51 protein-coding genes, 1 tRNA gene and 1 riboswitch (1 of these 53 only partly in view) are annotated in these 56,597 nt (G+C 74.3%); of the genes, 39 read left to right on the top strand and 13 right to left on the bottom strand.

Translation table 11 applies throughout. From position 1 onward, the window contains the following. Positions 1-53 precede the first annotated feature (53 nt). On the bottom strand, positions 54-767 hold the full coding sequence (locus tag LG274_RS00295) for a thiamine phosphate synthase (protein WP_298712960.1): 714 nt from the start codon (positions 765-767) through the stop codon (positions 54-56). 46 nt (positions 768-813) lie between these two features. After that, a riboswitch (TPP riboswitch) is annotated at positions 814-918 on the top strand. A 4-nt stretch (positions 919-922) separates the two neighbouring features. On the opposite strand from LG274_RS00295, the gene LG274_RS00300 reads away from it, so the two are divergent. Genes LG274_RS00300 through moeB form a run of 4 tightly spaced genes read left to right on the top strand, consistent with a single transcriptional unit; the run spans position 923 to position 4,475 of the window. Further along, positions 923-2,233 (top strand): FAD-dependent oxidoreductase, encoded by a 1,311-nt coding sequence (locus tag LG274_RS00300; RefSeq protein WP_298712963.1) that lies wholly within the window; start codon positions 923-925, stop codon positions 2,231-2,233. Then, a complete protein-coding gene (gene thiS / locus LG274_RS00305) occupies positions 2,230-2,475 on the top strand; it encodes a sulfur carrier protein ThiS (RefSeq protein ID WP_298712966.1) in 246 nt (81 codons plus the stop codon). Before LG274_RS00300 ends, thiS begins: the two co-directional genes overlap by 4 nt. Then, on the top strand, positions 2,468-3,298 hold the full coding sequence (locus tag LG274_RS00310) for a thiazole synthase (protein WP_298984708.1): 831 nt from the start codon (positions 2,468-2,470) through the stop codon (positions 3,296-3,298). Before thiS ends, LG274_RS00310 begins: the two co-directional genes overlap by 8 nt. A 1-nt stretch (position 3,299) precedes the next feature. Then, the gene (gene moeB / locus LG274_RS00315) at positions 3,300-4,475 is read left to right on the top strand and encodes a molybdopterin-synthase adenylyltransferase MoeB (protein ID WP_404464771.1); all 1,176 of its coding nucleotides are present in this window, start codon (positions 3,300-3,302) and stop codon (positions 4,473-4,475) included. Between the two features lie 21 nt (positions 4,476-4,496). On the opposite strand, the gene LG274_RS00320 is transcribed toward moeB, so the two are convergent. Together LG274_RS00320 and LG274_RS00325 are read right to left on the bottom strand one after the other, a co-directional pair. Next, positions 4,497-5,654, bottom strand: a complete 1,158-nt coding sequence (locus LG274_RS00320; RefSeq protein WP_404464773.1) for a hypothetical protein — start codon at positions 5,652-5,654, stop codon at positions 4,497-4,499. A 73-nt stretch (positions 5,655-5,727) separates the two neighbouring features. Then, positions 5,728-5,803: transfer RNA gene (locus LG274_RS00325), tRNA-Arg, on the bottom strand. A gap of 133 nt (positions 5,804-5,936) precedes the next feature. Between LG274_RS00325 and argS the strand changes: the two genes are divergently transcribed. The 20 genes from argS (at position 5,937) to LG274_RS00425 (ending at position 27,330) form a co-directional block, all read left to right on the top strand. Then, positions 5,937-7,607, top strand: a complete 1,671-nt coding sequence (gene argS, locus LG274_RS00330) for an arginine--tRNA ligase (RefSeq protein ID WP_298984702.1) — start codon at positions 5,937-5,939, stop codon at positions 7,605-7,607. 8 nt (positions 7,608-7,615) lie between these two features. Beyond that, positions 7,616-9,103, top strand: a complete 1,488-nt coding sequence (lysA, locus tag LG274_RS00335) for a diaminopimelate decarboxylase (protein ID WP_404464775.1) — start codon at positions 7,616-7,618, stop codon at positions 9,101-9,103. Beyond that, entirely contained in the window at positions 9,100-10,440 is a 1,341-nt protein-coding gene (locus LG274_RS00340) for a homoserine dehydrogenase (RefSeq protein ID WP_404464777.1), read from the top strand. The genes lysA and LG274_RS00340 overlap by 4 nt, the downstream gene beginning before the upstream one ends. Positions 10,441-10,443: 3 nt before the next feature. After that, positions 10,444-11,556, top strand: coding sequence for a threonine synthase (gene thrC, locus LG274_RS00345; RefSeq protein ID WP_319075353.1), 1,113 nt, complete (start codon positions 10,444-10,446; stop codon positions 11,554-11,556). A gap of 4 nt (positions 11,557-11,560) precedes the next feature. Then, complete coding sequence (thrB, locus tag LG274_RS00350) at positions 11,561-12,514, top strand: homoserine kinase (protein WP_404464779.1); 954 nt, start codon at positions 11,561-11,563, stop codon at positions 12,512-12,514. A 318-nt stretch (positions 12,515-12,832) separates the two neighbouring features. Beyond that, positions 12,833-14,977, top strand: a complete 2,145-nt coding sequence (gene rho, locus LG274_RS00355; protein ID WP_404464781.1) for a transcription termination factor Rho — start codon at positions 12,833-12,835, stop codon at positions 14,975-14,977. Between the two features lie 131 nt (positions 14,978-15,108). After that, positions 15,109-16,200: a peptide chain release factor 1 gene (gene prfA / locus LG274_RS00360; RefSeq protein ID WP_298712992.1), complete on the top strand. Its 1,092-nt coding sequence runs from the start codon at positions 15,109-15,111 to the stop codon at positions 16,198-16,200. After that, positions 16,197-17,159, top strand: coding sequence for a N5-glutamine methyltransferase family protein (locus tag LG274_RS00365; protein ID WP_404464784.1), 963 nt, complete (start codon positions 16,197-16,199; stop codon positions 17,157-17,159). Before prfA ends, LG274_RS00365 begins: the two co-directional genes overlap by 4 nt. Next, positions 17,147-17,947 (top strand): L-threonylcarbamoyladenylate synthase, encoded by an 801-nt coding sequence (locus LG274_RS00370; protein ID WP_248115167.1) that lies wholly within the window; start codon positions 17,147-17,149, stop codon positions 17,945-17,947. Before LG274_RS00365 ends, LG274_RS00370 begins: the two co-directional genes overlap by 13 nt. A 9-nt stretch (positions 17,948-17,956) precedes the next feature. Next, complete coding sequence (locus LG274_RS00375) at positions 17,957-19,087, top strand: MraY family glycosyltransferase (protein WP_248115166.1); 1,131 nt, start codon at positions 17,957-17,959, stop codon at positions 19,085-19,087. Beyond that, positions 19,084-19,515, top strand: a complete 432-nt coding sequence (locus LG274_RS00380; protein ID WP_248115165.1) for a hypothetical protein — start codon at positions 19,084-19,086, stop codon at positions 19,513-19,515. Before LG274_RS00375 ends, LG274_RS00380 begins: the two co-directional genes overlap by 4 nt. Before the next feature lie 254 nt (positions 19,516-19,769). Continuing rightward, on the top strand, positions 19,770-20,570 hold the full coding sequence (atpB, locus tag LG274_RS00385; RefSeq protein WP_248115164.1) for a F0F1 ATP synthase subunit A: 801 nt from the start codon (positions 19,770-19,772) through the stop codon (positions 20,568-20,570). Between the two features lie 146 nt (positions 20,571-20,716). Then, positions 20,717-20,926, top strand: a complete 210-nt coding sequence (atpE, locus tag LG274_RS00390) for an ATP synthase F0 subunit C (RefSeq protein ID WP_248115163.1) — start codon at positions 20,717-20,719, stop codon at positions 20,924-20,926. A gap of 88 nt (positions 20,927-21,014) precedes the next feature. Beyond that, entirely contained in the window at positions 21,015-21,569 is a 555-nt protein-coding gene (locus tag LG274_RS00395; RefSeq protein ID WP_248115162.1) for a F0F1 ATP synthase subunit B, read from the top strand. Further along, a complete protein-coding gene (locus LG274_RS00400) occupies positions 21,566-22,381 on the top strand; it encodes a F0F1 ATP synthase subunit delta (protein WP_248137989.1) in 816 nt (271 codons plus the stop codon). Before LG274_RS00395 ends, LG274_RS00400 begins: the two co-directional genes overlap by 4 nt. 90 nt (positions 22,382-22,471) lie before the next feature. Further along, positions 22,472-24,100: a F0F1 ATP synthase subunit alpha gene (gene atpA / locus LG274_RS00405; RefSeq protein ID WP_248115319.1), complete on the top strand. Its 1,629-nt coding sequence runs from the start codon at positions 22,472-22,474 to the stop codon at positions 24,098-24,100. Positions 24,101-24,186: 86 nt separating this feature from the next. Beyond that, positions 24,187-25,080, top strand: a complete 894-nt coding sequence (locus LG274_RS00410) for a F0F1 ATP synthase subunit gamma (RefSeq protein ID WP_404464789.1) — start codon at positions 24,187-24,189, stop codon at positions 25,078-25,080. A gap of 53 nt (positions 25,081-25,133) precedes the next feature. Then, positions 25,134-26,591, top strand: coding sequence for a F0F1 ATP synthase subunit beta (gene atpD / locus LG274_RS00415; protein WP_248115159.1), 1,458 nt, complete (start codon positions 25,134-25,136; stop codon positions 26,589-26,591). 6 nt (positions 26,592-26,597) lie between these two features. After that, entirely contained in the window at positions 26,598-26,873 is a 276-nt protein-coding gene (locus LG274_RS00420; RefSeq protein WP_248115158.1) for a F0F1 ATP synthase subunit epsilon, read from the top strand. 34 nt (positions 26,874-26,907) lie between these two features. Next, complete coding sequence (locus tag LG274_RS00425) at positions 26,908-27,330, top strand: DUF2550 domain-containing protein (RefSeq protein ID WP_404464791.1); 423 nt, start codon at positions 26,908-26,910, stop codon at positions 27,328-27,330. A 30-nt stretch (positions 27,331-27,360) separates the two neighbouring features. On the opposite strand, the gene LG274_RS00430 is transcribed toward LG274_RS00425, so the two are convergent. Both LG274_RS00430 and nucS read right to left on the bottom strand, forming a co-directional pair. Beyond that, positions 27,361-28,581 (bottom strand): hypothetical protein, encoded by a 1,221-nt coding sequence (locus LG274_RS00430; RefSeq protein ID WP_404464793.1) that lies wholly within the window; start codon positions 28,579-28,581, stop codon positions 27,361-27,363. Positions 28,582-28,666: 85 nt separating this feature from the next. Continuing rightward, on the bottom strand, positions 28,667-29,359 hold the full coding sequence (nucS, locus tag LG274_RS00435; protein ID WP_248115155.1) for an endonuclease NucS: 693 nt from the start codon (positions 29,357-29,359) through the stop codon (positions 28,667-28,669). A 67-nt stretch (positions 29,360-29,426) separates the two neighbouring features. Here nucS and LG274_RS00440 point away from each other — a divergent pair, with 67 nt between their 5' ends. Beyond that, complete coding sequence (locus tag LG274_RS00440; RefSeq protein WP_248115154.1) at positions 29,427-29,789, top strand: hypothetical protein; 363 nt, start codon at positions 29,427-29,429, stop codon at positions 29,787-29,789. Between the two features lie 12 nt (positions 29,790-29,801). On the opposite strand, the gene LG274_RS00445 is transcribed toward LG274_RS00440, so the two are convergent. Then, positions 29,802-31,109: an AI-2E family transporter gene (locus tag LG274_RS00445; protein WP_404464796.1), complete on the bottom strand. Its 1,308-nt coding sequence runs from the start codon at positions 31,107-31,109 to the stop codon at positions 29,802-29,804. Positions 31,110-31,212: 103 nt separating this feature from the next. Here LG274_RS00445 and LG274_RS00450 point away from each other — a divergent pair, with 103 nt between their 5' ends. The 5 genes from LG274_RS00450 to LG274_RS00470 all read left to right on the top strand — a co-directional run bounded on the left by LG274_RS00450 (position 31,213) and on the right by LG274_RS00470 (position 36,950). Next, positions 31,213-32,178 carry a co-chaperone YbbN gene (locus tag LG274_RS00450; protein ID WP_366370240.1) on the top strand — a complete coding sequence of 322 codons (966 nt, stop codon included), beginning with the start codon at positions 31,213-31,215 and terminating at the stop codon, positions 32,176-32,178. 134 nt (positions 32,179-32,312) lie between these two features. Beyond that, complete coding sequence (locus LG274_RS00455) at positions 32,313-33,110, top strand: ABC transporter ATP-binding protein (protein ID WP_248115151.1); 798 nt, start codon at positions 32,313-32,315, stop codon at positions 33,108-33,110. Then, on the top strand, positions 33,101-34,717 hold the full coding sequence (locus LG274_RS00460) for a Tat (twin-arginine translocation) pathway signal sequence (RefSeq protein WP_404464799.1): 1,617 nt from the start codon (positions 33,101-33,103) through the stop codon (positions 34,715-34,717). Before LG274_RS00455 ends, LG274_RS00460 begins: the two co-directional genes overlap by 10 nt. A gap of 22 nt (positions 34,718-34,739) precedes the next feature. After that, complete coding sequence (locus LG274_RS00465; protein WP_248115149.1) at positions 34,740-35,087, top strand: DUF3039 domain-containing protein; 348 nt, start codon at positions 34,740-34,742, stop codon at positions 35,085-35,087. A 12-nt stretch (positions 35,088-35,099) separates the two neighbouring features. Continuing rightward, positions 35,100-36,950 (top strand): DEAD/DEAH box helicase, encoded by a 1,851-nt coding sequence (locus LG274_RS00470; RefSeq protein WP_404464801.1) that lies wholly within the window; start codon positions 35,100-35,102, stop codon positions 36,948-36,950. Positions 36,951-37,071: 121 nt separating this feature from the next. Here LG274_RS00470 and LG274_RS00475 read toward each other — a convergent pair whose 3' ends face one another. The 3 genes from LG274_RS00475 to LG274_RS00485 are packed head-to-tail and all read right to left on the bottom strand — an operon-like array spanning position 37,072 to position 39,780. Then, positions 37,072-37,806 carry an AAA family ATPase gene (locus tag LG274_RS00475; RefSeq protein WP_404464803.1) on the bottom strand — a complete coding sequence of 245 codons (735 nt, stop codon included), beginning with the start codon at positions 37,804-37,806 and terminating at the stop codon, positions 37,072-37,074. 5 nt (positions 37,807-37,811) lie between these two features. Beyond that, a complete protein-coding gene (locus LG274_RS00480) occupies positions 37,812-38,492 on the bottom strand; it encodes an isochorismatase family protein (protein ID WP_248115146.1) in 681 nt (226 codons plus the stop codon). A gap of 1 nt (position 38,493) precedes the next feature. Beyond that, a complete protein-coding gene (locus tag LG274_RS00485) occupies positions 38,494-39,780 on the bottom strand; it encodes a nicotinate phosphoribosyltransferase (RefSeq protein WP_404465954.1) in 1,287 nt (428 codons plus the stop codon). A gap of 148 nt (positions 39,781-39,928) precedes the next feature. Here LG274_RS00485 and clpS point away from each other — a divergent pair, with 148 nt between their 5' ends. From clpS to LG274_RS00520, 7 genes are read left to right on the top strand one after another with little or no spacing between them, the layout of a single operon-like run. Continuing rightward, entirely contained in the window at positions 39,929-40,240 is a 312-nt protein-coding gene (clpS, locus tag LG274_RS00490) for an ATP-dependent Clp protease adapter ClpS (RefSeq protein WP_248115145.1), read from the top strand. An 8-nt stretch (positions 40,241-40,248) separates the two neighbouring features. Continuing rightward, entirely contained in the window at positions 40,249-41,004 is a 756-nt protein-coding gene (locus tag LG274_RS00495; protein WP_248115144.1) for a DUF2017 family protein, read from the top strand. Next, complete coding sequence (gene murI, locus LG274_RS00500; protein WP_248115143.1) at positions 41,001-41,927, top strand: glutamate racemase; 927 nt, start codon at positions 41,001-41,003, stop codon at positions 41,925-41,927. Before LG274_RS00495 ends, murI begins: the two co-directional genes overlap by 4 nt. After that, the gene (locus LG274_RS00505; RefSeq protein ID WP_248115142.1) at positions 41,924-42,739 is read left to right on the top strand and encodes an MBL fold metallo-hydrolase; all 816 of its coding nucleotides are present in this window, start codon (positions 41,924-41,926) and stop codon (positions 42,737-42,739) included. The genes murI and LG274_RS00505 overlap by 4 nt, the downstream gene beginning before the upstream one ends. Positions 42,740-42,761: 22 nt before the next feature. Continuing rightward, positions 42,762-43,526 carry a ribonuclease PH gene (gene rph / locus LG274_RS00510; RefSeq protein WP_248115141.1) on the top strand — a complete coding sequence of 255 codons (765 nt, stop codon included), beginning with the start codon at positions 42,762-42,764 and terminating at the stop codon, positions 43,524-43,526. Between the two features lie 11 nt (positions 43,527-43,537). Then, a complete protein-coding gene (locus LG274_RS00515) occupies positions 43,538-44,206 on the top strand; it encodes a non-canonical purine NTP pyrophosphatase (RefSeq protein ID WP_404465956.1) in 669 nt (222 codons plus the stop codon). Positions 44,207-44,226: 20 nt separating this feature from the next. Beyond that, the gene (locus tag LG274_RS00520; protein WP_343282347.1) at positions 44,227-45,336 is read left to right on the top strand and encodes an exonuclease domain-containing protein; all 1,110 of its coding nucleotides are present in this window, start codon (positions 44,227-44,229) and stop codon (positions 45,334-45,336) included. A gap of 35 nt (positions 45,337-45,371) precedes the next feature. Here LG274_RS00520 and LG274_RS00525 read toward each other — a convergent pair whose 3' ends face one another. After that, complete coding sequence (locus tag LG274_RS00525) at positions 45,372-46,544, bottom strand: ADP-ribosylglycohydrolase family protein (protein ID WP_404464808.1); 1,173 nt, start codon at positions 46,542-46,544, stop codon at positions 45,372-45,374. 65 nt (positions 46,545-46,609) lie between these two features. On the opposite strand from LG274_RS00525, the gene LG274_RS00530 reads away from it, so the two are divergent. Together LG274_RS00530 and LG274_RS00535 are read left to right on the top strand one after the other, a co-directional pair. Next, the gene (locus LG274_RS00530) at positions 46,610-47,851 is read left to right on the top strand and encodes an exonuclease SbcCD subunit D (protein ID WP_298713072.1); all 1,242 of its coding nucleotides are present in this window, start codon (positions 46,610-46,612) and stop codon (positions 47,849-47,851) included. Next, positions 47,848-50,898 carry an AAA family ATPase gene (locus tag LG274_RS00535; RefSeq protein ID WP_404464810.1) on the top strand — a complete coding sequence of 1,017 codons (3,051 nt, stop codon included), beginning with the start codon at positions 47,848-47,850 and terminating at the stop codon, positions 50,896-50,898. Before LG274_RS00530 ends, LG274_RS00535 begins: the two co-directional genes overlap by 4 nt. Before the next feature lie 89 nt (positions 50,899-50,987). Here LG274_RS00535 and LG274_RS00540 read toward each other — a convergent pair whose 3' ends face one another. The 3 genes from LG274_RS00540 to LG274_RS00550 all read right to left on the bottom strand — a co-directional run. Then, positions 50,988-54,440, bottom strand: coding sequence for an efflux RND transporter permease subunit (locus LG274_RS00540; RefSeq protein WP_404464812.1), 3,453 nt, complete (start codon positions 54,438-54,440; stop codon positions 50,988-50,990). Between the two features lie 6 nt (positions 54,441-54,446). After that, on the bottom strand, positions 54,447-55,874 hold the full coding sequence (locus LG274_RS00545) for a malate:quinone oxidoreductase (protein WP_404465958.1): 1,428 nt from the start codon (positions 55,872-55,874) through the stop codon (positions 54,447-54,449). 188 nt (positions 55,875-56,062) lie between these two features. Beyond that, positions 56,063-56,597 carry the final stretch of an ABC transporter substrate-binding protein gene (locus LG274_RS00550; protein WP_404464814.1) on the bottom strand. The gene runs 1,163 nt beyond the window's last position, so 535 of the gene's 1,698 nt are visible here — the last part of the coding sequence; its start codon lies beyond the right edge, outside the window; it ends in the stop codon at positions 56,063-56,065.

Consider the following 56,597-nt stretch of genomic DNA (forward strand, 5'->3'; position numbering starts at 1 on the left):
CGGGGGTCGTCCACGCGGCGCTGCCGCGCCGCTCCCACCCGGGCGCGGCAGCGTCAGCCCGTGACCGCCGCACGCAGACTCCGCGCCGCCGCCTCCGGATCGTCGGCGCCGGTCACGGCCCGCACCACCACGATCCGCTCGGCGCCCGTGCCCAGCACCGCGGGCACACGGTCCTCGTCGATCCCGCCGATCGCGAAGAACACACGTCCCGCCGCCTCGCCGCCGGGGGCGGTGATCTCCGCCGCGAACCGCGGCAGAGCGAGCCCCACGGCGGCCCGGCCGGGCTTGGTCGGCGTCTCCCACACCGGCCCGGTGCAGAAGTAGTCCAGCTCCGGATCGGCCGCGGCCCCGCGCACCTGCTCCTCGGTGCGGCAGGACCGCCCGAGCAGCACCTCGGGGCCGAGCACGCGCCTCGCCTGCGTGCTCGTCAGGTCGTCCTGGCCCGCGTGGAACACGTCCGCGCCGGCCAGGAGTGCGACGTCGGCCCGGTCGTTCGCGGCGGACAGCGCCCCGTGCTCGCGCGCCAGCTCCACCACGATCGCCAGGGCCTCGAGCTCGACGCCCACCTCGACCCGCTTGTCCCGCACCTGCAGGGCGTCCACGCCGCCGCGAAAGCACGCGGCCGCGAAGGCGGCGAACGCGCCGGCGTCAAGGGCGCCGTCGTCGCGGACGTGGCGGGAGAGGTCCGTGCAGACGTACAGGCGGGCGCCCGCGAGGCGGCGGGCGCGCTCGGCGCGTGTGGCGAGGGCGGCGGGGCGGTGCGGCATGCGCCCACCCTGCCACGTCCGCCCACCGGGCGTATGCTGGGCGGCATCCATGGGAGCCCGCGCCACAGCGGGCTGAGAGGGACGCAGTCCGCGCACGCGCGGGGCGCGCCGACCATCAGACTCGATGCGGATCATGCCGCCGTGAGGAGGAGCCCATGCGCTGCGTGGTGGTGGGGGCCGGGATCGTCGGCCTCGCGACGGCCGTGCGCCTGCGGGACGCCGGCCACGAGGTGACCGTGATCGCCCCAGACCTGGACGCGCCCGCCGTCGGCGACGCCGCCACCCACGCCGCGGCCGGCATGCTCGCCCCGCTCGGGGAGACCCAGTACTCGCAGTCCGGGCTCGGCGCGCTCCTCGCCCGGTCCTGGGCGCTCACCGGCGACCTCGTCGCCCGGATCGAGGCCGGTGGCGCCTCCGCGGGTCACCGCGTGGAGGGTGCGTGGCTCGTGGGCGCCGAGCCCGCCGACGCGCGGCGCTGGCGCGAGACGCTCGCGGCCGTCGACGCCGCGGGCGCGGATCAGGCCCCCGCCGCGGAGCCCGGCACCGCCCTGCGGCTGCCGCGTCCCGTCGCCCCAGTGACGGTCGCGGCGCTGCGCCGCGCCGAGCCGGCCCTCTCACCCGCCCTCGCCGGCGCCCTCGACGCCCCCGACGACGATCAGCTCGACCCCCGCCGGGCCCGTGCCGCGGCCCTGACGCGCCTCGCCGCCGACGACGGCGTGCACCTGGTCCCCGCCCGTGCCGTGACGGTGCACCAGGTGGGCGAGGAGGTGGAGGTGACCACCGCCGGGTGTGCCGGGACCGCGCAGCCGATCACCGCCGACGTCGCCGTGCTGGCCGCGGGGCTCGGCCACGCCGCGCTCGGGGGCGACCCCGCCGCCCTGCCCCTGCCGCTGCGCCCCGTGCACGGGGACATCCTGCGCCTGCGGGTGCCGGCGTCCCTGCTGGCCCCGGGAGAGGAGCACCTGCTCAGCCGGACCGTGCGCGCTCTGGTGGGCGGACGGCCCGTGTACCTCGTCCCGCGCGCGGGCGGCGGGCTCGTGCTCGGCGCGACGAGCCGCGAGGACCGCGAGGCCGGCACCCCCGCCGGCGCCGTGCTCGACCTCCTCGAGGACGCCGCCCGCATCCTGCCCGCCATCCGGGACTGCCTGCTCGAGGAGGTCACCACGCGCGCCCGCCCCGGCAGCCCCGACGACGCCCCGTTCCTCGGCCCGCTGCCGGATGCGCCCCGAGTGATCGTCTGCACCGGCCACCACCGGCACGGGGTGCTGCTCGCGGCGTGGTCGGCGCACGCCGCGCTGGAGCTGGTTCGCCGGGCGGCGGGGGAGCCGGGCAGGCCGGGCGGGGCCGGCCCCGCCTGGACCGCCGCCGACGAGGGGCTGCTCGACCTCGTCCGCCCCGACCGCTTCGCCGTCTCGGCGCCGTCCGCCGAGTCGTCCCCCGCCCCCACGCAGGAGGTCCCCGCATGAACCCGCACACCCTGACGGTCAACGGCGAGGCGAGAGCGTTCGACGCGCCGCTCTCCCTCCGCGCGGTGGTCGCGCAGCTGACCGGCCGCGAGATCCGCCCCGACGGCACGGCCGCCGACGGCGGACGGCTCGGCGTCGCGGTCGCGGTGGACGAGGCCGTCGTGCCGCGCTCCCGCTGGGACGCCACCGTGCCCGAGGCCGGTGCGCGTCTCGAGATCGTGACGGCGGTGCAGGGTGGCTGAGCGCGGGGGAGCACCGGACGTCGTCCCGCCCCTCACCGTCGGCGGTCGCGAGATCGGCTCGCGCCTCATCATGGGCACGGGCGGCATCACGGACCTCGCCGCGCTCGAGGCCGCCCTGGTCGCCTCGGGCACCACGCTCACGACCGTCGCCATGCGCCGCCACGCCGTGGGCGGGGGCTCGGGCGTGATCCCGCTGCTGGACCGTCTCGGCATCGAGGTGCTCCCCAACACGGCGGGCTGCCACACGGCGCGCGATGCCGTCCTCACCGCGCAGCTGGCCCGCGAGGCGCTCGAGACGGACATGGTCAAGGTGGAGGTGATCGCCGACGAGCGCACCTTGCTGCCCGACGTCGTCGAGACCCTCGAGGCCACCGAGCGGCTCGTCGCCGACGGCTTCACCGTGCTGGCCTACACCTCGGACGACCCCGTGGCCGCGCGGCGCCTCGAGCAGGCGGGCGCGGCCGCCGTCATGCCGCTCGGCTCGCCGATCGGCAGCGGCCTGGGCATCCTCAACCGCCACTCCCTCGAGCTGATCTGCGAGCGCGCGTCCGTGCCGATCATCCTCGACGCCGGCGTGGGCACCGCCTCGGACGCGGTCCTCGCGGTGGAGGCCGGGTGCGACGCCGTCCTGGCCGCGTCCGCCATCACGCGCGCCGCGCATCCGGCGCGCATGGCCCGGGCGCTCGCGCTCGCGGTCGAGTCCGGCTGGGAGGCCGCCCACGCCGGGCGCATCCCGCCGCGTCCGCTCGCCACGGCGTCCTCGCCGATGGCCGGGCGGATCGCCCCCGTGGGCGAGGGCGACGACCGGACGGGGTGGTGGTGAGGTGAGCGCCGCGGACCCCCGCGGGTGCCGCGCGCCGCACGGCCTCGACGAGCTCGCCGACACGCAGCTCGAGCGCTTCTCCCGGCAGATCGCCCTCGAGGGCTTCGGCCCCGAGGCCCAGCTCGCGCTGCTGCGCTCCCGCGTGCTGGTGGTGGGAGCCGGCGGCCTCGGTGCGCCCGTGCTCACCTACCTGGCCGCGGCCGGGGTGGGGGAGGTCCACGTGATCGACGACGACGTCGTCGAGCGCTCGAACCTGCACCGTCAGGTCATCCACGGCGAGGACGTCCTCGGGCGGCCGAAGACCGCCTCGGCCGCCGCCCGCATGCGCGCGCTGCACCCCGAGCTGCGCGTCGTGGAGCACCGCGAGCGCCTCACGGCGCAGAACGCGCTGGAGCTGGTCCGCGCGGTGGACCTCGTCGTCGACGGGACGGACACCTTCGCCACCCGCTACCTCGTGGCCGACGCGTGCGAGATCCTCGGCGTGCCGGTGGTGTGGGGCGCGATCCTGCGCTTCTCCGGGCAGGTGAGCGTGTTCCATGCCGGCCACGGCCCCGTCTACCGCGACCTGTTCCCCGAGCCGCCGGAGCCCGGCGATGTCCCCACGTGTGCGCAGGCGGGGGTGCTCGGCGTCCTGCCGGGGATCATCGGCACGCTCATGGCGGCGGAGGCGATCAAGCACCTGGCCGGCGTGGGGGAGACGCTCCTCGGGCGCCTCCTGACCGTCGACGCGCTGACCATGCGGTTCACCACGCTGGCCCTCGCCCCGGATCCGGACCGCTCGCCCGTGACCTCGCTGGACGCGCACCGGGCCGCCCGCGGCGACGTCGGCTGCGCGGCCCCGTCGGCGGGGGAGGCGGTCTCGGCCGCGGCGCTGGCGCGGGCGCTGGCCGAGCCGGGCGGCGACGTGGTGGTGGTGGACGTGCGCGAGGACTGGGAGCGCCGGCTCGGCGCCATCGAGGGCTCGGTCCACGTGCCGCTCGGGGCGATCGAACGGGATCCTGCGGCAGGCCTGGCGCGCGCGGGGGACGGCGAGCCGGCACGCTGGGTGCTGCACTGCGCCGCCGGGGTGCGCTCCGCGAAGGCCCGGGACCTCATCCTCGCCGCCCGACCCGAGCTGACCGGCCGGGTGCTCTCCCTGTCCGGCGGGTACGCGGCGTGGGAGCGGGAGGGGGACTGAGCGTCGACGCCGTGGCGAGGCTCAGGTGCGGGCGGCCCGCGCCGCCCGGCGGCGGACCGTGGTCCGCTCGATGATCCCGGTGATGACGAGCATCACCACGATCACGATGCCCGCGTAGCCGAGCACGGGGTAGACGGTGCCCACGAGCTGGGAGAAGCCGACGCTCGAGAGCAGGGTGGCCGCGATCGCCGTCGCGACGGCGATCGCCCAGCCCGGCACGGCCTGGAGGCTGCTGAGCATCTTCAGGCGCTCCACGCCGCCGTACAGGCAGGAGACCGCCGTCGTGAACTGGGCGAGCAGGAGGATGACCGTGTACAGGAGGGCGGCCCAGCCGCCGATCATGGCGGCGAGCTCCACCATGGGAAGCTCGGCGCGGCCGATGAGGTCCGCGTGGGCGCTCATCGCGACCATGATCGCGCCGGCCATGACCACGAGTCCGATCGCCCCGAGCCCGGCGCCGGCGACGAGGGTGCGGCCGGACGAGGAGCTCTCCTTGCCGATCGGCGCCAGCACGGCGTAGGCGAGCTGGACGTTGAACGCCACGTAGAGGATGCCGGAGACCCACCACTGGTTGATCAGCGGCGACGAGGTCACCAGCGCGGCGACGTCGGCCACGGGGGGAGCGGGGTGCGCGAGCCCCCACCACGCGACGCCGACGGCGACGACGATGATCAGGGGCACCACGATCCCCTGGACCTTCACGAGTCCGTTGATGCCGGCCAGCACGGTGACGACGCAGACGCCCGCCATGAGCAGGGACCCCACGAGGTGCGGCAGGCCGAAGGAGGTCTGCACCGCCGCGCCGGCCCCGGCCAGCATGATCACGAGCGTGCCGAGCAGGGACGCGGTGATGCACAGGTCCGCGAACCACGTGGGGATGCGCGACGTCGTGGGGTTCACGAGCCGGTGGATGTCCGTGGTGCGCAGCGTCTGCGCCAGGCGCAGCACGATGGCCGAGAGCAGGAAGAAGAGGGCGCCCGCGATGATGAGCGCCCCCGTGCCGCCCCAGAGCCCGAAGCTCACGAAGTACTGCAGGATCTCGTTGCCGGAGGCGTAGCCGGCGCCGATCGTGGTGCCGATGAACGTGGCGGCGATCCCGAGCGCCGAGGTGGGGCGCAGGGCGGACTCGGGCTCCGACGTCGGGGTCGGGACTGGGCTGGCGGATGTGACCTGGGGCATTGCTCCAGGTTCTCACGATGCCGGCGGGGCGGGGACGACGACGGGCGGCCACCGTGTGGTGGCCGCCCGTGGCTGGTGCCCCCGATAGGATTCGAACCTACGACCTTCTGCTCCGGAGGCAGACGCTCTATCCCCTGAGCTACGGAGGCGGGGGTGCGCACGCGCGGCTGAGTCGATCGCGCGGCGGACTCCCCAACACTACACCATGGGTCCGGCCGGCCCGGCGGGTCTCCCGCCTTCACCCGCGCGGACGGCGCCCGCCGCCAAACTAGACTTGCCCGGGTGAAGCCCGAAGACCTCTCCGCCCTGCTGTCCGCCGTCCTCAACGCCGCCGTCGACGCCGGTGACCTGCCGTCCGACCTGCGCGCCGAGATCACCCCCGAGCGGGTGAAGGTGGAGCGACCCCGCAGCCGCGAGCACGGCGACTGGGCCACCAACGCGGCGCTGCAGCTGGGCAAGAAGGCCGGGATGGCCCCGCGGGAGTTCGCCGCCCTGCTCTCCGAGCGCCTCGCCGCCGCCGAGGGCATCGCCTCCGTGGACGTCGCCGGCCCGGGCTTCCTGAACATCACCCTGGACGCCGCCGCCGCGGGCGAGCTGGCCCGCCAGATCGTCGAGGCCGGCGAGTCCTACGGCCGGAACACGGCGTTGACCGGCCACGTGGTGAACATGGAGTTCGTCTCCGCCAATCCCACGGGCCCCCTGCACATCGGCCACACCCGCTGGGCCGCGCTCGGCGACGCGATCGCCCGCCTGCTGCGCGCCTCGGGCGCGGAGGTCACCGCCGAGTACTACGTCAACGACGCCGGCAACCAGATGAACGTCTTCGCCGACTCGGTCCTCGCGCGCCTCCACGGCCGCGACGTGCCGGAGGGCGGCTACCCGGGCGGCTACGTCAAGGACCTCGCCGACGCGGTCCTCGCCGAGCACCCGGATGTGCGCGAGCTGACGGACGAGGCCGCTCGCCCCGTGGTCCGCGAGACCGCCTACCGGCTGCAGATGCAGGACATCAAGGACACCCTCACCGCGTTCGGCGTGCACTTCGACGTCTTCACCTCGGAGCGGACCCTCCACGAGTCCGGCGCCATCCAGTCCGCCGTCGCCCGTCTGCGCGAGCAGGGGCACATCGAGGACCGCGAGGGCGCCGTGTGGCTGAAGACCACCGACTTCGGCGACGACAAGGACCGCGTGCTCATCCGCGCGAACGGCGAGCCCACGTACTTCGCCGCCGACGCCGCCTACTACCTGGACAAGCGGGACCGCGGCTTCGAGGAGAAGGTCTACCTGCTCGGCGCCGACCACCACGGCTACGTGAACCGCCTCAAGGCGATCGCCTCCGCCGCCGGCGACGACGCCGCGAAGAACATCGAGATCCTCATCGGCCAGCTCATCTCGGTGAACGGAGCGAAGCTCTCCAAGCGCGCGGGCAACATCATCGAGCTCAAGGACCTCGTCGAGTGGCTCGGCAAGGACGCGCTGCGCTACGACCTGGCGCGCTACCCGGCCGACTCGCCCATCACGATCGACCCCGAGAAGCTGCGCTCGAACACCAACGACAACCCCGTGTACTACGTGCAGTACGCCCACGCCCGCACCCGCGGCGCGGCGCGCACGGCCGTGGCCCACGGCGTGGAGCGCACGGAGTTCGACGGCGCCCTGCTCACCCACGAGACCGAGTCCGAGCTCCTGGCCCAGCTGGCGGAGTTCCCCGCCGTCGTCGCGTCCGCGGCACGCCTGCGGGAGCCGCACCGCGTGGCCCGGCACCTCGAGGTGATCGCCGGCGCGTACCACGCGTGGTACGCCGCGTGCCGGATCGTGCCGCTGCCCACCGACGACGGCACGCCCCGTCCCGTCGAGACGCTGAACCGCACCCGCCTGTGGCTGAACGACGCCACCACCACGGTGCTGGCCAACGGCCTCGGCCTGCTCGGCGTGTCCGCGCCGGAGACGATGTGAGCGCGCGGATGGCGACGACGAACGACGGCGCCTCCGCCGCCTCCCCGTTGGCCCCCGCCTGGCTGCCTGTGCCCGGGGATCCGGACCGCCTCGAGCCCGTCCTGTGGGCCGCCGGCGTGGACCGCGACGCCTCCGGCGAGCTGACGGTGCAGGGGATCGCCGCCTCGGCGCTCGCCGAGCAGTTCGGCACCCCGCTGCTCGTGATCGACGAGGACGACTTCCGCGCTCGCGCCCGCGCCTTCCGCGACGGCTTCGACGCCGCGTTCCGCGAGCTCTGCGGGGGAGCGGACGTGTACTACGCCGGCAAGTCCTTCCTCACGGTCTCCACCGCCCGGTGGGCCGCCGAGGAGGGGCTGCGCGTGGACACCGCCTCGGGCGGCGAGCTGGCCATCGCCCTGCGCGCCGGCGTCGACCCCGCGCACATCGGCCTGCACGGCAACAACAAGTCCGACGCCGAGCTGCGCCGTGCCCTCGAGGTCGGCGTGGGCCGGATCATCGTGGACTCTGTGGACGAGCTGACGCACCTCGCCGCGCTCGCGGAGGCCGCGGGCCGCACCGCCCCGGTCATGCTGCGCCTGACGCCGGGCGTGCACGCCCACACGCACGACTTCATCGCCACCGCGCACGAGGACCAGAAGTTCGGCCTCTCGCTCGCCCCGTCCGTGCAGGACGCGGACGGCAACGCGGCCGGGCGCTCCCCGGCCGCCGTCGCCGTGGAGACCGCCCTGGCGGCGCCGGGCGTCGAGCTGCTGGGCGTGCACTGCCACATCGGCTCGCAGATCTTCGAGGCGGACGGCTTCGGCCTGGCCGCCGAGCGCGTGCTCGCGTTCCTGGCCGAGGTGAAGGAGCGCCACGGCGTGGAGCTGGGCGAGCTGGACCTCGGCGGCGGCCACGGCATCGCCTACACCGCGGTGGACTCCCCGCGCCCGGCCGCCGAGATCGCGCACGCCCTCGCGGCGGACGTGCAGAGGGCGGTGGAGCGCCTCGGCCTGGCGTGCCCGCGCATCTCGCTCGAGCCCGGCCGCGCGATCTCCGGGCCGGCGGGCCTGACGCTGTACACCGTGGGCGTGACCAAGACGGTGGACGCGGACGCCCCCGACGGCGGGACGGCCTCGCGCCGGTACGTCGCCGTCGACGGCGGCATGTCCGACAACCCGCGGCCCGTGCTCTACGACGCCGACTACACCGCAGTCTCGGCGCGCCGCACCTCGGAGGCCGAGCCGGTGCTCTCCCGCGTGGTGGGCAAGCACTGCGAGTCCGGCGACATCGTGGTGCGCGACGTCTACCTGCCGGCCGACCTGGGCCGCGGTGACCTGCTCGCCGTGCCCGCCACGGGCGCCTACACCCACGTGATGTCCTCGAACTACAACGCACTGCCGCGCCCGGCGGTCGTCGCCGTGCGCGAGGGCGCCGCCCGGGTGATCATCCGGCGCGAGACCGAGGACGACCTCTTCGCCCGCGAGGCGGATCCCCACAACGAGGAGACCCGAGCATGACGAACCCTGCACAGGACGCCCCTGCGGCATCCGGCCCCGCCGCCCTCAAGGTCGCCCTGCTGGGCGGCGGCACCGTGGGCTCCCAGGCGGCGCGCATCCTGACCGAGGACGCCGAGGCGCTCCGCGACCGCGTGGGCGCCCCGCTCGAGCTCACCGGCATCGCGGTGCGCTCCCGCGGGGCCGAGCGCGACTGGCGGGCCGACCCGGCGCTGTACACCACGGACGCCGAGGCGCTCGTGGACGGCGCGGACATCGTGATCGAGCTGATGGGCGGCATCGAGCCCGCCCGCACCCTCATCCGCCGCGCCCTGGCCGCCGGCACCTCCGTGATCACGGGCAACAAGGCGCTACTGGCCCAGCACGGCGAGGAGCTGTTCGCCCTGGCCTCCGAGACCGGCGCGCAGCTGAGCTTCGAGGCCGCCGTGGCCGGCGCCATCCCCATCCTCCGCCCCCTGCGCGACTCGCTCTCGGGCGACACCGTGACCCGCGTGATGGGCATCGCCAACGGCACCACGAACTTCATCCTGGACCGCATGGACACCGAGGGCGCGGACTTCGCGGACGCCCTCGCCGAGGCGCAGCGCCTGGGCTACGCGGAGGCGGACCCCACCGCCGACGTCGGCGGCCTCGACGCCGCCGCGAAGGCGGCGATCCTGGCCACGCTGTCCTTCGGCGCGCCCTACACGCTGGACGACGTCGCGGTGGAGGGCATCACCGCGATCACGGCGGAGGACAACGCGGCGGCCGCGGACGCCGGCTACGTCATCAAGCTGCTGGCGATCGCGGAGCGGGCCACCGCCGAGGACGGCACGTCCGGCGCCGTGCTGCGCGTGCATCCCACGCTCCTTCCCCGCGAGCACCCGCTCGCCTCCGTGCGGGGCGCGTACAACGCCGTGTTCGTGGAGGCGGAGAACGCCGGCCAGCTGATGTTCTACGGTCCCGGCGCGGGCGGGGCGCCCACCGCGTCCGCCGTGATGGGCGACGTCGTCTCGATCGCCCAGCGCATCGTGCGCGGGGGCCCGGCGCGGCTGCGCACCCCCGTCGCGCATCTCCCCGCCCTCGACGCCGCCGAGGCCAGCACCTCCTGCATGGTGGTGCTGCACGTGGCGGACGAGCCCGGCGTGCTGCGGCGGGTGGCCGCGGTGTTCGAGGAGCACGGCGTGTCCCTCGAGACCCTGCGCCAGGTGCAGTCCGACCGCGCCGCCGCCCCGGGCGCCTCGCTGCGGCTCATCACCCACCGAGCGCGCCAGCGCGACCTCGACGCCACGGTGGACGCGCTCGCCGCCCTGGACGCCGTCCATGAGGTCGTCTCCGTCCTGAAAGTCGAAGGGAACTGAACCATGGCCCACCAGTGGCGCGGAGTCATCCGCGAGTACGCCGACCGCCTGCCCGTCACCGAGGACACCCGCGTCATCACGCTGGGGGAGGGCGGCACCCCGCTCATCCGCGCGCCGCACCTCTCCGCGCTCGTGGAGGGCGAGGTGCACGTCAAGTTCGAGGGCATGAACCCCACCGGGTCGTTCAAGGACCGCGGCATGACCATGGCCATCACCGCCGCCGTGGAGAACGGTGCGAAGGCGGTGGTGTGCGCGTCCACCGGCAACACCTCCGCCTCGGCCGCGGCCTACGCGGCCCAGGCCGGCATCACGTGCGCGGTCCTCGTGCCCGAGGGCCGGATCTCGATGGGCAAGATGTCCCAGGCCGTCGCGCACGGCGCCGAGCTCCTCCAGGTGCAGGGCAACTTCGACGACTGCCTCGACGTGGCCCGCAAGCTGTCCGAGAACTACCCCGTGTTCCTCGTGAACTCGGTGAACCCGGCGCGCATCGAGGGCCAGAAGACCGGCGCCTTCGAGGTCGTGGACTTCCTGGGCGACGCTCCGGACTACCATCTGCTGCCCGTCGGCAACGCCGGCAACATCACGGCGTACTGGAAGGGCTACCAGGAGTACGCCCGCCCCTACGTGAACCCGCACCCGGGCACCTCGGACGAGGAGCTGCCGGCCGTGGCCACGAAGACCCCGGTGATGTGGGGCTTCCAGGCCGCCGGCGCGGCCCCGATCGTGCTCGGCCACCCCGTCACCGATCCGGACACGATCGCCACCGCCATCCGCATCGGCAACCCCGCCTCGTGGGACATGGCCACGGCGGCGCGTGACGCCTCCGGCGGCCTGATCGACTCGGTCACGGACGAGGAGATCCTCGCGGCGCACCGCTGGCTGTCCTCGAAGGAGGGCGTCTTCGTGGAGCCGGCCTCCGCCGCGGGCGTCGCGGGCCTGCTCAAGCACCACGCCGCCGGGGACGTCCCCGCGGGCAAGACCTGGGTCATCACCGTGACGGGCCACGGCCTGAAGGACCCGCAGTGGGCCCTCAAGACGGCGGAGGGCGACGACATCACGCCCCGCTCGGTGCCGTTCGACGTCGTGACCGTGGCCGACGCCCTCGGGCTCGCCTGAGCGCATGGCTGCGTTGCGTGAGCTCCCCGTCGGTGCCGAGTCCGTCGTCACGGTCCCGGCGACGTCGGCCAACATCGGTCCCGGCTTCGACTCCCTGGGCCTGGCCGTCGAGCTGAGGGACGAGGTCCGGCTGAGCGTCGTGGACGGCCCGGACCGGGCATCCGTGACGGGGGAGGGGGCGGGCACGCTCCCGACCGACGGGAGCCACCTGATCCTTCGCCTGGCCCACGAGCACCTCGGGCTCCGCGGCTTCCGGGCGCCGGGGCTGCGCCTGAGCGCCGTCAACCGGATCCCGCATGCGCGGGGGCTCGGGTCCTCGGCGGCGGCCGTGGTGGCGGCGTGCGTGGCGGCCGAGGCGCTGCTGCCGGAGGAGGAGCGGCTGCCCACCGCGGCGCTGCTGGACGCCACGGCCCGGCGAGAGGGACACCCGGACAACGTGGCGCCCGCCCTCGCGGGCGGCGCCTCCGTCTCATGGACGCGGGACGAGGGCGACGGCTTCGAGACGGCGCCCCTGACCCTGCACCCGGACCTCACTCCGGTCATCGCGATCCCGGACGTGCAGCTCTCCACGCGCGCCGCGCGCGCCGCGCTCCCCGCGACCGTGCCGCACGCGGTGGCGGCGGCGCAGGCGGGCCGTGCGGCGCTGCTCGTCCACGCGCTCGCCGCTGCGCCCGAACTGCTCCTGCCGGCGACGCGGGACTGGCTGCACCAGGACGCCCGCGCCGCGGCGATGCCGGACAGCGCGGCCCTCGTGGCCGGGCTGCGCGCCCGCGGCCACGCCGCGGTCGTCTCGGGGGCCGGTCCCACCGTGCTCGTCCTCGCCCACGGCGCTGGCGCCGGGGAGGAGGCGGCCGCCGCGGCCCGGGCGCTGACGGCGGAGACGGGCCGTGCGTGGCGCGTGCTGGTGCCGGGCGTGGCCACCGAGGGTGCTAGGGTGGAAGCACTCCACCGCGGCTGACCTGGCCGGCCCACGGCCTCGTCGCCGGTGCGGGATCCTCGTGAGGATCGCGCGCCAGCCCGCCGCCGGCTGAGTGGACGCGGCACCCCGCTTCCGTGGAATCCACGGAGCGCGTCGCCACCCCGCCTCCCGGCCCGGTCGAGTTCCGGCTCCTCCGCTCCGCCACGCAGTGACTGCGCGCGAGCCGGGGAGGGGCCACCCCAGGGAAGACCATCAGACCCGGTTCTCAGGGCACCACTGCGTGCCCGGCCGGACGCACACTGCAGCCTCACCGCGCACCGCGCCCCCGAAGCTGCTGTCGAGGGAGAAGGAACCTTCGTGACCGAATCCACGGAACAGTCCACGCCGACCACCGGCGGAGGCCTTGCCTCGCTGAAGCTCGCGCAGCTGCAGGCCCTGGCCTCGCAGCTCGGGATCACGGGAGGCTCGCGCATGCGCAAGTCGGACCTCGTGACCGCGATCTCCGACCATCAGCGCGGCGGCTCCGTCGCCGACCGCGATGCCGCGGCCCGCGCGGAGAAGCCGGTCGAGAAGCCCGCTGACACGCCGGCCGCCGTTCCCGCCGCCTCCGGCGACGCCGAGCAGGCCCCCGCCGAGCGTCCGGCCCGCCGCCGCTCCCGCCGCGCGGAGTCCTCGGGCTCCGTCGAGACGGCCCCCGTCGCCGAGCGCGCCGAGCAGGATGCCGTGGAGACCGCCCGTGGCGGCGACTCCCGCGGCGAGGACACCCGTGCCGACGACACCCGCCGCGATGACTCCCGCCAGGAGCGTCGGGGCCGTGGCCGCCGTCGCGCCGGGGACGAGGACGCCCGCGGCCGCTCCGAGGACGCCGACGCCGCCTCCGGCGAGGACCGCGCCGCCGAGCGCGGCGAGCAGGACTCCTCGGCCTCCGGCGAGGACGACCGCGGCGGGCGTGAGGGCACCCGCGAGGACTCCGGCCGCGGACGTGGCCGAGGCCGGGACCGTGGCGGGGACCGCGAGCGCAACGACCGCGATCGTGACCGTGGCGGGGACCGCGAGCGCAACGACCGCGATCGTGACCGTGGCGGGGACCGCGAGCGCAACGACCGCGATCGTGACCGTGGCGGGGACCGCGATCGTGACCGCAGCAACGACCGGGATCGCAACGACCGTGGCGACGACGGCGGCCGCGACCGCTCCGAGGGCGGCTCCGGCCGTTCCCGCCGCGAGGACCGCAATGACGAGGGCGGGCGCCGCAATCGTCGCAATCGCAACGAGCGCGGCCGTGCCCGCCGGGGCCGCAGCAACCCCGAGGTGGACGAGGTCGAGCTGACCGAGGACGACGTCCTGCAGCCCGTGGCCGGCATCCTCGACGTGCTGGACAACTACGCGTTCGTGCGCACCTCGGGCTACCTGCCCGGCAACAACGACGTCTACGTCTCGCTGGCCATGGTCAAGCGCTACGGCCTGCGCAAGGGCGACGCCGTCGTCGGTGCGATCCGCGCCCCCCGCGAGGGCGAGAAGCCCTCGCAGAGCGTGAGCGGCAACCGCCAGAAGTTCCATGCGCTGGCCAAGATCACCACGGTGAACGGCGTGCCCGCCGCGGAGAACCCGGACCGCGTGGAGTTCGCCAAGCTCGTGCCGCTCTACCCGCAGGAGCGCCTGCGCCTGGAGACGGACCACAAGCTCGTGGGCCCGCGCGTGATCGACCTGGTCAGCCCCATCGGCAAGGGTCAGCGCGGCCTCATCGTCTCCCCGCCCAAGGCGGGCAAGACCATGGTGCTGCAGTCGATCGCCAACGCGATCACCACGAACAACCCCGAGGTGCACCTCATGATGGTGCTCGTCGACGAGCGTCCCGAGGAGGTCACCGACATGCAGCGCTCGGTGGCCGGCGAGGTCATCGCCTCCACCTTCGACCGCCCGGCCGACGACCACACCACCGTGGCCGAGCTCGCCATCGAGCGCGCGAAGCGCCTCGTGGAGATGGGCCGCGACGTCGTCGTGCTCCTGGACTCCATGACCCGCCTGGGCCGCGCATACAACCTGGCGGCACCGGCCTCGGGCCGCATCCTCTCCGGCGGCGTGGACTCCTCCGCGCTGTACCCGCCGAAGAAGTTCTTCGGCGCCGCCCGCAACATCGAGAACGGCGGCTCGCTGACCATCCTGGCCACCGCTCTCGTCGAGACCGGCTCGCGCATGGACGAGGTGATCTTCGAGGAGTTCAAGGGCACCGGCAACATGGAGCTGCGCCTGTCCCGCCAGCTCGCCGAGCGCCGCATCTTCCCGGCCGTGGACGTCAACGCGTCCGGCACGCGCCGCGAGGAGGCCCTGCTCTCCGCCGAGGAGATCAAGATCATGTGGAAGCTGCGTCGCGTGCTCTCGGGCCTCGAGCAGCAGCAGGCCCTCGAGCTGCTGACCAACAAGATCAAGGACACCGCGTCCAACGCGGAGTTCCTCATGATGGTCTCCAAGAACACGCCCGGCGCCAAGGGCGACGACTGATCCCGGCGTGACCGCCTCGGCCCCGTCCCGCGACCTGACCGGCGCGGGGCGGGGCCGTCGTGGTGGGGCGCCGCGCCGGCCCCGAGGGACGACGGCGCCCCATCCTTCCGACGACGAGAGGCCTGACCGACGTGTTCGACTCCGTTCAGACGCTGCTGGACGAACACCGCGAGCTGACCCGCCGGCTCTCGGATCCCGCCGTGCACGCGGACGCGGCGCTCGCCCGACGCCTGGGCCGGCGCTTCGCCGAGCTCGGCGCGGTCGCCGCCGCGCACGAGGTGTGGACGGTCGCGGCGGCGGACCTCGCCGACGCGCGGGAGCTCGCGGGGGAGGGCGGCGACGACGCCGCGGCGTTCGCCGAGGAGCTCCCCGGCCTCGAGGCCGCCGAGGCGGAGGCCGCCGAGCGGCTGCGCCGACTGCTCATCCCGCGCGACCCGGACGACGCCCGCGACGTGATCCTGGAGATCAAGGGCGGCGAGGGCGGCGAGGAGGCGGCCCTCTTCGCCGGCGACCTGCTGCGCATGTACCTGCGCTACGCGGAGTCCCGCGGCTGGAAGGCCGAGGTCCTCTCCGCCACCCACTCGGACCTCGGCGGCTACAAGGACGTCCACGTGGCGATCCGCGGCAGTGCCACGGACCCGGCCGAGGGCGTCTACGCCCGGCTGAAGTTCGAGGGCGGCGTGCACCGGGTCCAGCGCGTGCCCGTCACCGAGTCGCAGGGGCGCATCCACACCTCCGCCGCCGGCGTCCTCGTGCTGCCCGAGGTGGACGCCCCGGATGAGGTCCAGATCGACCCGAACGACGTCAAGACGGACGTGTTCCGCTCCTCGGGCCCCGGCGGTCAGTCCGTGAACACCACGGACTCGGCGGTCCGGCTCACCCACGTGCCCACGGGCATCGTCGTCTCGATGCAGAACGAGAAGTCGCAGATCCAGAACCGCGAGGCGGCGCTGCGCGTGCTGCGCTCCCGGCTCCTCGAACGGCAGCGCGCGGAGCAGCAGGCCGAGGACTCCGCCGCGCGCGCCGCCCAGGTGCGCACGATGGACCGCTCAGAGCGGATCCGCACCTACAACTTCCCGGAGAACCGGATCGCCGACCACCGCACGGGGTACAAGGCGCACAACCTGGACGCCGTCCTCGACGGCCAGCTCGAGGCCGTCGTCGCCTCCTGCATCGCCCTCGACGAGGAGCGCCGTCTCGCCGCCCTGGGGGAGGGGGCGTGAGCACCGCGCCGCGCGACACGGGGGCGCTCCCCGAGTGGTCCGAGCTGCTGCGGGTCGCCGTCGCCCGTCTGGCCGAGGCCGGCGTCGAGGCCCCACGCGCCGACGCCGAGGCCCTCCTGGCCCCGGTGATGGAGGCCGACCGCGGCGTGGCCCTCGCCCGCGTCTTCGCCGGCGCGCGCCCGAGCGAGGACCAGGCCCGGCGCTTCGAGCTCGCCGTGGCCCGGCGCGTGCGGCGCGACCCGCTCCAGCACATCACCGGCGTGGCGCACTTCCACGGGGTGGACCTCGCGGTGGGTCCCGGCGTCTTCGTGCCGCGGCCGGAGACGGAGCTCCTCGCCGCCGAGGGCGTCCGCGCGCTCAGGGCCCTCGACCGCCCGGCCCGCGCGGTGGACCTGTGCACGGGCTCGGGCGCCCTCGCCGCCGCGCTCGCCGCGTGGGCCCGCGCGCACGGGCGGGACGTGGCGGTCACCGCCGTCGAGCTGGACGACGCCGCCCACGCGTGGGCGCGGCGCAACCTCGAGCCGTGGGGCGTGGACCTGCGCCACGAGGACGCGCTGCTGGCGGGGGAGGACCTGGCCGGCGTCGTGGACGTGGTCCTGTCCAACCCTCCCTACGTCCCGGAGGCGGAGCTCGCCGTGCAGCCCGAGGCGCTGGCGGACCCGCCCCGCGCGCTGTACGGGGGAGACGACCGTGGGCTGTGCCTCCCGCTGGGGATCGCCGGGCGCGCAGCCGTCCTGCTGCGCCCGGGCGGCGTCTTCGCGATGGAGCACCACGAGACCCAGGGGGCCACGCTGACGGCGGCCCTCCTCGACTCCGGGGCGTTCTCCGACGTGCGGGTCCACCAGGACCTGACCGGCCGTGACCGCTGGATCGGCGCCGTGCGCACGGACCGTCCCGCGGCGGGCGGGGCGAGCCGGGGCCCGTCCCGCGGGACAGTAGTGGAAGAATGGGCGCCGTGAGTGAGTTCTTCGACGTCTCCGACCCCGCCGCGCTGGAACAGGGCATCGCCCGGGCCCGCGAGGTCCTCGCCGACCGCGCGTGCGTGGTCCTGCCCACGGACACCGTGTACGGGATCGGCGCGGACGCCTTCTCCCCCCTGGCCGTGGCCGTGCTGCTCGCCGCCAAGGGCCGGGGGCGCACCATGCCGCCGCCCGTGCTCATCGCGGACGCCAAGGTGATGGCGGGGCTGGCCTACGACGTCCCCGCGGAGGCCGAGGAGCTCGCCGATCGCTTCTGGCCCGGCGCCCTCACCCTGATCCTGAAGTCCCAGCCCACCCTGACGTGGGACCTGGGGGAGACACGCGGCACCGTGGCACTGCGCGTGCCGGACGACGCCGTCACCCGCGAGCTGCTCTACGCCGTGGGGCCCATGGCGGTCTCGAGCGCCAACCGCACCGGCCTGCCCGCGGCCACCACGGCGGTGGCCGCGCAGGAGATGCTCGGGGAGTCCGTCGCGCTGTACCTGGACGCGGGGGACCGCGCCGAGCAGGCGCCGTCCACGATCGTGGACTGCACCGTGACCCCGTTCCGCGTGGCCCGGCAGGGCGCCGTCCCGCTCGAGGAGCTGCGCGAGATCGTGCCGGACCTGCTGGCGGAGGGCGAGGAGCCGCCCGTCCCGGAGGCCATGCTGACGCCGCAGGGCACCGGCGGCGCCGACGGCCCTGCGACGACCGCCGCAGAGGTCGAATCGGCCGAGCCCGCGCCGACCGCCGCCGAGCCCGGGGCGTCCGACACCCGCGAGGCCTGAGCCCCGCCCATGCGCGCCTACCTCCTCGTGGTGGTGGTCACCGCCGTCGCGTGCGCAGCACTGACGCCGCTCGTGCGCCGCGTGGGCACCGCGGCGCACGTGTACACGCCCGCCCGCCAGCGGGACATGCACCGTGCCCCCGTGCCCAAGCTGGGCGGCGTGGCGATGGCGGCCGCGGTGCTGATCGGCCTCGCGACGGCCGGCACCGTCCCCTTCTTCCACGGCATCTTCACCGACGATGCCGCCGTGCGCGGACTGCTCGTCGCGGTGGGGATCGTGATCCTCGTGGGCATGGCCGACGACCTGTGGGACCTGCGCTGGTGGATCAAGCTGCTCGGCCAGTGCGCCGCGGCCCTCGCCGTGGCGTTCGGAGGGATCCGGATCGAGGCCATGCCGGTGGGATGGATCCCCGTGGGCAGTCCGACGGTCCAGGTCGGGCTCACGGTGTTCGCCATCGTGCTCACCATGAACGCCATCAACTTCGTGGACGGGCTGGACGGGCTGGCCGCCGGGATGGCCCTCATCGGCGGGTCGGCGTTCTTCGTCTACTCCTACCTGCTCACGCGCACGATCGACCAGTTCGACTACTCGAACCTCGCCACGCTGCTGATGGCCCTGTTGATCGGCACGTGCATCGGCTTCCTGCCGTCCAACCACCATCCGGCCCGCATCTTCATGGGCGAGGTGGGCGTGCTGCTGCTCGGCCTGCTCATGGCCTCGGCCGCCGTCGCCGTGACCGCGGACCTCGACTCCCTGGCCGGGCTCCGCTTCCGCAACGTGCCGGCCTACATGCCCATCCTCCTGCCGCTCGCCGTGCTGGCCCTGCCGCTGGCCGACCTCGTGCTCGCCGTGCTGCGCCGCACGGCCCGCGGCACGAGCCCCTTCTCCGCGGACCGCGGCCACCTGCACCACAAGCTGGTGGACGGGGGGTACACGCACGCGCAGGCGGTCTGGCTGCTGTGGCTGTGGGCCTTCCTCGTGGCCTGGGGCGTGGTGTCCCTCAACTTCGTGGACGACGCGATCGTCCTCCCCGTGCTCGCCCTCGCGCTCGCCGCAGCCGGGTGGCTCACGCTGCGGCCCCTCGCGCGCCGTCGTCGTGACGCCCGCCCCGCGGCCCGCCCCGACCAGGAGGTCCGATGACCGCCCGCACCGCCCGACCACGCCGCCGCTGGGAGAACCGCGCGGGGTGGTGGGGGATCCTCTGGTGGAGCGTGGGCGGCGCCGGCGCCGCCCTCGCGCTGACCGCGCTCGCGTTCCTGACCCTCTCCGGGCCCGGCGGCGTGCCCTCTGTCCTCACCGGCGGGGGGATCGTGCTGGCGCTCTCCGCGGTCACCGGCGCGACGACGGCGCTCGCGTGGGACCACGCCCGCGAGGCCGTGCTCCCGGTGAGCATCGGGATGTTCGTGGTGAAGATCGCCGTGTTCGGCATCCTGGTCGGGATGGCGCCGCGGCCGGGGTGGCTCGAGGCGACGCCGGCCGCCGTCGCCGCCCTCGTGGTGATCGTGGCGTGGCAGGCCGCCGAGGTGCTCGTCTTCGCCCGCACGCGCCGCTCCATCTACGCGGACTGAGCCGCGGCGCCTCCGGCCGTCCGCCCCCCGCGGAGGGCGCGATCGTCGGTGCATGACGCCTGGCCAGCGGGCCGCGTGTGCGGTACGGAACAAGGGCCGCCGTTTGGTATCGTTGCCAGCGAACACTTCGACGGCATGTTCGTGCCGCCTCTCGCCTCCGGCACCGCCTCTCAGCCCCGCATCGACGCGGGTCTCGAGCGCGGCACGGGGCGATGCCGCCGTCCAGTCGACGCATCACTTCGGAGAGGAACCGCGTGCTACCCCTCGTGCTGGCCACCAAGGAATTCGTGCCCCCGTCCATCAGTGACGGCCACCTCCCGGAGATCTTCCCGTGGATGGGTCACTACGGCACGGGCTTCGGCAAGCAGATGCTGCTCGTCCTCCTGAGCGTCGTCCTCATCACGGGCTTCTTCGCGTGGGCGATGCGCCGCCCGAAGCTGGTGCCGGGCAAGGCCCAGTGGCTCGCCGAGTCGGGCTACTCCTTCGTGCGCAACTCCATCGCCAAGGACATCCTGGGGGAGAAGCACTTCAAGCAGTGGGTGCCCCTGCTGTTCGCCCTCTTCTTCTTCGTGCTGGTGAACAACCTGTTCGGCGCCATCCCGGGGCTGCAGCTGCCCTCCTTCTCCCACGCCGGCGCCGCCTACGGCCTCGCGCTCATCGTGTATGTGATCTGGATCGGCGTCGGCCTGCGCCACCACGGCCCGCGCTACCTCAAGCTCGCCGTGGTCCCCAGCGGCGTGCCGGGCTGGATCCTCCCGCTGCTCGTGCCGCTCGAGTTCATCTCCAACTTCCTCGTGCGTCCGCTGACCCACTCCCTGCGTCTGATGGCCACGATGCTCGCCGGCCACATGATCGTCATGCTCGCCGGCGCGGGCGCCGCCTTCCTGATCACGCAGACTCACAACCTCGCGCTGCAGGGGACCGGCATCCTCGTGATCCTCGGCTCCGTGGCCCTCTACTTCCTGGAGCTGCTCATCATGTACCTCCAGGCGTTCGTGTTCACGCTCCTCACCGCCATCTACGTGCAGGGCGCGATCGACGCGAACGACCACTGACCAGCCGGGCGGCGACCTCATCCGAGATCGTCGCCACGGTCCGGCGGTTCGCCGCCACCCGACCACTCGGAGCGCCCCACGGGCGCCGCCCGGGCGGACTTACCTCCACAACCCTGCCGGCTCCCCGGCACCGTGAAAGGAACACCATGGAAATCTCGGGCTCCCTCAACCTCATCGGCTACGGCCTGGCCGCCATCGGCTCCGCCATCGGCGTGGGCCTCATCTTCTCCGCCTACATCAACGGCGTCGCCCGTCAGCCCGAGGCCCAGCGCATCCTGCAGCCGATCGCGCTGCTCGGCTTCGCCCTCGCCGAGGCCCTCGCCATCCTGGGCCTGGTCTTCGCGTTCGTCCTCTGATCCCCTGCACCGCACGGGGCGGGACGCCGTGTCCACGTCGTCCGCACCTCACGCCCTGTAGGACACACGACCGAAGGATGGTTGAAACATGATCAGCAATGGACTGATCCTCGCGGCGGCCGAGGGGGCCAACCCCCTGATCCCCAATCCGTGGGAGATCCTCGTCGTCGCGGTGGGCTTCGCCCTGCTCATGTTCATCGTCATCAAGTTCATCGTCCCGACCCTCGAGAAGTCCTACACGGACCGCGTCGAGGCGATCGAGGGCGGTCTCGCCAAGGCCGAGAAGGCCCAGGCTGAGGCGAACGCGATGATGGCGGACTACGAGTCCCAGCTGGCGGACGCCCGCACCGAGGCGAACCGCATCCGCGAGGAGGCTCGCACCGAGGCCACCCAGATCGTGGCCGAGGCCCGCGAGCGTGCCGTCGCCGAGGCGAACCGCGTCTCCGAGCAGGCCCAGGCCCACATCGCCGCGGAGCGCGCCCAGGCCGCGACGCAGCTCAAGGGCGAGGTCGGCACGCTGGCCACGACGCTCGCGAGCAAGATCGTGGGCGAGTCCCTGAACGACGATGCGCGCGCACAGCGCGTGGTCGACCGCTTCCTGGCTGATCTCGATCGGCACCAGAGCGCGGGTGTGGCCGAATGATGACGGGTGCATCGAGGGACTCCCTGACCGCCTCTCTGCAGGCTGTCGGTCCGGTGCTGGACGAGGGCGGCGTCGCCCTGGCACGCGAGCTGTTCAGCGCGCTGGACGTCGTGGACGAGCAGGGGGCGCTGCGGCGTGCCCTGACCGACCCCGCCTGGAGCACCGAGCGCCGTCACGGCCTCGTGGACTCCCTGTTCGGCACCCGGGCGACCCCCGGTGCTCTGCAGGTCCTCAAGGACCTGGCCGGCCGCCGCTGGTCGGCGGAACGTGACTTCGGCGATGCGCTGGAGACGGTGGCCGCGCATGCCGCGGCCGCCGAGTCCGCGCGTGGCGGCCATGACGGCCTGTCCGCCCTCTCGGGCGAGCTGCTGGCCTTCAACCGCCTCACCGAGGAGTCGCACGAGGTGCAGCGCGCACTGACCGACCGGCAGGCCCCCGTCGAGGCGCGGGCCGCGCTGGCCCGTCGCCTGCTGGGCAGCACCGCCAGCCCGGCCGGGCAGCTGCTCGTCGAGCGCGCCGTCACGGTTCCCCGTGGCGTCAAGCCCTCCGTGGCCGTCCGCGCGCACGCGGACGTCGTCGCCGAGCGTCAGCGCCAGTGGATCGCCGAGGTGACGGTCGCCCGTCCCCTGGGGCAGGTCCAGCAGGAGCGGCTCGCAGACGGGCTGCGCCGGACCTTCGGCCGCGACCTCGTCGTAGACGTCACGGTCGACCCCGCCGTGGTGGGGGGCATCCGGGTCCAGGTGGGCGACGACGTGATCGACGCCTCCGTGGCCAGCCGTCTCAACGACCTCCAGCGCCGGATGGCCGGCTGACCCCTCGGTCGGCCCCGGACGCACCGCAGAACACACCACCGCATCATCGTCACGTCGATGATCACCAAGCACAGAGAGCAGGGACTGCAGATGGCCGAATTGACCATCAATGCCGACGACGTCCGCAATGCCTTGAACGATTTCGCGGCATCCTACGAACCGTCCGGCACCGAGCGCACCGAGGTCGGCCGCGTCATCTCCGCGGCGGACGGCATCGCGCGTGTGGAGGGCCTCCCCTCCGTCATGGCGAACGAGCTGCTGCGCTTCGAGAACGGGATCCTGGGCCTGGCCCAGAATCTGGACAGCCGCGAGATCGGCGTCGTCGTCCTCGGAGAGTTCCAGCACATCCGCGAGGGCATGGAGGTCCAGCGCACCGGGGAGATCCTCTCCGTGCCGGTGGGCGACGCCTTCCTCGGTCGCGTGGTGGATCCGCTGGGCGAGCCCATGGACGACCTGGGCCCGATCGAGTCCGAGGGCCGCCGTGCCCTCGAGCTGCAGGCCCCCACGGTGACCCAGCGCAAGTCGGTGCACGAGCCGCTCCAGACCGGCATCAAGGCGATCGACGCCATGATCCCGATCGGCCGCGGCCAGCGTCAGCTGCTCATCGGCGACCGCCAGACCGGCAAGACCGCCATCGCCGTGGACGCCATCCTGAACCAGCGCGCCAACTGGGCCACCGGAGATCCTCAGAAGCAGGTCCGCTGCGTCTACGTGGCCGTCGGCCAGAAGGCGTCGACCATCGCCGGCGTCCGCGCCACCCTCGAGGAGGCCGGCGCCCTGGAGTACACCACCATCGTGGCCTCCCCGGCGTCCGACCCGGCCGGCTTCAAGTACCTCGCCCCCTACGCCGGCTCGGCCATCGGCCAGCACTGGATGTACGGCGGCAAGCACGTGCTGATCATCTTCGACGACCTCTCCAAGCAGGCCGAGGCCTACCGCGCCGTGTCCCTGCTGCTGCGTCGTCCGCCGGGACGCGAGGCCTACCCCGGCGACGTGTTCTACCTCCACTCCCGCCTGCTCGAGCGCTGCGCCAAGCTCTCGGACGAGCTGGGTGCGGGCTCCATGACCGGCCTGCCGATCATTGAGACCAAGGCGAACGACGTCTCGGCGTACATCCCGACCAACGTCATCTCCATCACCGACGGACAGATCTTCCTGCAGTCGGATCTCTTCAACGCCAACCAGCGTCCCGCCGTGGATGTGGGCATCTCGGTGTCCCGCGTCGGCGGCGCCGCGCAGGTCAAGGCCATGAAGAAGGTCTCCGGCACGCTGAAGCTGGACCTGGCGCAGTACCGCGACCAGCAGGCGTTCTCCATGTTCGCCTCGGACCTGGATCCGGCCACGCGCCGCCAGCTCGCCCGCGGCGAGCGCCTCATGGAGCTCCTGAAGCAGCCCCAGTACTCGCCGTACCCGGTCGAGGAGCAGGTCGTGTCCATCTGGGCCGGCTCCAAGGGCCACCTGGACGAGGTGCCGGTGGAGGACGTGCTCCGCTTCGAGCGGGAGTTCCTCGATCACCTGCGCCGCCGCGACACCGTGCTCGGCGACATCGCCGCCACGGGCAAGCTCGAAGACGCGACCCTCTCCTCCCTCGAGGCGGAGATCGCGGACTTCAAGAAGGGCTTCCAGGTCTCGGGCCACGGCGTCGCCGACAACGAGAAGCACGCCGCGATCGGCCAGGACCAGGTCGCGCAGGAGCAGATCACCAAGCAGAAGCGCTGACCGAAGGTCGGTGAGGTCAGCGGTCCGGCGTCGGGCCCCCCACGGGGACGACGCCGGGCCGCCCTCCCGCCAGGGAAAGGATCACCATGGGAGCCCAGATCCGGGTCTACCGTCAGAAGATCGCATCGACCTCGTCGATGAAGAAGATCTTCAAGGCGATGGAGCTGATCGCCACGTCCCGCATCACCAAGGCCCGTGAGCGCGTCAACGCGTCGCTGCCGTATGCGAACGCGATCACCCGCGCCGTCTCGGCCGTGTCGAGCCAGCACGACATCGACCACGTCCTCACCACCGAGTCCCCGAACCCCACGCGGGCGGCCGTGCTGATCCTCTCGTCGGACCGCGGCCTCGCCGGCGCATACTCCGCGAACGTGCTGCGCAAGGCCGAGCAGCTGCTCACGCGTCTGCACGGGGAGGGACGCGAGGTCGACATCTACGTCGTCGGCCGCAAGGCGCAGACGTACATGGACTTCCGCGGGCGCGAGTACAAGCGCCTGTGGACGGGCCAGACCGACGCCCCCGTCGCCGAGCGCGCCACCGAGATCGGTGAGACGCTCGTCGAGGCCTTCCTCACGGACACCGCGGCGGGCGGCGTGGACGAGATCCACGTGGTCTTCACCGAGTTCGTCTCCCTCGTGAAGCAGAACCCGCACGTCGTGCGGCTCCTGCCGCTCGAGGTCGTGGAGGAGGACGTCGCGACCGCGGAGGAGGTCCTGCCGCTCTACGAGTTCGAGCCGGACGCCGACGAGGTCCTCGACGCCCTGCTGCCGAAGTACATCGAGTCGCGCATCTTCAACGCCATGCTCCAGTCGGCGGCCTCTGAGCTCGCCAACCGTCAGCGGGCCATGAAGTCGGCGGGCGACAACGCCTCGAGCCTCATCAAGGAGTACACGCTCCTGATGAACAACGCCCGACAGGCCGAGATCACCCAGGAGCTCACCGAGCTCATCGCGGGCGCGGACGCGCTCAACAACTCCTGAGCCTTCCCTCGGCTCGACTGACCCGCCATCCACACACGATAGAAGTGAGAGAGATGACTGCCACCATCACCGACCACGGCACCGGCACCCCGGCCCGTGGCGCCACCGGGCGCGTCGCCCGGGTCATCGGCCCCGTGATCGACGCCGAGTTCCCCGGCAACGCCATGCCCGAGATCTACAACGCCCTGACCACCGAGATCGAGCTCAACGGCCAGAAGCGCACCGTGACCTTCGAGGTCGCCCAGCATCTGGGCGACAACATGGTCCGCGCCGTCTCCCTGCAGTCCACCGACGGCCTCGTCCGCGGCGCCGACGTGCTGGACTCGGGCGCCCCCATCTCCGTCCCCGTGGGCGATGCGGTCAAGGGCCACATCTTCAACGTGCTCGGCGAGACCCTGGACATGCCGACCTCGGAGCTCGGCGACGTCGAGCGCTGGCCGATCCACCGGCCGGCCCCGAACTTCGCCTCCCTCGAGGGCTCCACCGAGATGATGGAGACGGGCATCAAGGTCATCGACCTGCTGACCCCCTACATCAAGGGCGGCAAGATCGGCCTGTTCGGCGGCGCCGGCGTGGGCAAGACCGTGCTCATCCAGGAGATGATCACCCGTGTGGCCCGCAACTTCGGCGGCACCTCCGTGTTCGCCGGCGTCGGCGAGCGCACCCGCGAGGGCAACGACCTCTGGGTCGAGATGGACGAGGCCGACGTGCTCAAGGACACCGCCCTGGTGTTCGGCCAGATGGACGAGCCGCCGGGCACGCGCCTGCGCGTGGCCCTCTCGGCCCTGACCATGGCGGAGTACTTCCGCGATGTGCAGAACCAGGACGTGCTGCTCTTCATCGACAACATCTTCCGCTTCTCGCAGGCCGGCTCCGAGGTCTCCACGCTGCTGGGCCGCATGCCCTCGGCCGTGGGCTACCAGCCGAACCTCGCGGACGAGATGGGTGTGCTCCAGGAGCGCATCACCTCGACGCGCGGCCACTCCATCACCTCGATGCAGGCCGTGTACGTCCCCGCGGACGACTACACCGACCCGGCCCCGGCGAACGTGTTCGCGCACCTCGACGCGACCACCAACCTGACCCGTGACCTCGCGTCCCGTGGCCTGTACCCCGCCGTGGACCCGCTGGCCTCGACCTCGCGCCTGCTGGATCCGCAGTACGTCGGCCAGGACCACTACGACACCGCCATCCGCGTGAAGCAGATCCTCCAGAAGAACAAGGAGCTGCAGGACATCATCGCGATCCTCGGTGTGGACGAGCTCGGCGAGGAGGACAAGATCACCGTGGCGCGCGCCCGCAAGATCGAGCAGTTCCTCTCGCAGAACACCTACACCGCCAAGCAGTTCACGGGTGTCGAGGGCTCGACCGTGCCGGTCAAGGACACCGTCGAGGGCTTCAAGGCGATCGCCGACGGCGAGCTCGACCACGTCGCCGAGCAGGCCTTCTACAACGTGGGCGGCCTGGACGACGTCGAGCGCGAGTGGGCCAAGATCCAGGCCGAGGGCTGATCCGTCATGGCTGAGCTCGAGGTGGAGATCGTCTCCGAGGAGAGGTCCATCTGGAAGGGCGCGGCGTCGGCCGTCTCGGCGCGCACCTACCAGGGTGAGATCGGCATCCTCCCGGGCCACACCCCGCTCCTCGCCGTGCTCGGCGACGGCGAGGTCGTGGTGCGCACCGCCGACGGCGGGACCGTGACCGCGCAGGCCAACGGCGGGTTCTTCTCCGTCGACCACGACCGCGTGGTGATCGCCGCGACGTCCGCCCGCCTGGGCGACGCCGCAGCCGTCTGAGCCGCGCGGTCCAGGCACGACCATGAGGGGCCCGGTGCTCATCGTCCTGGTCGGCGTGCTGGCAGTCCTCGGACTGCTGGCCGTCGCCGGACTGGTGCGGCACCGGGCCCTCCTGCGTGCGCCGGGGTCGTTCCCGGGGATCGCGGTCACCGGTCGGGGACGGCCCCGGCGGGTGATCGGCCGCTACGACGAGCGCGTCCTGGTGTTCAACGGGTTCATGCCCGCCGGCCCGCTCGCGTGGCGGGGGGAGCGCTGGGCGCTCCAGATGGACCGGGTGCCGGATGCGGCGCCCGAGGGTCAGACGGTCCTCGACGTCCGCGGGGGCAGCGAGCCGGTCCGCCTGACGGTGGACGAGGCCGACGCCGGCGCCCTCCGCGCGTGGTGCGAGGCCGGGCCGTCCCAGGCCGCGCAGCTGTGGTGGCGCAGCGACGGGTCCACCCCCCGCACGCGCCGCTGACCCCGGTCGGCCCGCTGAACGGAGAGGGCCTCATCCTGCCGGCGTGACCCGTGTCAGCGTCCGCACGAGCACGGTCCGCGTCCCCGCGGGGCCCCACACCACGACGCCGGCCCGCGCCGGGTCGTCCCCGTCGCAGGCCTCCGCGCCGAGGCTCTCGCGGGGCACGTGGGTCGCCGCCCGCAGGACGGCGTCGGGGTCGAGACCGCGGCGCAGCAGCGCCGCGACGGAGTCCGCGAGGGACCGGCGGCCGCCCGCGAGCGGGGCCTCCTCCGCTCCGGTCGACGCCGGCGTGCGCCCCAGCCGGGGCGCGTCGTGGCCCGCGTGGATCGTGCGCGGGCCGAGGCGGTGCCGCGTTCCCGGCGCGGCGCCGGTCGCGGCGACCGCATCGGAGACGAGGCACACGGCCGGGGCCAGGGCCGGATCGCCCAGCAGCAGGTCCACGAGGTGGTGGGAGACGTGGACGTCGTCGGCGATGAGCTCGAGGCGGAGCCGCCCCCGGCGGGCGGCGTCCAGGAGCAGCGGCAGCGGTCCCGGCTCGCGGTGGTGGAAGCCGCGCATCGCGTTGAACAGGTGGGTGACCACGGGGCGCGGAGCCCGTCCGCCGGACCGCTCCGTCCTCCGGCGCAACGCCTCCCACCGGTCGAGCGCCGCCCTCGCCGCGGGCAGGTCCGCGTCGGTGTGGCCGAGGCACGGCACGGTCCCGGCCGCAGCCAGCTCCCGCTCCAGCGCGGCCGACCCGGCGAGCTCCGGGGCCAGCGTCATGGTGCGCACGAGGCCCCGCGGCCGGCCGCGCAACGCAGCACGGACCGCGTGGCCGGCGGCCGAGGCGGGCGTGCACAGCGCGGCCCGGTCGTGGGCGCCGGCGCGGGCGGGGGAGAGGAACGGGCCCTCGAGGTGCACGCCGGCCAGCGAGCCCTCCTCCCACAGCGGCCGCAGCCGGTCGAGGGCGGAGGCCAGATCCGCGGCGGGCAGTGCCGGCAGCGAGCCGATCACGGTCCCCACCCCGGCGCGGCGCCCGCGCTCGAGCCAGGCGGCCACGTCTCCGACGGGAGAGGTCGCCAGGTCCACCCCGGCGCCCCCGTGGACGTGATGGTCCAGGAGCGGTCCGGTCACGCGCACGGCGTCCCGGCCCACGCCCGGCTCCGCCGCGGCGGCCACCACCTCGCGCGGCGCCGCCTCGGCGGGGCCGGCCCACACGAGGCGCGCGCCGTCGTCGCCCGGTCCGGCCTCCGGAGTCTCCGCCCACGTCACCAGCCATTCCACCGGGGCCGCTCCGTGGTCCGCGGCCACCCACGGCGCGCGGGCGGAGCGCAGCGGGCCCGTCGGGGGCGCCGGATCAGAAGAGGCGGGACTCGGCATCGTCCACGCCGCGCATCGCGTCATAGTCGAGGGTGACGCAGCGGATGCCGCGGTCCTCGGCGAGGGTGCGGGCCTGCGGCTTGATCTGCTGCGCTGCGAACACGCCGCTCACGGGCGCGAGGAGGGGGTCGCGGTTCATCAGCTCGAGGTAGCGGGTGAGCTGCTCCACGCCGTCGATGTCCCCGCGGCGCTTGAGCTCCACGGCCACGGTGCCGTCCGGGCCCTTGGCCAGGATGTCCACGGGGCCGATGGCCGTCATGTACTCGCGGCGCACGAGCGTGTGCCCGTCGCCGAGCAGCTCGATCTGCTCCGCGAGCAGGCGCTGCAGATCCGCCTCCACGCCGTCCTTCACGAGCCCCGGGTCCACGCCGAGCTCGTGGGAGACGTCCGAGAGGACCTCCTCGAGCAGCACCAGCAGCCGGTCGTCCGACTTCTTCGCCTGGACGCGCCACACGGCGACGACGCCCTGGGCCGCCTGCTCCTCGCTCGGCTCCTCGACATGGAGGGTGGCCGGCGGGCTCATCCAGTTGAGGGGCTTGTAGGAGCCGCCGTCGGAGTGGACCAGCACCGAGCCGTCCGCCTTCACCATGAGGAGGCGGGTGGCGGAGGGCAGGTGGGCGTTGAGGCGGCCCTCGTAGGTCACGGAGCAGCGGGCAATGACGAGGCGCACCGGTCCAGTCTAGGCGCGGGCCCGCCCCTCGGCGCCGCGGCGGACGGCGCTGTGCCAGCATGGACGCATGCCCCGCTCCCACCGCCCGCGCCGCTCGTCCGCTCCGCGCCGGGGCGAGCGGTCGGGGTCGGGGGACGCCTCACGACGCTCCCGCCCCGGTCCAGGCCGGGTCGATCCCCTCGAGGAGCGCCTCGGCCTGGACCCGGGCTACGCGCACGAGAGCGGCAGCGACGGCGGCTGGCACGTGCGCCAGATCCCCGCGTGGCGCGCGGTGAAGGACTACTCCTGCCCCGGCTGCGGACGCGTGATCCGCCAGGGCCAGGCCCACCTCGTGGCGTGGCGCTCCGACTGGATCATGGGAGACGCGGACGCCGGAGAGGACCGGCGCCACTGGCACCCCGTGTGCTGGCGCACGAGGGCCAGCCGCTGAGGATCGTCCCGGTCACCGGGTCTCCTGCCGCGGGATGAACACCTCGCGGACGATCAGCAGCAGGGCGGCCGCCGTCGGGATGGCCATGAGCGCCCCGAGCACGCCGAGCAGGGTGCCGCCCGCGATCACGGCGATCACCGCGACGGCGGCGGGCACGTCCACCGCGCGGGACATGACGCGGGGGGAGACGACGTAGGCCTCGACCTGCAGGTAGACGACGTAGATCGCCGCGAACAGCGCGGCGGACTGCCACGAGTCCAGGAGGGAGATGAGGGTGATGACCGTCCCGCCGATCATCGCCCCCACGAGCGGGATGAACGCCATGATGGCGGCGAAGAACGCGAGCAGGGCCGCGAACGGGGTGCCGGCGATGCTCATGGCGATGAAGGCGACCGTGGCGTTCAGCGCGGCCACGAGGGTCTGGCCCATGACGTAGAGGCCCACGGAGGAGGTGATCTCCTCCGAGAGCTCACGGACACGCGCGCGGCGCGAGCGGGGCGCCAGGCGGTAGGCCCAGTGCTTGATGTGCGGCAGGGAGGAGAGGAAGTACAGGGTCAGGACCACCACGACCACCGTGACGAACAGGGAGTTCAGCACGGTTTGGCCGAGGCCCACGATCCCGCCGAAGAGGGCGGCCACCGAGGCTCCGTCGCCGTTGAGCTGGTCCGTGTGCTGGCGCACCGCGTCCTGGATGTGGAACTGGGCGTCGAGGGCGAGGAACCACTCCGAGCGCATCACCTCCTCCACCGTCGCGGGGATCTCCTCCGCGAGCTGGGTGGACTGCTCCACCGCGGTGGGGATCAGCAGGGAGATGAAGGCGGCCGCGACGGCTGCGAGGCCCAGGGCGGCCACGAGGACTCCGGCCCAGCGGGGGGCTCCCCATCGCTCGAAGCGGCGCACGATGGGGTCCAGGCCGAGGGCGATGAACAGGGCGGCCATGATCATCACGAGCAGCTGCTGGTTGGTGGCTAGGAATCCCAGGACGGCGAGGGCGAGCAGGACGCCCGTCGTGAGCAGGAAACCGGTGCTCACCGGCGATCGGAACGAGACCGTGGGGGTCGCCTCGGTGGGCTCCGGGACCGGCTCGTCCTGTGCGGCGTCGTCGCCGGGCGCGGTCGCCGGGCCGGAGCGGCGCCAGGCGAGGGGGCGCAGACTCAGGCGGCCGCGGACCGGGGAGCCCTCCGGCGGAGCGCCGACCGTGCTGGAGCCGGCCGGGGTGGACGGGTGCGCGGAGGCACGGGCCGGGCTCGTGGACGCGCCGTGGGTGGGCAAGGCGGCGTCCGGCGCGGCCTGGGGCGCCTGGTCCTCGGGATGATGCACGGGACCAGGGTACGGCAGGGGCCGCGGCGGAGGTGGCCGCGGGCGCCCCGGCCGGTCGAGCGTCTACCGTGGATCCCAGACCGTCTCGAAAGGACCGTGCACCGTGACCTCCCAGCCCTCCTCCGCCGCCCCGTCCCACCTGCGCGGGGCTGTCGACCTGTCCTCTCTGCGCTCGCCCCGGCCCGCCGCGGGCACCGGCACGGCGGGACCGAGCCCGGACGCGATGCCCGAGGGCTCATGGGTGATCCCGCAGGCGGACCAGCAGATGTTCCAGCAGCTCGTGCAGCTCTCCGCGCAGGTCCCCGTCCTCCTGCACCTCCACGTCCCGGGGGACCAGACGAGCGAGGCCCTGTACACCCAGTTCGCCGACGCCGTGGACGCCCAGGCGGGCCGCCTCGTCATGGCGCGCTTGGACGTCGTGGCAGACCCCGGGCTGCTGCAGGCCATCGGCCTGCCCGCGGGCCCGGCCGTCCTCGCGGTGGTGGCCGGCCAGCCCGTGCCGCTCGTGAACCAAGCCGTGCCGGAGGAGACCCTCGCCCAGCTCCTGGGCGAGATCCTCGAGGTCGCTCGCCAGAACGGCGTGTCCGGCACCGTGCCTCCCGTCGCGGACGCGCGTCCCGGCGCGGGCGGCGAGCCGGCACCGGCAGCGCCCCCCGTGCCCCCGCTGCACCGGGCAGCCCACGAGGCCCTCGCCGCCGACGACATGCCCGCCGCCGTCGCCGCGTGGGAACGGGCGCTCGCCGAGAACCCGGCGGACGCCGTCGCCCTGCAGGGCCGCTCCGCCGCCCAGCTGCTCCTGCGCACGCAGGACGCGGACGCCGCCGCGGTGCGCGCGGGGGCGGCCGAGCGTCCCGACGACGCGGCCGCGCAGATCGCGGTGGCGGACCTCGACGTGCTCGGCGGCCACGTCGAGGACGCGTTCGCCCGCCTGGTCCGCTTCATCGCCGGCCATCACGGCGAGGCGCGCGAGGACGTGCGCTCCCACCTCGTCGACCTCTACACCGTGGTGGGCGTGGACGACCCGCGCGTGCAGGCCTCGCGTCGCCGCCTCGCCGCCGCCCTGTACTGAGCGTCACGGCGCGGCGACGCCCCGCGGGCGTGTCCTGAGCGCCCCGCGGCTCCGCCAGGTGGGGGAGGAGGGGCCGGCGAGATCATCCCCAGGGCGGAGGCGAAGCCTGTCAGCGCGCTGTTAGCGTCGGCGGCATGATCGCCGCCCCCGAGCCTCCGCTCCGCCGCGCCCACGACAGCCCTGACCCGGACCTCGCCCTCGTCACCCGGGCGCTGGCCAAGCGATTCGGGGACAGGACGGCCCTCGCGGGCCTGGACCTGGAGGTTCCGGCGGGCTCGTTCTTCGGCGTCGTGGGCCCGAACGGTGCGGGCAAGACCACGGCGCTGTCCATGGCCACGGGCCTGCTCCGCCCGGACCACGGCCAGGCCTGGATCCACGGCGTGGACGTGTGGGCGCAGCCCCTCGAGGCCAAGCGCCGCGTGGGCGTGCTCGCCGACGGCGTCCGCACGTTCGACCGCCTCACCGGCGCGCAGCTGGTCACCTACGCGGGCCTGCTCCACGGCCTCGACGCCGAGACCGTGGCCCAGCGCACCGCCGACCTGCTGCGCGTCATGGACCTGCAGGACGCCGGCCGCAAGCTCGTCGTGGACTACTCCGCGGGCATGACCAAGAAGGTCAACCTGGCCGCCGCGATGGTCCACGCCCCGGACGTCCTGGTGCTCGACGAGCCGTTCGAGGCCGTCGACCCCGTCTCCGCCGCGAACATCCGCGACATCCTGAACGACTACGTCGGCCGCGGCGGCACCGTGATCGTCTCCAGCCACGTGATGGACCTCGTGCAGCGCATGTGCACGCACGTCGCCGTCATCGCCGACGGCACCCTGCGCGCCACCGGCACGGTGGAGGAGGTCCGCGCCGGGCGCGACCTCGAGGAGCGCTTCGTGGACCTCGTCGGCGGGCGCCACACGGGGGAGGGCCTCGCATGGCTGTGAACGGCATGGCCGCCACCCTTGTCCGCCTGCGCTGGGCGCTCACCGTCAACCAGTGGCGCCGCTCCCCGTTCACGCTCGTGATGAGCATCATCGGCGCGCTGTACATCCTCGGGGCGGCGGTCTTCCTCGTCGTCGGGCTCACCGTGGCCCTGCCGGGCGAGGACGTCGCGTTCCGCGGGGTGCTCACCGTCCTGGCCACCTCGGTGGTCGTCCTGCTGTGGCTCGTGCTGCCGCCGCTCGTCACCGGCGTGGACGCCACTCTGGACCCCCGCAGCTTCCTCGTCTACCCGGTGCCCGTCGGCACGCTCGTCCGCGGTCTGCTCCTCAGCGCCTTCACGACGCCGGTCGGGATCGCCACGCTGATCGTCACCCTGGGCGTCGCGGCGTCCTGGCGGGACCAGCCGGCCGCGCTCGCCTTCGGCCTGGTCGGGGCCGTCATCACCGCGGTCGCCGCCGTCTCCCTGGGCTACGGCGTCACGGGGATGATCTCGGCCTATGCCGGCCGCCGCCGGGTGCGCGAGACGGTCTCCGTGCTGCTCATGATCCCGCTCATGCTCGGCGGCATCGCCTTCGCCCAGGCCGCCGAGTCCTTCGACACGCTCATGGCCGGCGCGCCGCCCGTGGCCGAGGCCGCCTCCTGGACGCCGTTCGGCGCCGGGGCGGCCGCCGCCTGGGCCGCCGCCGAGGGACGCTGGGGGCTGGCGGCCGTGCGGCTCGCCGTCGCCCTCCTCTGGTGCGCCCTGGCCCTCGCCCTGTGGCACCTGGCCGTCCGCCGCACGGTGCGGCCCGTGGGCGTCGGGGGCGGGCCGGCGCGTGAGGCGAAGGCGGCCGCCGCCGACCCGCGTCCGCTGCGCTGGCTCGGCCGCCCCGCCACGGGCCCCCGCACCGCGATCGCGGCCCGCGCGCAGCACTACTGGTTCACGGACCCGCGCTACATGGCCGGCCTCATCACCATCCCGCTCATGGCCGTGCTCCTGTGGTTCACGGGCAGCATCGGCGAGGACGGCGCCGGACCGGCTGTGTTCCTGGCCATGGCGCCCATCACGGCGTGGGCGCTGGCCCACTCCCTCTCGGCGGACATCGCCTACGACCACACGGCGTTCCACCTGCACGTCGTCGCCGGCGTGAAGGGGACCGACGACCGGATCGGGCGGCTCATGGGCATGCTCGGCTGGGGCGTCCCGCTCGTCGTCGTGGTGGCCGTGGCCACGTGCGCCGCAGCGGGGGACTGGGGCGCGCTGCCCGCCGTGCTGGGCCTGTCCCTCGGTCTCCTCGGCTCCGTGTGCGGCCTCGCCGCGCTCGTCTCCGCGCGCTGGGTCTACCCGGTGCCGAAGCCCGGCGACAGCCCGTTCCAGCAGCCGCAGGGCGCGATGGTCCGCACCATGGTCGTGCAGTTCGGCGCGCTCCTGGCCTCGGCGGCCATGGCCCTGCCGATGCTCATCCCCGCGATCGTGTTCTCCGTGACGCGGCAGCCCGTGTGGTCCTGGGTCGCGCTCGCGGTGGGCCTGGCGTGGGGCGCGCTGCTGCTCTGGCTGGGCGTTCGGCTCGGCGCCCGCTGGTACGACCGGGCGCAGGCCGAGACCTTCCAGGCCGTGAAGGCGTTCTGACCGACTGGCTAGGATGGGCCGCATGAGTGTGACCGGCGAACCCGACCTGAACGACCCCTTCGCGCCCGCCGGCGGCGGCACCTCCGTCCTGGAGCGCGAGGAGCAGCTCCAGGACATCGAGCCGGGCGACCACGAGCGATTCGCGCACTACGTGCGCAAGGAGAGGATCATGGAGTCCGCCCTGTCCGGCGCGCCCGTGATCGCGCTGTGCGGCAAGGTGTGGGTGCCGGGCCGCGACCCGGAGAAGTTCCCCGTGTGCCCCACGTGCAAGGAGATCTACGAGGGACTGCGCGATCCCCAGGACGGCGACGGCGACTCCGGCTCGGGCGGCGGCAAGCGCGGGTTCTTCGGCGGTCGCGGGCGTGGCTGAGGCCGCTCGTCGATGAGCGGCACCCTCTTCGGCGGGCCTGACCCCGCAGACTCCGACGCGTCCGGCGCCGTCCCGTCCGCCGGCGTCCAGCCCGATCTCTTCCACGTGGGCGAGGACCTGCCCCCGGCCCTGCCCGAGCGTGCAGCCTGGGGCACCGCCCCCAAGCTGCGCCAGTGGCAGCAGGAGGCCCTCGAGAAGTACCTCTCGGCCTCCCCGCAGGACTTCCTCGCCGTCGCCACCCCCGGTGCGGGCAAGACGACCTTCGCGCTCCGCGTGGCCAAGATCCTCATGGACGCCGGTGTGGTGCAGCGGCTGACCGTGGTCGCGCCCACGGACCACCTCAAGCGGCAGTGGGCGGACAACGCGGCGCGCGTGGGCCTGGCGATCGACCCGAACTTCAAGAACGCGGACGGACGGCACGGCGCGGAGTACCGCGGCGTGGCGCTGACCTACGCGCAGGTGGCCAACAAGCCGGTGCTGCACCGCAACCGCACCGAGGCCGCCAAGACGCTGGTGATCCTCGACGAGATCCACCACGGCGGCGACGCCCTGAGCTGGGGCGAGGGCATCAGGGAGGCGTTCGAGCCGGCCGCGCGCCGCCTCGCGCTGACCGGCACCCCCTTCCGCTCGGACACCTCCACCATCCCGTTCGTGCAGTACGTGGACGGGCCCGACGGGCTCTCCCGCTCGAAGGCGGACTACACGTACGGCTACGGGCCCGCGCTGCGGGACAACGTGGTGCGGCCGGTCATCTTCATGGCCTACTCGGGGCAGATGCGGTGGAAGACCTCGACGGGCGAGGTCATGGAGGCCCAGCTCGGCGAGGCGGCCACGAAGGACATCACGGCATCGGCCTGGCGGACCGCGCTGGACCCGCAGGGCGAGTGGATCCCCTCCGTGCTCAAGGCCGCGGACCAGCGCCTCACCGAGGTGCGGCGCAACGTGCCCGACGCCGGCGGCCTGGTGATCGCCTCGGACCACGAGGACGCCCGCGCCTACGCCGCCCAGCTCGAGGCGCTGACCGGCCAGAAGCCGGCCGTCATCCTCTCGGACGACAAGGGCGCCTCGGACCGCATCGACGAGTTCGCCGCCTCGGACGAGCGCTGGATGGTGGCCGTGCGCATGGTGTCCGAGGGCGTGGACGTGCCCCGACTCTGCGTGGGCGTCTACGCGACGTCCACGTCCACGCCGCTGTTCTTCGCGCAGGCCGTGGGCCGCTTCGTGCGATCGCGGCGCCGTGGGGAGACCGCATCCGTCTTCCTGCCCTCCGTGCCGCAGCTGATGCTCCTGGCCAACGAGATGGAGCTCGAGCGGGACCACGCCCTGGACCGCCGCGAGGGCGCCGTCGAGGTGGAGGACCTCGAGGACGCCCCCGAGGAGGACCTCATCGCGCAGGCCAACCGGGAGGAGAAGGGGTCGGACTCCCTGACGGGCGCCAAGTTCGAGGCGCTCGAGTCCCGGGCGAGCTTCGACAAGGTGCTCTTCGACGGCGGCGAGTTCGGCCTCGGCGGCGCCGTGGGCTCGGCCGAGGAGCAGGACTTCCTCGGCATCCCCGGCCTGCTCGACGCCGACCAGGTCTCCGCCCTGCTGCGCCAGCGCCAGGCGGAGCAGGTCCAGCGCCGCCCGAAGGCTGCCGAGCCGAAGGAGCCGGCTGAGGTGGTGGACCACCGGCGCATGAAGGAGCTGCGCGCCGAGCTGTCCAAGCTGGTGTCGGCGTGGTCCGCGCGCTCGGGCACCCCGCACGGCGTGATCCACAACCGGCTCCGCGAGGTCAGCGGCGGCCCGGCAGTGGCCCAGGCGTCCCAGGACCAGCTGGAGAAGCGGATGTCCACGATCCGCGGGTGGTTCGTCGGGCGGAGGTGAGTCGTCGGAGGCGGCCCGGACAGGGCGGACCGCCGGACCGAGCCGTCCTCACCCAGGGCCGTCTGGACGTCTCGGTCGGCTGGATGCGGCTTGGCTCGACCGCGGGCGCCCAGCTCGGACGTCAGCGCAGGGGGCGCAGGTACCGCTCGGGAGACGCGAGGAACGCGCGGTGGTGCCGGACGAACGGGAGGTCGTCGTAGGCCGTCGGCGTGACGCCGTCCTCGTCGAGCAGCAGGATCCGGGCTCCTGGCAGCGCCGCGAGCACGGGGGAGTGCGTGGACAGGACGACCTGGGACCCCGCCTCGACCATGATCCGCAGGTGGACCAGGAGCGCGAGGCAGCTCTCGAAGGACAGCGCGGACTCGGGCTCGTCGAGAATCCAGAGGCCGCGCACGCCGGCACGCTCCTCGCAGAACTGCAGGAACGCCTCGCCGTGGCTGCGCAGGTGCAGGGTCGATCCCGGAATCGTGGACTCCAGGTACGTGAACAGCCCGTACATGCTCTCGGCCCGCAGGAACACGCCGCCCCTGGGCGCTCCCGCCCCACGCGCGAGCTGCAGGTGCTCGGCGAGGTCGGAGGAGGTCCGCCGCGTCTCGTGGAACACGTGGCGGGTGCCGCCCTCCGCGTTGAGGCCGAACGCCTCCGCGATCGCCTCGACGACCGTGGACTTCCCCGCCCCGTTCGCCCCGACGATCACGGTGGCGTCGCCGAGGTCGAGGCCGTGGTCCAGCAGGTGGCGCACCGCCGGGATGTCGGCAGGCCACACGGTCCGGTCGGCGGGGGAGAGCGGGTGCTCCGTCACCCGGCGCACGGGGCGGTCCCAGGCGCGCGTGTCCGGCGCGTCGTCCCGGGCCATCCGGCTCAGAGCTCCTCGGCGAGCTCCAGCACGGCCCCGGCGGCCTCCATCTCGTGGAGGGCCGCCTGGCCTGCGGCCTCGTCCACGGCCGCGCACAGGTCGGTCAGCACCGTCACCTCGTAGCCGGCGTCCACAGCGTCCAGGACGGTGGCCCGCACGCAGTGGTCGGTGGCGAGGCCGACGACGGTCAGCGCCTCCACCTCCTGATCGCGCAGCCACTCGTCCAGGCCCGGAGCGCCCTCGGCGACGGCGCGGGCCGCCCCCTGGGTCGCGCCGTGGGGGCCGGCCGGGGCGCCGGCCTCGTCACCGGACCGGACGGCGTCGGGCTCCCCGAGGAAGCCCTCGAAGCCGGAGTACGCGGCGGTGCGGGCGCCTTTGAGGAACTCCGCCTCCACATACTCGGCGTCCAGGTCCGGGTGCAGCTCGGCGCCGCGGGTGCCGGCCACGCAGTGCACGGGCCACGTGGCGCGGAAGTCGGGCTCCTCGCCCTCGGACGCGAAGTGCGTGCCAGGATCCACGTGCCAGTCGCGCGTGGCGACGACGGCGGTGTAGCGGTCCACGTGCTCGTCCAGGTGCTCGCTGATCGCCGCGGCGACGGCGGCGCCGCCCGTGACGGCGAGCGATCCGCCCTCGCAGAAGTCGTTCTGGACGTCGACGATGATCAGGGCGCGGGTGAGGTCGGGCATGTCAGTGCTCCTGGATGAGGGTGGGGATCGCGGGCTCGCCGGACTGCAGCCGAGCGACGCTCGGCGGCAGCTCGCGCAGGGAGGCGGCGTGGCGCTCGGCGGCGCGGGTCACGGCCTCGGGGCCGGTCCAGCCGGGCAGCAGCTCGCCGTCACGGACGAACTCCTGGATGAGCGGACGGTCGTCGGCGTCCGCGTCGGGGCCGCGGTTGACGCCCACGAGCTCGGCGACGGCGCGGCCGCGCGCGTCGCGGCGGCGGGCGGCCTCCTTGCGGCCGCCCAGGGACGCCTTGCCCGAGGAGGCCTTCGCGACGTCGACCCACGCGCCGTCGTCGTCATGGCGGGAGACGAGCTTGTAGACCATGGAGGCGGTGGGCACGCCCGAGCCGGTGACCAGCCGCGTGCCGACGCCGTAGGAGTCCACGGGCGCGGAGCGCAGCGCCGCGATCGCGTACTCGTCCAGGTCGGAGGTGACCAGGATCCCGGTCTCCGTGTTGCCCAGCTCGTCGAGGAGCTCGCGCACGTGGTGGGCCTGCTGCACGAGGTCGCCGGAGTCGAGGCGGACGTTCTTCAGGTCCGGCCCGGCCACCTCGACGGCGGTGCGCACGCCGGCGTCGATGTCATAGGTGTCCACGAGGAGGGTGGTGGCGGCGCCGAGGGCGTCCACCTGCGCCTCGAAGGCGGCACGCTCCGAGTCGTGCAGGAGCGTGAAGGAGTGCGCCGCCGTGCCCACGGTGCGGATCCCGTAGCGGCGGCCGGCCTCGAGGTTGGAGGTGGCCGCGAAGCCGGCGATGACCGCGGCGCGGGCGGCGGCGACGGCGGACTCCTCGTGCGTGCGCCGCGAGCCCATCTCGATGCACGGGCGGCCGCCGGCGGCCGCGGTCATGCGGGAGGCGGCGGAGGCGACCGCGGAGTCGTAGTTGAGGATGGAGAGGAGATAGGTCTCGAGGATGCACGCCTCGGCGAAGGTGGACTCCACCTGCAGCAGCGGGGAGTGCGGGAAGTAGGCCTCGCCCTCGGCGTAGCCCGTGATGTCCCCGGAGAAGCGGAAGTCCGCGAGCCAGGACAGCGTGGCGTCGTCCACCACGGAGTTGTCCGCGAGGTGGTCCAGCTCAGCGGTGGCGAAGCGGAAGCGGCTCAGTCCCTCCAGCGCGCGGCCCGTGCCGGCCACCACGCCGTAGCGGCGGCCGTCGCCCAGGCGGCGGGTGAACAGCTCGAAGCGGCTGCGCCGGTGCGCGGTGCCCGCCTTCAGCGACGCCTGGAGCATGGTCAGCTCGTACTGGTCCGTCATGAGGGCGGTGGGGATGCGCCAGTCGTCCACGCAGGCCTCCACGGAGGCGGCGGGGCGGGGGCTCTTCGCGGTGGTCTCGCTCACGTGGCCACCCTACCGAACGGGGCGGGCGGCCCCGCCAGGGGCACGGGTCCGTAGACTGGACGGCATGCCCGCCCCCGATGCCCCCGCCTCCGGCACGGACACGGCCCTGCTCGAGCGTCCCCGGGAGGACCTCGGCGCGGACCGCCCGTGGAACACGGTGGTGTGGAACGACCCCGTGAACCTGATGAGCTACGTGGCCTACGTGTTCCGCTCCCACTTCGGCTACTCGGCCGCCAAGGCCGAGGCCCTCATGCTCGAGGTCCACGAGCGCGGGCGCTCCGTGGTGTCCACCGGCTCGCGGGAGAGCGCGGAGGTCCACGTGAACGCGATGCACGGGTTCGGCCTGTGGGCGACGCTCGAGCAGGCAGAGGACTGAGGAGGGCCATGGCACAGAGGTTCCGCTGGACGCGGCGCGGCTACGTCGCGCAGCTGGAGAAGCCGGAGGTCCGCCTGCTGCGCGGCCTCGTCAAGGACGTCGTCACCCTCCTGGAGAACCGCCAGGACGAGGTCCGCGCCCACGACGACGCCGACGTCGTCTCGGCCGAGCACCCCGCCGCCGGCGCCGCGGCAGCCTCCGACGCCCCCGCGGCGGAGCAGGCGGCCGCCGCGGACTCCACGGGGAAGGAGGCGGGCCCCGCGGCCGGCCTCTCCGAGGAGGACACCGCGTTCTGGGACCTCGTCGCGGGGCTCCACCTCTCCGCCGACCCGCGGCCGCGCCGCGCCGCGCCGACCGACGCCGCCGTCGCCCGCCTGCTGCCCGAGGCCCTGGCCGACGCGGACCCGGACGAGCAGGCGGAGCACCGCGCGCTCACCGAGGACGCGCTCACCGCCGCCAAGCTCGACGACGCGCGCCGGGCGCTCGCGGCCCTCCAGTCCACGCAGGTCACCCTGCCCCACGCCGACGCGCCCGCGTTCGCGCGGGCCCTGAACGACGTCCGCCTCGTGCTCGCCACGCGCCTGGGCGTGGCCACCGAGGAGGACGCCCGGCGCGTGCACGCCGTGGACGACTGGCGCCGCGCCGAGGACGTCGAGTCCACGATGGCGCTGCTCTACAACTTCACCTCGTGGCTCCTGGAGACCCTCATGGACGAGATGCTGACCGAGCTGCCCGCCGAGGGCACGGACGGGGAGGACGCATGAGCCGGCCCCACGCGGACGCCGCGTCCCCGATCGGCGTGTTCGACTCCGGCGTGGGCGGTCTGACCGTGGCGCGCGCGATCATGGACCAGCTGCCCCACGAGTCCATCCTCTACGTGGGGGACACGGCCCACTCCCCGTACGGCCCCCGGCCCATCGCGCAGGTGCGCGCGCTCGCGCTCGGCATCATGGACGAGCTGGTGGACGCGGGCGTGAAGGCCCTCGTCATCGCGTGCAACTCCGCCTCGGCCGCGGTGCTGCGCGACGCGCGGGAGCGCTACACGGGCCGGCTCGGCATCCCGGTGGTGGAGGTCATCCAGCCGGCCGTGCGCCGCGCGGTGGCCGCCACCCGCAACGGGCGGATCGGCGTGATCGGCACGCAGGCCACCGTGGGCTCCCGCGCCTACGAGGACTCCTTCTCCGCGGCGCCGCACCTGAGCGTCACGAGCGCGGCGTGCCCGCGGTTCGTGGAGTTCGTGGAGGCCGGGATCACCACGGGCCCCGAGCTGCTGGCCACCGCGGAGGAGTACGTCGCCCCGCTCAAGGCGGCGGAGGTGGACACGCTCGTGCTCGGCTGCACCCACTACCCCCTGCTGACGGGGGCCCTGTCCCTCGTGATGGGGGAGGACGTCACCCTCGTCTCCTCCGCCGAGGAGACCGCGAAGGACCTGTACCGGGCGCTCGTGCGCCACGGCATCGAGCACCCGCACTCGGCGGCCGGCTCCGGCCAGTCCGCCTCCCACCGGTTCATGTCCACGGGCGACCCCCGGCACTTCCAGGCGCTCGCCCGCCGCTTCCTCGGCCCCGAGGTGGAGTCCGTGGCCCGCATGGACACGGTGCGGGAGCGCTACCCCACGGCCGCTCTCGCGCAGCTGACGCCCGACCTGATCGCCCGTCTGGACTCCGAACGAAGGGGCACGCCGTGAAGCTGACCATCATCGGGGCCTCCGGCTCCTTCCCCGGCCCCGGCTCGCCGGCCTCGTGCTACCTGGTCTCCGCCCAGGGCGTGGCGGCGGACGGCGTGACCCCGCGGACGTGGCGGATCCTGCTGGACCTCGGCAACGGCTCGCTCGGCGTGCTCCAGCGCTACATCGGCCTCGAGGACCTCGACGGGGTCATGCTCTCCCACCTGCACCCGGACCACTGCATGGACCTGTGCGGCCTGCACGTGGCCATCCGCTGGAACCCGGAGGGCTGGACCGCGGGCCGCGTGCCCGTCTACGGACCGGCCGCCACCGCCGACCGGCTCGCCGAGGCCTACGGGATGGACCCGGATCCGGGCATGCGGGAGGACTTCGACTTCCGCGTGTGGCAGGCCGGGAGCACCGTCTCCTTCGGCCCGTTCCGCATCACCCCCGTGCCGGTCCGCCACCCCATCGACGAGGCCTACGCCCTGCGCGTGGAGGCCGACGAGGTGGACGCCACCGGCGCCGTCGTCACCCGCGTGCTCACGTACTCGGGCGACACGGACACGTGCGAGGGGCTGGTGGAGGCCGCGCGGGACGCGGACATGTTCCTGTGCGAGGCGGCCTTCCACGAGGGCCGAGACGACGGGATCGACGGGGTCCACCTGACCGGCCGCCGGGCCGGGCGGATGGCGACCGAGGCGGGTGCCCGCCGCCTCCTGCTGACTCACCTGCCCGTGTGGAACGACCCCCAGCGGGCCGCCGCCGAGGCACGCGAAACGTACGAGGGCCCGCTCGCCGTCGCGGTCTCCGGGCTGAGCTACGGCGTCTGAGGGCCCGCCTAGACTGAGGGGCATGAGCGTTCCCGCACCGAACTCCCGCCAGGACGGCCGCGCCGTCGACGAGCTGCGTCCCATCACGATCACGCGGGGCTGGTCCCGGCAGGCCGAGGGCTCGGCCCTCATCGAGTTCGGGGACACGCGCGTGCTCTGCACCGCCTCCTTCACCGAGGGTGTGCCGCGCTGGCTCAAGGGCGAGGGCACCGGCTGGGTCACCGCCGAGTACGCGATGCTCCCGCGCGCCACCTCCGAGCGCAACCAGCGCGAGTCCATCAAGGGCAAGATCGGCGGGCGCACCCATGAGATCTCCCGCCTGATCGGCCGCTCGCTGCGCGCCGTGATCGACCTGGACGCCCTGGGGGAGAACACGATCGTCCTGGACTGCGACGTGCTGGACGCCGACGGCGGCACCCGCACCGCCGCCATCACCGGCGCCTACGTGGCGCTCGCCGAGGCCGTGGGCTGGGCGCAGCGCCAGGGGATCCTGCGCAAGGACGCCACGGTCCTCAAGGACTCCGTGGCCGCCGTGTCCGTGGGCATCATCGACGGCACGCCGATGCTGGACCTGCCCTACGTGGAGGACGTCAAGGCCGAGACGGACATGAACGTGGTGGTCACCGGCTCGGGGACCTTCGTCGAGGTGCAGGGCACCGCCGAGGGCGCTCCCTTCGACCGCGCCGAGCTGGACGCTCTCCTCGACCTCGCGCTCCTGGGCACCACCGAGCTCGCCCGCATCCAGGCGCAGACCCTCGCCGCGCACGCCGCCGGGGCCGACGCGTGAGCGCAGGGGAGATGACCCGGGTGCCCGAGGGCGCCCGCGTGGTGCTCGCCACCCGCAACGCCGGCAAGGTCCGGGAGCTGCGCCAGCTGCTCGCCGGCGCCGTGCCGGGCCTGGACGTGGACGCCGCCGTCGTGGACGCGGGCGCCGTGGGCGCCCCGGACGTCGTGGAGGACGGGGTCACCTTCGAGCAGAACGCCCTCAAGAAGGCTCGCGCGGTGGCGGCCCACACCGGCCTGATCGCCGTGGCGGACGACTCCGGCCTCGCCGTGGACGTGCTCGGCGGGGCGCCCGGCATCTTCTCCGCCCGCTGGTCCGGGGCCCACGGGGAGGACCGGGCCAACCTCGAGCTCCTGCTCGCGCAGCTGGCGGACGTCCCGGATGCGCACCGCGGCGCCGAGTTCGTGTGCGCCGCGGCGCTCGCGGTGCCCAGCACGCCGGACGCGCGGGGCGTGCACAGCATCCACTTCACCCACGTGGAGCACGGCCGCCTGCGCGGCACCCTGCTGCGGGCGCCCGTCGGGGAGGGCGGGTTCGGCTACGACCCGATCCTGCGCCCCACCGGCCGGGACGAGTCCACGGCCCAGCTCAGCTCCGCCGAGAAGAACGCGATCAGCCACCGCGGCCACGCGTTCCGGGCGCTCCTGCCGTACCTGGTGGACGCCCTGGCCGCCCGCTCGTGAGCGGCGGCCCGGGGGTCCCCGTGGCGGGGCACGCGGGACTGCACTTCACCGCGATCGACTTCGAGACGGCCAACGGCTTCCGGGGCTCGCCGTGCGCCGTGGGCCTCGTCCGCGTGCGGGACGGCCGCATGGTGGAGCGGGCCTCGTGGCTCGTGCGACCGCCGGCCGGCTTCGACCGCTTCGACCCGCGCAACGTGCGGATCCACGGGATCACCCCGGACCAGGTGGGCGGCGCCCCGCGCTTCGCGGAGGTCTTCGACGACCTCGCGGCGTTCGTCGGCGCCGACGTGCTCGTGGCCCACAACGCCCGGTTCGACCTCGGCGTCATCGAGTCCGCCCTCGAGGTCTCGGGCCGCGACGTGCCCACGCTGGACTACGCGTGCAGCCTGATGCTGGCCCGCAGGGCCTACGACCTGCCCTCCTACGCCCTGCCCTCGGCCGCGCGCGAGGCGGGGTTCACGCCGGGCCGCCACCACGACGCGCTCGCGGACGCCGAGGCCTGCGCGGCCATCCTCATCGACGTCGCCCGGCGGTCGCCGGGCACGGAGCAGGCATCGGAGACGGGCACGACGGCGGCCCCGTCCGTCCGGCGCATCGACGCGCTCGTGCGCGACCACGGCCTCGCCGTGGGCCGACTCGAGGGGCGCCCGCACGGCGTCGGTGAGGAGTCCCGGGCGACCCGTCAGGCGCGCCTGACGGCGGGCGTGTTCGACGCGCTCGTGCCCCTGCGGGACGAACGGGAGATGCCCGACTTCATGCGCTGGCCGCAGGAGGGGGCCAACCCCGTGCCGAACCCGGACGCGGACCCCTCCCACCCGCTGTTTGGCCAGACGGTGGTGTTCACCGGCGGGATCGGGATGTCCCGTCAGGCCGCGAAGGAGCGGGCGGCCGCGTTCGGCGCGCAGACCGCCAGTCGCGTCTCGGCGCAGACCACCATGCTCGTGGTGGGCGACGGCTTCGAGGCGTCCGACGTGCTGGGCGGCACCCCGGCGGCGGCCACCCCCGCCCTCACGCACCGCAAGACGAAGGACGCCCTGCGCCGCCGTGCGGCGGGCCAGCCTGTCGCGCTCGTGACGGAGGCGGAGTTCCTGCAGATGCTCGACGAGAACTGGCCCGGCCCCGCCCGCTGACTCGGCGCACCGGACCGTGGGGGAGGGCCGGACGCTCAGGTGGTGGCGGCGCTCCAGCGGCGCGCGGCCTCGATCACCACGCCGCGCTCGGCGATCCACGCGGGCACGCACGCGGCCGCGGCGTCGGAGGCCGGGTCGACGTCGGCCTCCGCACCGAAGACGGCCAGGCCGTGGCGCGCCCCGAGCAGCTGGCCGGCGAGGGAGGCGGTGGAGTCCGAGTCGCCGCCGTGGTTCACGCCGATCCGCAACGCGAGCGCGAGCGCCGCCTCCGGACCGTCCGCGACCCGGTCCGCCACGAGGGCCGCGAAGACCGCGATGGCCAACGCCTCCTCGGCGACCCAGCCCTCGCCGAGCGCGAGCGGCAGCGAACCGGGCGCGCCCAGGTCTCCGTCGTCGCGGGAGGCCGCCTGCGCGAGGCGCTCCGCGGCCTCGAGCGCGGCGGCGGTCTCCAGGCCGTCCTCGCCGGCGTCCTCCACCCAGGCGCGGGCGTGCGCGACGGCGTCGGGGAGCGTCGCGCCGCGCAGCAGGGCGGCGATCACGAGCGCGTGCGTCGCGGCGCTGACCCACGCGGTGGGGTGGCCGTGCGTGAGCACGGCGCCCTGGCGCGCGAACGAGGCGACGTGGTGGTCCTCGAGCCCCGGGACCATGCCGTACGGGGCCGAGCGCATCACCGTGCCGCACCCCTTCGACTCCGGGTTGTGGGGGTCCCAGGGAAGGCCCATGCCGGGATCCGCCAGCCCTGACAGGCACGCGTTGCCCGGGGCCTGCTGGACGCGCAGCTCCTCGTGCTCGTCGATCCACCGGCCGGGCACCGGCGGGGCGCCCGCGGGGAGCGAGCCGCGCTGGGTGGCGTACCAGCGCAGGCATGCGAGCCACACGCACGCGGCCGCGTCCGAGGCCTGGCCGGCGTTCTGCCACTCGATCCACTCGAGGAGGCCGTCGAGCACGTAGAGGGTCATCTGGGTGTCATCCGTGATCGGGAGGGAGCGGGCCCCGTCCAGCGCCATGAGCGTGACCGCGTCCGTCACGCCGGAGGGGCCGAGCTGCGCCGTGATGCCGGACGCGGGCGTGAACTCGACGACGCCGCCGAGCGCGTCTCCGGCCGCGCCGGCCGCGAGGAGGGCGAGGACGCGGCGGGCGTGCTCGTCGGCGGGGAGGGCGGGCGCGGCGGCGGGCGTGGGGGCCTGCTCAGAGGTCTGCTCGGACATGCGCTCATCGTACGAGGCGGACCGGATGCTCCTCCCGTGTCCGGCGTCTTCCTAGAGTGGGTCGCATGAAGCTCCTCCACACGTCCGACTGGCACCTCGGGCGCTCCTTCCACGGCACCGGACTGCTCGACGCCCAGGCTCAGGTCCTCGACGTCCTGCTGGACACCGTCCGGGAGCACCGGGTGGACGCCGTCCTGCTGGCTGGGGACGTCTACGACCGCGCGCTCCCGCCGGCGGACGCGGTCCGGCTGCTCGATCGCGCGCTGAGGCAGATCCGGGCTGCGGGCGCCGAGGTCGTCCTGACCAGCGGCAACCACGACTCCGCGGTGCGGCTCGGCTTCGGCGGCGGCCTCATGGAGGCCGCGGGGGTCCACGTGCGCGCGGACGCGGCGGACCTGGCGCGCCCGGTGCTGCTGCGGCAGAGGCACGACGACGGCGCGCGCGGCGAGGGGGAGCCCGGGCAGACGGTGGCCGTGTATGGGGTGCCGTTCCTCGAGCCACGCCATCAGGGCCAGGCGTGGGAGGTGGAGCCGAACCACACGGCCGTCATGACCGAGGCCGTCCGTCGCATCCGGGAGGACCTCGAGGCCAGGCGCGCCGAGAGCGCGAGCCCGGTCGCGGGCGTCGTCATGGCGCACCTGTTCGCCGCGGGCGGGCACGGCTCGGAGAGCGAGCGGGACATCGGGGAGGGTGAGCACGTCGAGCATCCGGGCGGGACGCCTGAGGCCCTTGTGGGGACGCTCGGCCAGGTGCCGGTGTCCGTGTTCGCGGGGCTGGACTACGTCGCCCTGGGCCACCTGCACGGGCGGCAGCGCCTCGCCGATCACGTGCGCTACTCCGGCTCCCCGCTGCCCTACTCCTTCTCCGAGGCGAACCACCGCAAGGGGGCGTGGCTGGTCACGGTCGAGGGTGGGGCCGTGCGCGCCGTCGAGGCCGTGGACTGGGAGGCCGGCCGCCGGCTGGCGGTCATCGCCGGGCCCCTCGACGCGCTGCTGGGCTCGGCCGAGTTCGCCCACGCCGAGGACCGCTGGGTGCAGGCGACCGTCACCGACGACGAGCGGCCCGAGCGCGCCCTCGAGCGCCTCAAGACGCGCTTCCCGCACGTCCTCGTGTTCCGGCACGAGCCGGCGGGCGGGAGGAGGACGCGCGAGCGCACCTACGCGGACGCGCTCCGCCAGGCCCCCTCGGACCTCGCGCTGACCACCGGGTTCGTGGACCACGTGCGGGAGCGCGCGGCCAGTCCGGCCGAGGCGGCCCTGCTCCAGGACGCCCTCGAGGCGTCGCGACTCGCGGAGGTGCGCGCATGAGGATCCACCGGATGCGGCTGCAGGGGCTCGGCCCCTATGCGGACCGCCAGGACGTCGACTTCGCCGCGCTGAACGCCGCGGGCCTCTTCCTGCTCGACGGCCCCACGGGCGCCGGCAAGTCCACCATCCTCGCCGCGCTCTGCTATGCCCTGTACGGCTCGGTGCCGGGCGGCCGCTTGCCCGAGTCCCTCGTCACCACGCTGCGCGAGCCCGGGGCCGTGACGCCCGAGGTGCTCCTGGAGTTCTCGGTGCAGGGCCGCCGCTTCGAGGTGCTCCGCTCCCCGAAGCACCTGCGGAAGAAGAAGAAGGGTGACGGCCTGACCTCCACGCAGGCCGCGGTGTCCCTGCGCGAGCACGCGGAGGGGGAGTGGGGTGCCCCGCTGACCCGCGCGGACGAGGTGGGCCAGCTGATCGCCTCCGTCATGCACCTGGACGCCGATCAGTTCATGCAGGTCGTCCTGCTGCCCCAGGGCCAGTTCGCGCAGTTCCTCACCGCCACGTCGGACGACCGCCGGGCCCTGCTGCGCCGCCTCTTCGGCACGCAGCGCTTCGACGGCGTCGAGGAGCATCTCAAGGGGGAGGCCTCCCGCCTGGACGGAGCCGTCGCCGCGGACGCCGCGATCGCCGACGCCGCGCGCGCCCAGCTGCGCGACGCGATGCGCGAGGAGCTCGGCGAGGGCTGGCCCGCGCCCGAGCCGCACCCCGAGACGGACGAGGGCCTCCTGGACCTCGCCGTGCGGCGGGCCGATGCAGCGCGGGAGGCGGCCGGAGCCGGACTCACCGCGGCCCACACGGCGGAGCGGGACGCCCGCGCCGCCGTGCGCGCGCTCGAGAGCACGGCGGCCTCCCTCGCGGCCGCGGCCGGATGGACGGACCGTCTCTCCGTGCACGAGGCCTCCGCGCGGGAGACCGGGGAGGGCCGTGCCGCGGTGCTCGCCCATGAGCGGGCGGGCCGCGTGCTCGCCGCGGCCGCGCGTGCCCGGCGCGCCGAGCACGCGGAGCACGCCGAGGGCGAGCGCGCGGCCACGGCGGCGGTCGGGGTCGCCGCCGAGCCGTTGGCCGCCTCGTGGCTCGGCGAGGCGTCCGGGGAGGGCGAGCAGGACGAGGTCGCCGGTGCCACGGTGTCGGTCGCCCGCACCGCGCTGCAGCGGGCGGACCGCGCGGCGGACGCCGTCGAGGCCGCCGTGAAGGACCGCGCCCGGATGGCGAGGCTCGAGGAGGAGCAGGCCGCCGGCGGCGCCCGGCGCGAGGCGATCGAGGGGGAACGTGCGGCGGGGGCTCACGAGCGAGAGGCGCGTTCCACGGCGATCGTGGCCGTGCGGGAGGCCGTCGAGTCGGGTGGGGCCCGGCTCGGCGCCCGCGCGGCCGTCGACCGCCGGGCGGAGGAGGCCCGCACGCGGCGTGCCGCGGCCGGACTGGCGGAGGAGCGTCGTGCCGCCGCCGAGAGGGCCCGCGCCGATCACGAGAGGCTCGTCGCGCGGGAGCGCGCGGCCGCGGAGAAGCACGTGGGGCTGCTGCGCTCGCGCTACGAGCAGGCGGCGTCCGAGCTCTCGGAGCAGCTCGTCGAGGGGGAGCCGTGCGCGGTGTGCGGGTCGCCGGCGCACCCGCGTCCGGCGCCCGCGGCCGCGACCACGGTGACCGAGGCCGACGTCGCCGCCGCGGAGAAGGCACGGGACCGTGCCGGCGCCGCGGCCGCCCAGGCCGAGGCCGCCCGGGAGCGGGCCGAGTCCGCCCTGAGAGAGGCCCGGGACGCCGCCGGCGGGCTCGGCGTGGAGGAGGCCGAGGCGGCCCTGGGTGCCGCCGAGGCCGAGCAGGCCGACCTCGCCGCCGTCGCCAAGGCCCTGGCCGCGGACCGCCGGACCCTGACGAAGCTCGAGACGGCGCAGACCGCGGCGGAGTCGGCGGACGCCGCCCTCGCGCTCGAGGCCGAGCGCCTCGAGGAGGCCACGGCGCGGCGCGCCGAGCGGCTCCTCGAGCTGCGGGCCGCGGTCGAGGCCGCTCAGGCCGACGCCGAGGACCTGGACGTCCGGCGCGGCCAGGTCGGCGGTGCCCGCCGTGCCCTGCGCGCCCTCGCCGACGCGGCCGAGGCGCAGGCGCGTGCCGCCGCCGTGCGCGCGGAGACCGCGGAGGCCCTCGCCGCCGCCCTCGCCGCGGAGGACTTCACCGGTGCCGAGGCGGCGGCGCAGGCACGGCTCGACGACGACGACGCGAGCGCCCTCACCGCTCGGGTGTGCGCGTGGGACGAGGAGGGCGCCCGCCTGGCCGAGCTCGGAACCACCGAGCTCGTCGCCGAGGGCCGTGCCCTCGGCGAGGCCGGCACCGCCGCCCCGACCCAGGAGGAGAGCGCCGCCGCGGCCGAACGCCTCGCCGCCGCCGAGGCGGCCAGCGCGGAGCGGGCCACCGCCGTCGGCAGGCTGGACACCCTGGTGGCGACGGTGCGCCGTCAGTCCGCGGCGCTGACCGACGTGCTGGGCCGCTCCGCGGCGCTCATCGAGGAGCACCGCACGGTCACGCAGCTGCTCGCGCTCGTGCGCGGGGGCGGGGAGAACCGCCTCAAGATGCCGCTGACCAACTACGTGCTGGCCGGCCGGCTCGAGGAGGTCGCCGCGGCGGCGACCGAGCGCCTGCTGGCCATGACGGATGCCCGGTACAGCATCGAGTACTCGGACGCCGTGGGCGGCCGCGGCAACAAGGGCCTGGAGCTCGTGATCCGTGACCACTACGTCGACGAGACGCGGCACCCCTCCACGCTCTCGGGCGGGGAGACGTTCATGGCCTCGCTGGCCCTGGCCTTGGGCCTCGCGGACACGGTGCAGGCGGAGTCCGGCGGCATCGAGCTGGACACGCTCTTCGTGGACGAGGGCTTCGGCTCGCTGGACTCCGAGACGCTCGACGACGTGCTGGACGTCGTGGACTCCCTGCGCTCGGGCGGGCGCACGGTGGGGCTCGTCTCCCACGTGGACCGCATGAAGCAGGAGATCGGCGTGCGCCTCGAGGTCCGCAAGGACCGCCGCGGCTCGAGCCTCACCGTCCACGACGGGACCTGAGGGAGCCGCCCGACGGGCGAGGAGCCGACCGCGCAGCGGTCGACCCCTCGTCCTGCGCCGTCGCGCGGCGCCTCGGGCACGGTGGCGTCTCAGGCCCGGCGGCGCCGCCGTCCGGCCATCCCGGCCAGCCCCGTCCGGAGGCGAGAGGGCAGGCCACGGCGACCTCCGCCGCCGGAGGCCGAGGAGCCCGCCCCGGCCGAGGACCCCGCTGCCGACGAGCCGTCGGCCCCCGGCACCCCGGCCTGGCCGGCACGCTGCCCGGCCGCGGCCCGTTCTGCCTCCGCCGCACGGCGCTCGGCGTCGATCCGCTCCCGCTCCTCGGCCTCGGCCGCCCGGCGCTCCTCGAGCTCGGCCACGCGGCCCCGCTCGCCCCGGGACTCGATCATGCGGTAGAGGACCGGCACCAGCACGAGCGTGAGCAGCGTGGAGGAGACCAGGCCGCCCACCACGGCCACGGCGAGCGGCTGGGACATGAAGCCCGCGTGGCCGGTGATCCCGAGCGCCGTGGGCATCATGGCGAGCACCGTGGCCAGCGCCGTCATCACCACGGGGCGCACGCGGTTGAGCGCGCCGAGCTCGATGGCCTCGTCCAGGGGCATGGCGTGGTCCCGCCGGTACTGGTTGATGAGGTCGATCAGCACGATCGCGTTGGTCACCACGATGCCGATGAGCATGAGCACGCCGATCATGGTGGGCAGGCCCAGCGCGGTCCCCGTGACCAGCAGCGCCAGGACGACGCCCGTGGCGGCGAACGGGATGGACACGAGCAGCACGAGCGGCTGGCGCAGCGAGTTGAACGTGGCCACCAGGACCACGTACACCACCGCGATCGCGGCCAGGAGCGCGAGCCCCAGGTCCCGGAACGTCTGCTCCTGCTGGGTGGCCGCTCCGCCGATGGTGGCCGTGACCCCCTCGGGCAGCTCGAGGCCGTCGAGGGCCTCGCCCACGCCTCGGGAGACCGCGCCGAGGTCCTGCCCCTCGGGCTTCACGCTCACCACGGCGGTGCGCTCGCCGTTGGAGGAGGTGACGCTCGCGGGCACCTCGCGCTGGGACACCGCGGCGAGCTCCTCGAGCGGCACGGGTCCCTGCGGGGTCTGCACCGGGACGGCGCGCAGCTCGTCGAGGGTCTCCACGGGCTCCGGGTCGCCCAGCCGCACCGTGTACTCCTGGAAGCCGAACCGCACGTCGCCCACCGGCAGGGCCTGCAGCGCACCGGCCACCTGGCCCGAGACGGCCTCCTCGGTCAGGCCCCGCTCGGCGGCGGCCTGGGTGTCCACGTCCACCTGGAAGGTGGGGCGGGTGTCCGAGGCGGGCGTGGTGACCTGCCGCGCCCCCTCGACGCCGCGCAGCCGCTCGGCCACCGTGTTCGCGGCCTCGTCGAGCGCCTCGGGCGAGGACGCGCGCACGGACACGTCGATGTCCTGCGAGCCGCCGGGGCCCTGCTGGCTCGAGAGGGACACCTCGCCCACGCCCTCGAGCGCGGCCAGGCCCTGCCGCACGGTGTCCTGCAGGGCCTCCTGGTCCGCGTCCTCGTCCGTGACGACCGTGAACTGGGCGCTGTCCGCGGCACCGCCGGCGCCGAAGAAGCTTCCCTGGCCGCCCGCCGTGAACTGCACGGTCTCCACGCCCTCGGTGTCCATCAGGGACTGCTCGACCTTCTCGGCCGCCGCAGCGGTGGCCTCCAGCGAGGTGCCCCGCCTCTGCTGAGCGGTGACCACGAAGGAGTTCTGCCCGGAGTCGCCGAGCAGGTTGGTGGGGACCAGGGGCAGCAGCGCCGCGGTGCCCGCCAGGAGCACGACGGCGGCCGCGAGGGTGGTCTTGGCGTGCCGCTGGGTCCAGCGCAGTGCGGGGCGGTACGCGTCCGTGAGCCACGAGCGGTGCGCCGTCGGACGGGCGTCGGCGGCCTGGCGCGGCGCGTCCGCGGCACGCCGCGGGGCGCGCAGGAACCACCAGCACAGCACCGGGATGATCGTGAGCGCCACCAGGAGGGAGGCGAGCAGGGCGATCGTCGTCGTGACCGCGAAGGGGCGGAACAGCTCGCCGGCCAGGCCGCCCACGAACCCGATGGGCAGGAACACGGCCACGGCGACGAGGGTGGACGCGGTGACCGCGGTGGCCACCTCCCGCGTGCCCTCGAGGATGGCGGTGCGCCGGTCCTCGCCCAGGCTCAGGTGCCGCCGGATGTTCTCGACGACGACGATCGCGTCGTCCACGACGCGGCCGATCGAGATGGTGAGCGCACCGAGGGTGAGGGTGTTCAGCGAGTAGCCGGCCACGCTCACGCCGATCAGCGCGGCCAGCAGGGAGAGCGGGATGGACACGGCCGTGACGAGCGTGGAGCGGGCCGAGAGGAGGAAGACGGCGATCACGAGGACCGCGAAGGCCAGGCCCAGCATGCCCTCCACGAGAAGGCTGTCGATGGACTGCTGGATGAACGGCGCCTGGTCGAACACGACCGCGAGATGGGATCCGCCGCCCAGGAGGGACTCGAGCTCCGGCATCGCGTCGCGCACCGCCTGGGAGACCGCCACGAGGTCGGCGTCCGGGATCGCCGTGACGGAGAGCGAGAGCGTGTCCGCGCCGTCGGTGCGGGTCACGGAGGTGGGGTCCTCGGCGGCGAGGCTCACCTCGGCGACCTCCGACAGCGGCCGGGGGGTGCCCTCGGAGGAGGCTGCGGGGGCGGCCGGTGCCGCGCCGGTCCCGGGGGCGGTGGCCTCATCGGGCGTCGTCGTGCCCGGGGCGGGCGGTCCGCCGCCCCCGGCGCCGGAGGCCTCGCCCGCGGACCCGGAGTCCGACCCGGAGCCGGGGGTGACGGTCACCTGGGAGAGCTCCTCGAGGGACTCGACCGGGGAGCCGGCCTGGACCGGATAGGTGATCTCGTCCTGCGTGACCTGGCCGATGGGGAACAGGCCGGCGTTCTCCTCCAGGGCCGTGGTGATGTCCTGGGTGGTCATCCCGGCGGCGGCGAGGGCCTGCTGGTCCGGCACGACGGAGACGTACTCCTCGGTGCCGCCGATCACCTGGGCGCCGCGGACGCCGTCGAGCTTCTGCAGGCGGGGCGCCACCACGTCCTCGGCCCGGCGGCGCAGCTCGTTGAGGTCCTCGTCCCCGGAGAGCGCGAGGAAGACCACCGGGAAGTCGGAGACCGACCCCGCGAAGGAGGTGGTCTCGGTCTCCTCCGGCAGCTGGGCGCCGAGGTTGGAGATCACGCGGTCCACCTGGGAGCGCGCCCGGTTGAGATCCGTGCCGTACTCGAAGCGAAGCTGCACGGCGTTGAAGGAGGAGCGCGACGTGGACTGGGAGGACTCGAGCCCCTCGACGGCCTGCAGGGCCGTCTCGAGGGGCTCGCCCACCGTGGCGTCCACCACCTCCGGGCTCGCGCCCGGGTAGGTGGTGGACACCGAGATGACGGGCAGCTCGAGGGACGGGATGAGCTCCCGCTTGAGCTGACCGGCGGAGATGACGCCGAACACCGCGACGAACACGGTGACGAGCGCCACGAGCGCCCGCTGCGACAGTGAGAACCGGGCGAGCGCTCCCATGGTCGGTCAGCCCAGCTGCAGGGTGGCTGCGGTGGCCTCGGTGACCTCGCGGAGCAGCTCCGGCTCCTCGTTGAGGGTGTGGCCCAGCGACGGGATGAGCTCCTTGAGGGTGGAGTCCCATGCGCCCATCTTGGCGGGGAAGCAGCGCTCGAGCAGCTTCACCATGATGGGGGCCGCGGTGGAGGCGCCCGGGGACGCGCCCAGCAGGCCGCCGAGGGAGCCGTCCGCGTGGGTGACGACCTCGGTTCCGAACTGCAGCACGCCGCCGAAGCGGCCCTTCTTCTTCATCACCTGCACGCGCTGGCCGGCGGTGATCAGCTCCCAGTCGGAGCCCTCGGCCTCCGGGTAGAACTCCTGGAGCGTGTCCACCTTCTTGGAGCGCGGCTTCAGCACCTCGGAGACGAGGTACTGCGTGAGCGGGATGTTGTCCTTCGCCACGTCGAGCATCACCGGCAGGTTGTGCGGGCGGATGGAGAGCGGCAGGTCCAGGTAGGAGCCGGTCTTGAGGAAGTTGGTGGAGAAGCCGGCGTAGGGGCCGAACAGCAGGGAGCGCTTGCCGTTGACGAAGCGGGTGTCCAGGTGGGGGACAGACATGGGCGGGGCGCCCACCGCGGCCTGGCCGTACACCTTGGCCATGTGGCGGTTCACCACGGCGTCGTCGGTGCAGCGGAAGAACTGGCCGGACACGGGGAAGCCGCCGAAGCCCTTGGCCTCGGGGATCCCCGAGTTCTGCAGCAGGTGCAGGGCACCGCCGCCGGCGCCGACGAACACGAAGCGGGCGCGGTCCGTGACGGTGGAGCCGGCGGCCTTGTTCTTGACCGTCACCTCCCAGCGGCCGTCGGTGCCGCGCTCCAGGCCGGTCACCTTGTGGCCGAAGCGCACCTCGGCACCGTGGGAGGCCATGCTCGTCACGAGCTGGCGGGTGAGGGAGCCGAAGTCGACGTCGGTGCCGCCGGCCACGCGGGAGGCGGCGACGCGCGGGCCGGCGGGGCGGCCCTCCATGAGCAGAGGGGCCCACTCGGCGATCGTCGCCGGGTCCTCGGTGTGCTCCATCTGCGCGAAGAGCGGCTCGGCGGACATGGCCTCGTAGCGCTTGCGCAGGTAGTCGGCGTGGTCGTCGCCCCACACGAAGGACATGTGCGGCAGCGGGTTGATGAAGGACTTCGGGTCCTTGAGCGTGCCGTCCTTCACGAGGGCGGACCAGAACTGGCGGGTCAGCATGAACTGCTCGTTGATGCCGAGGGCCTTGGAGACGTCCACCCGGCCGTCCTTGCCCATCGGGGAGTAGTTCAGCTCGCACAGGGCCGCGTGACCCGTGCCGGCGTTGTTCCACGGGTCGGAGGACTCCAGACCGGCCTGGTCCAGGTTCTCGTACAGGGCGATGGACCACGTGGGCTCGAGCTTCTGGAGCATCACGCCGAGGGTGGCGGACATGATGCCGCCGCCGATCAGCACGACGTCGTGGGTGGTGGAAGAGGTGGTGGACACGGTCTACTCCTGGGACAGATCGACGGTGGTGGGGCACCGCGGGTCCCTCGGTTCTGCGGGGGGCCGCGGGTCGATGCCGCGGTGGCCCACTCTACTACCGGACGCCCCCGCTCCGGGTGCGTGGGCCGAGGGGGTCAGGCGTCCGTGACGCCGATGCGCGCGAAGGGCTCGTCGAGCTGGGGGGAGGTCGGGTACGAGGCCACCCTGGGCCCCGTGGCCAGCGCGGAGATGGGGTAGACGAGCGGCAGGGCGGGCAGGTCCAGGGCCATCGCACGCACGACGCCGCGGTGCAGCTCGCGGCGTCGGTCGTCGTCGGGCTCCGCGGCGGCGGCCGCGAGGTCGCGCGCCACCCGGGGATTGACGTAGTTGGTCTCGGCCCGGCCCGAGCGGACGAACGGCTCGAGGAACGCGTGGGGGTCGCGGTAGGCCCCGCCGCGGCCCATGAGGTGGAACGCCCGGGTGGGCCGGGAGACCACGGCCCGCAGGTAGTCCTCGTCGTCCGGGACCGGCACGGGGGTCACCGTGATCCCCACCGCGCCCAGGTCCGCGGCGACCATCGCGTAGACGCGCTCGGGCTCGGGCAGGGAGGGGCGCCCCGTGGCCAGGGGGTACAGGAACTCGAGGGGCTCGCCCGCGTACCCGGACATCTCCCGGAGACGCTCGGCGCGG

Origin of the sequence: Micrococcus antarcticus (assembly GCF_044872765.1) — a bacterium.
In the GTDB taxonomy this organism is placed as follows: domain Bacteria; phylum Actinomycetota; class Actinomycetes; order Actinomycetales; family Micrococcaceae; genus Micrococcus.

Excerpts from the sequence above, each read along its gene's own strand:
- LG274_RS00465 (WP_248115149.1), top strand. The coding sequence starts at position 34,740 with ATGAGTGTGACCGGCGAACCCGACCTGAACGACCCCTTCGCGCCCGCC.
- LG274_RS00410 (WP_404464789.1), top strand. The coding sequence starts at position 24,187 with ATGGGAGCCCAGATCCGGGTCTACCGTCAGAAGATCGCATCGACCTCG.
- LG274_RS00440 (WP_248115154.1), top strand. The coding sequence starts at position 29,427 with ATGCCCCGCTCCCACCGCCCGCGCCGCTCGTCCGCTCCGCGCCGGGGC.
- LG274_RS00375 (WP_248115166.1), top strand. The coding sequence starts at position 17,957 with ATGCGCGCCTACCTCCTCGTGGTGGTGGTCACCGCCGTCGCGTGCGCA.
- LG274_RS00380 (WP_248115165.1), top strand. The coding sequence starts at position 19,084 with ATGACCGCCCGCACCGCCCGACCACGCCGCCGCTGGGAGAACCGCGCG.
- LG274_RS00475 (WP_404464803.1), bottom strand. The coding sequence starts at position 37,806 with ATGGCCCGGGACGACGCGCCGGACACGCGCGCCTGGGACCGCCCCGTG.
- rph (WP_248115141.1), top strand. The coding sequence starts at position 42,762 with ATGAGCGTTCCCGCACCGAACTCCCGCCAGGACGGCCGCGCCGTCGAC.
- LG274_RS00295 (WP_298712960.1), bottom strand. The coding sequence starts at position 767 with ATGCCGCACCGCCCCGCCGCCCTCGCCACACGCGCCGAGCGCGCCCGC.
- LG274_RS00515 (WP_404465956.1), top strand. The coding sequence starts at position 43,538 with ATGACCCGGGTGCCCGAGGGCGCCCGCGTGGTGCTCGCCACCCGCAAC.
- LG274_RS00460 (WP_404464799.1), top strand. The coding sequence starts at position 33,101 with ATGGCTGTGAACGGCATGGCCGCCACCCTTGTCCGCCTGCGCTGGGCG.
- LG274_RS00300 (WP_298712963.1), top strand. The coding sequence starts at position 923 with ATGCGCTGCGTGGTGGTGGGGGCCGGGATCGTCGGCCTCGCGACGGCC.
- murI (WP_248115143.1), top strand. The coding sequence starts at position 41,001 with ATGAGCCGGCCCCACGCGGACGCCGCGTCCCCGATCGGCGTGTTCGAC.
- LG274_RS00540 (WP_404464812.1), bottom strand. The coding sequence starts at position 54,440 with ATGGGAGCGCTCGCCCGGTTCTCACTGTCGCAGCGGGCGCTCGTGGCG.
- thiS (WP_298712966.1), top strand. The coding sequence starts at position 2,230 with ATGAACCCGCACACCCTGACGGTCAACGGCGAGGCGAGAGCGTTCGAC.
- LG274_RS00340 (WP_404464777.1), top strand. The coding sequence starts at position 9,100 with ATGACGAACCCTGCACAGGACGCCCCTGCGGCATCCGGCCCCGCCGCC.
- LG274_RS00420 (WP_248115158.1), top strand. The coding sequence starts at position 26,598 with ATGGCTGAGCTCGAGGTGGAGATCGTCTCCGAGGAGAGGTCCATCTGG.
- LG274_RS00480 (WP_248115146.1), bottom strand. The coding sequence starts at position 38,492 with ATGCCCGACCTCACCCGCGCCCTGATCATCGTCGACGTCCAGAACGAC.
- LG274_RS00455 (WP_248115151.1), top strand. The coding sequence starts at position 32,313 with ATGATCGCCGCCCCCGAGCCTCCGCTCCGCCGCGCCCACGACAGCCCT.
- LG274_RS00470 (WP_404464801.1), top strand. The coding sequence starts at position 35,100 with ATGAGCGGCACCCTCTTCGGCGGGCCTGACCCCGCAGACTCCGACGCG.
- thrB (WP_404464779.1), top strand. The coding sequence starts at position 11,561 with ATGGCTGCGTTGCGTGAGCTCCCCGTCGGTGCCGAGTCCGTCGTCACG.
- LG274_RS00530 (WP_298713072.1), top strand. The coding sequence starts at position 46,610 with ATGAAGCTCCTCCACACGTCCGACTGGCACCTCGGGCGCTCCTTCCAC.
- LG274_RS00525 (WP_404464808.1), bottom strand. The coding sequence starts at position 46,544 with ATGTCCGAGCAGACCTCTGAGCAGGCCCCCACGCCCGCCGCCGCGCCC.
- LG274_RS00495 (WP_248115144.1), top strand. The coding sequence starts at position 40,249 with ATGGCACAGAGGTTCCGCTGGACGCGGCGCGGCTACGTCGCGCAGCTG.
- LG274_RS00535 (WP_404464810.1), top strand. The coding sequence starts at position 47,848 with ATGAGGATCCACCGGATGCGGCTGCAGGGGCTCGGCCCCTATGCGGAC.
- LG274_RS00370 (WP_248115167.1), top strand. The coding sequence starts at position 17,147 with ATGGGCGCCGTGAGTGAGTTCTTCGACGTCTCCGACCCCGCCGCGCTG.
- atpE (WP_248115163.1), top strand. The coding sequence starts at position 20,717 with ATGGAAATCTCGGGCTCCCTCAACCTCATCGGCTACGGCCTGGCCGCC.
- atpD (WP_248115159.1), top strand. The coding sequence starts at position 25,134 with ATGACTGCCACCATCACCGACCACGGCACCGGCACCCCGGCCCGTGGC.
- LG274_RS00395 (WP_248115162.1), top strand. The coding sequence starts at position 21,015 with ATGATCAGCAATGGACTGATCCTCGCGGCGGCCGAGGGGGCCAACCCC.
- thrC (WP_319075353.1), top strand. The coding sequence starts at position 10,444 with ATGGCCCACCAGTGGCGCGGAGTCATCCGCGAGTACGCCGACCGCCTG.
- lysA (WP_404464775.1), top strand. The coding sequence starts at position 7,616 with ATGGCGACGACGAACGACGGCGCCTCCGCCGCCTCCCCGTTGGCCCCC.
- LG274_RS00400 (WP_248137989.1), top strand. The coding sequence starts at position 21,566 with ATGATGACGGGTGCATCGAGGGACTCCCTGACCGCCTCTCTGCAGGCT.
- LG274_RS00485 (WP_404465954.1), bottom strand. The coding sequence starts at position 39,780 with ATGACGGACCAGTACGAGCTGACCATGCTCCAGGCGTCGCTGAAGGCG.
- LG274_RS00545 (WP_404465958.1), bottom strand. The coding sequence starts at position 55,874 with ATGTCCGCCACCCTCGGCGTGATGCTCCAGAAGCTCGAGCCCACGTGG.
- atpA (WP_248115319.1), top strand. The coding sequence starts at position 22,472 with ATGGCCGAATTGACCATCAATGCCGACGACGTCCGCAATGCCTTGAAC.
- LG274_RS00320 (WP_404464773.1), bottom strand. The coding sequence starts at position 5,654 with ATGCCCCAGGTCACATCCGCCAGCCCAGTCCCGACCCCGACGTCGGAG.
- clpS (WP_248115145.1), top strand. The coding sequence starts at position 39,929 with ATGCCCGCCCCCGATGCCCCCGCCTCCGGCACGGACACGGCCCTGCTC.